Source organism: Streptomyces sp. NPDC003691 (genome assembly GCF_053981115.1).
The window spans coordinates 1-57,671 of sequence record NZ_JBSFNQ010000029.1 but is presented as its reverse complement, the minus strand read 5'-3'; the positions used below and the strand labels follow the sequence as shown (position 1 = coordinate 57,671).

Below are 57,671 nucleotides of genomic sequence, written 5' to 3'. Positions count from 1 at the left end.
TGGCCGCGGCCGTACGCGCCGGAGCCGGAGCGCCCGCGGCCGTGGCGGTCACCGCCGCACCCCCGGACGGCGTCCCGCTGGCCACGGCGGCCCTCGGCACCGCGGACACCCTCCTCGCCCTGCTCCAGGCCTGGCTGGCGGAGGACGCGCTCGCCGGAACCCGGCTGATCGTCTCGACGAGCGGCGCCACCACCGGAAGGGACCCGGCCGCCGCGACCGCCTGGGGCCTGGTCCGGTCCGCGCAGGCGGAGCACCCCGACCGCATCGTGCTCGTGGACCTGCCCCCGGCGGCCGGTACGGACGTCCTGCCCGCCGCGCTCGCCACCGGCGAACCGCAACTCGCCCTGCGCGGCCCGGTCTGGCACGTACCCCGGCTGGTCCGGCACCGCCCGCCCGCCCCCCGGTCCACCGGAACCGGCTACCCCTCGGAGATCTGGCGGACCGGCCCGGTCCTGATCACCGGGGCCACCGGCGGTCTGGGCGCGCTCCTCGCCCGCCATCTGGCCACCGGACACGGGGCACGGGACCTGCTGCTCGTCAGCAGGCGCGGCCCGGACGCGCCCGGCGCCCGTGAACTCGCGGACGAACTCACCGGCCTCGGCGCCTCGGTCACCCTGGCGGCGTGCGACGTGTCCGACCGGGACGCGCTCGCGGAGCTGCTCGCCGCCCACCCGGTCACGGCCGTGGTCCATGTGGCGGGCATCAACGACGACGCCGTGATCACCTCCCTCACCCCGGACCGGCTGGAGCGGGTGATGCGGGCCAAGGCCGACGCCGCCGCCCATCTCCATGAACTGACCGGGCCCGGCCTGGCCGCGTTCGTGCTGTACTCCTCGGGCTCCGGGGTGATCGGCGGCCCCGCCCAGGGCAACTACGCGGCCGCCAACGCCTTCCTGGACGCCCTCGCCCTGCACCGCCGGGAGTACGGACTGCCCGCCACCTCCCTCGCCTGGGGCCTGTGGGCCGTCGACGACGGTATGGCGGGCCGGCTCACCGACGTCGACCTGCGGCGGATGGCCCGCCGCGGGATGGCGCCGCTGTCGGCCGCGGACGGACTGGCGCTCTTCGACGCCGCCGTCGCCGACACCGAACCCCTGCTGGTGCCGGTGCCGGTCGACCCGGCCGCGCTGCGCGCCGGGGCCGAACAGGTACCCGCGGTACTCCGCGGGCTCGCCGGGCCCCCGGCCCTGCCGGCCGCGGCCGGACCCGCCGCCCCGGCGGCCGGGTCCGACCGGTTCTCCGCGCTCACCGGCGCCGAGCGCCCGGCGGCGCTCCTGGCGGCCGTCACGGACCATCTGGCCGCCGTCCTCGGCCATACCGGGGAGATCTCCTTCGACCCGGACCGCGGCTTCCTCGAACTGGGCGTGGACTCCCTGACCGCCGTCGAACTCCGCACCAGGCTGGCGGAGGCCACCGGACTCCGGCTGAACAGCACCGTCGTCTTCGACCATCCGACCCCGGCCGCGCTCGCCGCCCATCTGGCGGGCCGGCTCGGCACCGACGGCATGCTCGACGCCTTCGACCGGCTCGGCGCCGGGCTCGCGGCCATGGCACCGGGGGCGGACCGGACCGCGATCGCGGCCCGGATGGCGGACCTGCTCCTCCGGTGGCGCTCGGGAGACGACCCGGAGGAGCAGGGCTCGGCAGACCGGCTCGGCGGTACCGCCGAGCCGGCCGCCGGAGACGGGACCGGCGAGACCGGCCCGGACGAGATCGATATGGACGAGATCCGGTCCTTCCTCGGGGAGGACTTCCCCCAGGGGTAGCGGAACCGGGCCGGTACGGCGGAGCGCGGTCGGGTCAGGAAGTCCCGACCGCGCTCAGTACGTTGTCCACGGCGAGCATCTCCAGCGCGTTCGGCAGCTCCGTACGGCGCTGTACCTTCAGCTTCCGGTAGACCCTGGTCAGATGCTGTTCCACGGTGCTCACGGTGATCGACAGCTTACGGGCGATCTCCTGGTTCTTGTCGCCCCGCGAGGCCAGCATCGCCACCCGCTGCTCCGCGTCGCTCAGCACCGACCCCGATTCGTCGACCGGATCCGCGACGACCCCGTTCAGCGAACTCTCGGACTCCAGGACCAGCCGGCGGTTGTTGACCAGCTTCGCGTTGCACTTGTTCGCCAGCAGCCAGGCGCGGCGCCTGGTGATCCGGGCCCGCTCCACATCGCCCAGCCGGTGCAGCACATTGCTCAGATCGGCCAGTGCGTGCGCCTGCTCCAGCAGCCCCCGGCAGTTCTGCAACTGCTTGATGGCGTCCTTGAGGAGCCGCGGCCGTTCGCTCAGCTCGGCGGTGTGCGCCAGCAGCCGCAGCGAAACACCCCGCACCCGGGCGTGGTTGCGGTGCGACTGGCCGAGCTGCTCCCGCAGCAGCTCCCTGGCCTGCTCCGCATGGCCCACCTGGAGCATGGCGTGGGCCAGTCCGCTGCGCCACGGCAGCACCGCCGGAATGTCGATCCCCCAGGCGACCGACAGCTCGCCGCAGGCCCGGAGGGTGGTGATCGCCGAGTGGATCCGGTTGGTGGTCAGGTAGTACAGGCCCTTGGCATGCCAGTACTGGAGGCCGGAGGTCGTCTGGAAACTGACCTCCGGGACCGGCTGCATCAGCAGCCGCGCCACCTGGTCGTGCTGGCCCATCGCGGTGTGCGCATGGAGCTGCGTGACCAGCGGACCGGTCAGGAACAGCCCCCAGTTCTCGATGGCCAACGTTGTCAGGGCGCGCTGTCCGTACTCCGCGGCGGCCGGGAAGTCCGCCAGCCGCAGCGCGATCCCGGCCCGGATGTCCAGCAGCATCGCCAGCCACGCCCGCGCCTTGCGGCTCTCCGCCTCCGCCATCAGGGCCTCGCACCACGGGAGGGCGGCCGCCGCCCGGTCCATCTCGACCAGCACGGAGAGCATGGTGAACAGCATGTCCGCGGTGTTGTCGTCGAGGCCGCAGTTCTGCAGGACGTGCTCCGCGTGCTCGGCGGCCTCGTCCGGACCGCCGCCCGAGAGGACGACCTCCAGCGCCCGGATCGCCTGGAGCTGCGGCGACATACTGATCTCCAGCCCCGGCTCGTCCGTGCAGAGATCGCGGTCGAGGACCTCGAAGGAGAGCCGGCCGAGGAGTCCGGGGCTGCGGTACGCCAGCCGGAGCCGGAGCAGCTTCAGCTCCACCAGGGTGCGCAGCGGCACTTCGCGGCCCGGCGGCGCCACCCGGCTCAGCAGCATCTCGGCGTCCTCGAAGCGCTCGTGCCAGAGGAGGTAGGAGATGATCTGCGAGACGTTCCCCTCGAAGTAGTCCTCGCGGGCGACGTCCAGCAGCCGGTCGATATGGCGTCCGCAGCCGGCCGGGAGGATCCGCCAGTGCGCGGAGACCAGGAGCTTGAGGACGGTCACCCGCTCATGGGGTTCGACGGCGATCCGGTAGGCCAGTTCGAGGTACTCGACGACCCGGTCGATCCGGCCGTCCAGCAGGGCCTGGTTGCCCGCCTCCCGGAGCAGGACGCCGCTCCACTTGGGCAGTTCGTCCTCGGCCGCCGACAGCAGCGCGTCGGCCACCGCGGTGGGCGTGGCCCCCGCGTAGTAGAGCCGTTCCGCGGCCCGCCGGTGGAGGCCCGCGGACTTCTCCGGGCTGAGGGGGGCGAGTACGGCGGCCCGCCCCGCCGGGTGGGTGAACCGGCCGTCGGCCAGCACTCCCGCGGCGTTCAGCGCCCGGATCCACGGCAGGATGGCCTCGGTCGCCGTCCCCATCAGATCCGCCACCAGCTCCGCCGTCGCCTCGTCGCCCAGGACGGCGGCGGCCACCGCGACCTCGGCCAGCTCGGGGCCGCACCGGTGCAGACAGGCGGACATGGCCTCGGCGAACGCCTGGCCGACGATCGGCTCCGGACGCCGCTCCGTGGTGCACTCCGCGGCGGCGTGGTCCTCCAGGAGGGCCTTGAGCAGCAGGGGGTTGCCCCGGCTGATGTCGTACCAGGACTGTGCGGCGGTGTCGTCGCCGAACCGGCGCTCCAGCATCCTGGCCACCCCGCTGACGGGCATCGGCGTGATCCGGATCTGCCGCCACAGGGGCTGCCGCAGTACCTCGCTCTGGAGGAATCCGGTACTGCGCCGGGTACCGGTCTGGGCCGCGACGACGACCATGATGCGGGCCGCCCGGACCCGCCTGCTGATGAACGAGAGGCCGCGCAGCGAGAACTGGTCGGCGTGGTCGATGTCATCGATGATGATCACGACGGGATCCGTGGCGCTGAGGTCGAGCAGCGCCCGCCACAGCCGGTTCATCACCGGCGGATAGAGCTGTTCCACCCGGTCGCTGAGCGCATCGGCGTTGTGGGTCAGGAAGCTCAGACAGTCCTCGTCCGGGGCGAGCTCCCGCAGGCTGTGTAACTGGTCCGGCTGGATCGGTGCGTGCTGGAACGCCTGCGCGATGGCGCTGAAGGGCATCGAGCACTCGGTTTCGGAGCACGCGGCGCTGAGCACCACCGCGCCGGAGTCAATGGCGTGTTCTGCAAAGGCGTGGAGCACTTCGGTCTTTCCACAGCCCACCGGACCGCTGATGATCGCGCCACCGCCCCGGCCCTGAGCCGCCCGCGCGAGCATCCCCCGCAGGACCTCGGTCTCACGATCACGTTGGATCAGATCCATCTAGCATGGCCCCCAGTCTGCGTTGCACCTGCCTGGCGTTACCGACAGCGGAAAGGGCCGTATGCGCATCCTGGGTTCTGCCTGGGTTCGGGCCGGATACCCCCGCTCATACCGGCTCTCGCGCAGATCGATCACTCGATTCTAGCAGCGACTTTGTTCCGGTGTCGAGGTTAATGATGAGTAATGAATGCAATGCGACGCGTGGGGTTCGGTGGTAACAGCAAGCAAACTTCGGTATTTGGCCTGGTCAACAGGGTTTCGCAACAGTGTAGTTGAGGTTGTGTCAGCTCAGTCCGCTGATCGCTCGGCAGGGTCCGCCGGGTGCAGCGTGCCTGGTCGGCGGCGGATTGGCGGGGAGCAAGGCCCCCGCGGGAACTGATGGGTCGAATTCCGGCCCCCTTACACACGTCTGTCACATAACTGCGGCGGGAAGCCCCTGAGATGCGGAAAGGGGGCGCGGTGACGGTAAATACCGGGATCGATCTCGCGGTGCGGAACGGCTTTTTCGGGGAAGTCGGTGAATCACGTATAATCGGCGGCCCCCGGCGGGAGATCGGCGCGGGCGCCGATCAGCGGCCCACCGTCCGCCACCACTGCTCCGGCCGCCTCTCCCCGCAGGCCGCGGCGCCCTCGGCGGGCCCGCGGCGGCCCGTTCCGGCGCGCGGGGACCCGGCCGCGCTCGTTGTCCGGTTTCTGGTCTCGACCCCGCCGCCGGCCTTGTGGATCATGAGCGGTCGACGCGGGGGAGACGAGGGGGAGACGTGCCGAGACCGGAGAAGCCGCTCGGGTCCGAAACCGATCCGGCCGTCGAACTCGCCGCGGGGCTGCGCAGGCTGAGGGAGAAGGCGGGGAATCCGCCGTACCGCAGACTCGCGCTGCTTGCCCACTACTCGGCCACCACCCTCGCCGCCGCCGCCTCCGGACAGAAGCTGCCCAGCCTGGCGGTCACCCTCGCCTACGCACGGGCCTGCGGCGGCGACCCGCGGGAGTGGGAGCGGCGCTGGCAGGCCGCGTCGGCCCGGACCAGGGGCGGCGCCCCGTGGGCCGGGGCCGAAGGCTGCCCGTACAAAGGACTGGCCGCCTTCCAGGAAGCGGACGCGGAACTGTTCTTCGGCCGGGACCGGGCCGTCGCCGAGCTGCTGGACCGCCTCGAACGGCACCCGGTCGTGGCCCTGTTCGGCGCCTCGGGCGCCGGGAAGTCGTCCGTGCTGCGGGCCGGGCTCGCCGCGGGGCTGGGAAACGCGGTGGTGTTCACGCCCGGCGCCCGGCCCCTGGCGGAGTGCGCGGCCGCAGTCGTCCGCGCGCCTGCCGCCGATGCCGCACGGTTGCGGGACGAACTGGCCGCCGACCCCGGCGCACTGGGCCGGGAGCTGGCCGCGGCGGGCCGCCCGCCGACCCTGATCGTCGACCAGTTCGAGGAGGTGTTCACGCTCTGCCGGGACCCCGCGGAGCGCGACGCCTTCCTGCTGGCCCTGCTCACGGCGGCGCAGCCCGCCGGCCCTGACGCTGCCGACTCCGGTGCTCCCGACTCCGGCGCTCCCGGAGCCGGTCCGCCCTCCGGCGGCCCCGGTCCCGAAGGCGACGGCGGCCCCGCCCCCTCCGGCGATCCCGGTCCCGGCCCCGCCGCGGCAGCCCGCGTCCCCTCCGGCGGTCCCGGTCCCGCCCCCGGCCCGGGCGTCCGGGTCGTCCTGGGCGTCCGGGCCGACTTCTACACCCACTGCACCCGCTTCCCCCACCTGGTGGCCGCCCTCCGCCACTCCCAGGTGATGCTCGGCCCGATGACCGCCGAGGAACTCGGCCGGGCCATCACCCGCCCCGCGCTGCACGAGGGCGCCGAACTGGAGGACGCCCTGCTGGCCCGGCTGGTCGCCGACACCGAGGGCCGCGCGGGCGTACTGCCGCTGCTCTCCCACGCGCTGCGGGAGACCTGGGCCCGCCGCACCGGCACGGTACTCACCCTCGACGGCTTCCACGCGGCGGGCGGGATCGACGGGGCACTGGCCCGGACCGCCGAGTCCTTCTACACCGGCCTGCCGCCCGCCCGGCAGCGGCTGGCCCGGGACCTCTTCCTGCGGCTGACCGCGCCGGGCGAGGGCACCGAGGACACCAAGCGCCGTATCCAGCGGGCGGAACTCGACGACGACCCGGACACCAACGACGTCCTCGAACGCCTCGCCGCCGCCCGGCTGGTCACCCTCGGCGGCGACAGCGTCGAGATCGCCCACGAAGCCCTCATCCGGAGCTGGCCCCGGCTCCACGACTGGCTGGCCGCCCACCGCGACGGCATCCGCGTCCACCGCCAGCTCACCGACGCCACCACCGCCTGGGAGGCCCTCGGCCGCGACCCCGGCTCCCTCTACCGCGGCACCCGGCTCTCGCTCGCCCGGGACTGGTCCCTCGCCCACCCCGGCGCGCTCTCCGCCCGGGAACGCGCCTTCCTGGACGCCGCGGTCGCCGCCGAGGACCGGGAGCAGGCCGCCGCCCGCCGCCGGACCCGGCGGCTGCGCCGGCTCGTCGCCCTGCTCACCGTGCTCGTCCTGGTCGCCACCGGCGCCACGGCCGTCGCGATCCGGGCCGGCCGCGTCGCCACCGACCAGCGCAACGACTCCCTCTCCCGGGAGGTCGCCGCGGAGGCGGCGACGCTCCGCGCGCTCAATCCCGCGCTCTCCCTCCAGCTCTCCCTCGCCGCCTACCGGCTGGCCCCGACCCGGGAAGCCCGGGGCGGTCTGCTGAGCGCCTTCGCCGCCCCGTACGCCTCCGCGCTCACCGGCCGCTCCGCGTCGGTCGCGAAGAACCCCTACGGCCGTACGGTGTCGTTCACCGCCGACGGGCTGACGCTGGCCACCTCCGAGGGCGACAACACGGTCCGGCTCTGGGACACGGGAGATCCGCACCGCCCCCGCGAGGACGCCACGATCACCGGCCACCGGGCCGTGGTCTGCGGTACGGCCTTCAGCCCCGACGGACGGGTGCTGGCCACCACCGGCCGGGACTCCACCGTGCGGCTCTGGGACACCACCGAACCCCGCAGGCCCCGCAGGCTCGCCACCATCACGGGCCACGCCGCCCCCGCCTGCGCGATCGCCTTCTCGCCCGACGGCCGGACCCTCGCCACCGGCGGCGAGGACGCCACGGTCCGGCTCTGGGACCTCGCCGTCGTGCACCGGCCGCGCGGGACCTCCCTCCTCCGCGCCCGCTCCACCGTCCGCACGGTGGCGTTCAGCCCGGACGGCCGGACCCTGGCCACCGGCGGCCAGGACCGCGCCGTACGCCTGTGGGACGTCTCCGATCCGGAGCGGGCGCGGCAGCGGGCCGCGCTCAGCGGGCACACGGGCCCCCTGCTGTCGGTGGTGTACTCACCGGACGGCGGGAACCTGGCCACGGCGGGCGAGGACGGCACCGTACGGCTCTGGAGCACGGCGGAGTCCGCCAAGGCCGGGCCGGTGGTCCTGAAGGGGCATCTGCGGACCGTGTACGCGGTGGCGTTCGCCCCCGGCGGGCAGACGCTGGCCACCGCGGGGGAGGACCAGACGGTACGCGTCTGGGACGTCTCCGACCGGTCCCGGCCCCGCCCGCAGGCCGTGCTCAACGGCCATATCGCGATGGTCATCGCCCTGGCGTTCAGCCCCGACGGGCGCACCCTGGCCAGCGCGAGCCAGGACCACGCGGTCCGGCTCTGGGACCTGCCCGCGCCCGCCCTGTCCGGGCACGGCGACTTCGTCTTCGCCACCGCCTTCAGCGCGGACGGCCGCACCCTGGCCACCACCGGCCAGGACCGCACCGTACGGCTGTGGGACATGGGCGCCCTGCGTCCCCGCCGGACCCTCGCCGTGCTCACCGGCCACACCGGTCCCGTCTACGGCACCGCGTTCAGCCCCGACGGCCGGACCCTCGCCACCACCAGCGAGGACCTGACCCTGCGGCTCTGGGACGCGGGGGATCCGGCGCACCCCCGGCTGCTGTCGTCCACCGTCGGCGGTGCGGGCAATCCGGAAGGCGTCGACTTCAGCCCCGACGGCCGGCTCCTCGCTACCACCAGCCCCGACCGGACCGTCCGGCTCCACGACGTCACCGTGCCCGCCCGGCCCCGGCGGAAGGCCGTCCTCATCGGCCACACCGACCATGTCCGCGCCGCCGACTTCGCCCCGGACGGCCGGATCCTGGCGACGGCGGGCGACGACCGCACCGCCCGGCTGTGGGACGTCTCCGACCCGGCCCGCCCCCGCCAACTGGCCGTTCTCACCGGCCATACGGGCGGAGTCCGCTCGGTCGCCGTCGGCCCGGACGGCCGGACCGCCGCCACCGCGGGCCACGACCGCACGGTCCGGCTCTGGGACATCACCGACCCCGCCCGGCCCCGCCCCGGCGCCGTTCTCACCGGGCACACCAGCATCGTCTACGACGTCGTCTTCGCCCCGGACGGCCGGCGGCTGGCAACGGCCGGCGACGACCGTACGGCCCGGCTGTGGGACGTCTCCGACCCGGCCCGCCCCCGTGAACTGGCGGCCCTCACCGGCCATACGGACCGCCTCCACCATGTCGCCTTCAGCCCCGACGGGCGTACCCTGGCCAGCACCAGCCGCGACGGCACCGCCCTCCTCTGGGAGACCGATCCCGAGCGCGCCGCCGACCGGATCTGCGCCACCGCCCATCCGGCGGTCACCCGCCAGGAGTGGTCCGAGTACTTCCCCGGCGTGGACTACCGCCCCCCGTGCGGCTGACGGCCCGCCCGCTCGCCCCGCCGCCGTCCGCTCAGCCGCGCCCCCGGAAGAAGTCGCGGTAGGCGTACGTCACCCAGGGCGTGGTGCACGGCCGTCCCAGGGACAGGTGCATCAGCTGCCGCCCGGGTTCGACGATCGTGCCCGCCACCGTCGAACTGCGTCTCAGCTCCGGGGTGGCGGGGTCCGGATGGCAGCAGATGGACTCCGGGCGGCGGTCGTGGTCGCGGAGGACCTCCCGCCAGGAGGCGACCGACGGATAGGGCATCGACCCGGCGAGCGCCGTGGCGCGGGCCCGGCGGTCCAGGGTGTCGAGGAAGACGGCGGGGCCGCGGTCCTCCGCGGGCGTACCGAAGTCCCCGGCGGGCGCCGTGAAGTGGTTGGTGTGCACGAAGACGGTGCCCGGGGCGATCTCCCGCCGGGCCAGCTCGCCGGGGCCGCCGGGCCGGGCCTCCAGATCGACCGCCCGGTCCGCGGTGGCGAGCAGGTAGTTCGCGGACGAGGACCGGTCCGCCGACCGCAGGACTTCTTCGGCCGCCGCCGCGGACTCCGACTCCAGCAGGGCCCGCAGCAGCAGGTGGTACGGCACCCCGGGGCGCCCCCGGTCCACCGAGCTGACCAGGGCGTTCGTCAGGACCGTCAGACCGGCCGAGTTCATGCCGAACTTGGCCAGCAGCCCGGCCTCCACCACCGACACCCAGCGCGGCCCGTTCGTCGGCTCGGTCCGCAGGACCACGATCGTGCGGTGGGCGAAGGGCAGCCAGTCCCAGTTCTGGCCCACGATCGGATCCGGGCCCCGCAGATCCGCGAAGGCGGTGCACTCGGCCGGGGGCGCGGCGGCCCTGGCCCGGGCCGAGAAGAGGATCTCCGTCCGGAGATTGAGGGCGAGGATGTCCGCGAACTCCACCCCGGCACCGTCGGCGATCCCCGCCATCTCCTCCAGATGGTCCGCGTTGAACCTCTCGATCACCGGCACGAAGGTCTCCGCGACCGCGGTCGCCGCCCGCCAGTCCACCCCGGCGAAGTGGGCGTAGAGCTTCTCGTAGTTCTCCAGCGACAGCAGGACGCGCTCCCGGGCCGCGGCCCCGTACTGGCGGCCCCGGCCCCGGGGACCGCCGCTGGTGCTCACCAGGGGCGGGTCCGCGGAGTCGGCTCCTGGGGCCCGGGCCGGGTCCGGTGGTTTCGGGGTCATCACGCGTTCTGCCCTCCGTCGGCGGTGGTCGGCTGCCGCCCCGGTGCGCGGGCGGCCCCTTCAGCCGTACCCGGCCCCCGGGCCCGGGTACGCCTGCTGATCAGCCAGAAGACCCCTGGTGGCCGATAGTCCTCCGTGAGATGGATCACCCCGCCGCACCCCGCTCCGTTGCGGCCCGCCCCGCCGGTGCCGCCCTTCACCCCCGGGCCGGGCCGGGCGGGGGCGGTCCGGTATCCGTACCGGCCCCGGCCGTCCGGCACGGACCCGTCCCGTGCCGGTGCCCGCCGCGCGCCGGGTCCGTACCGCCCCGTCGCCCCGCCCGCCGGACCGGGGTGCGGCCGTACGGCACCGGGCCCGCGCCCGTCCGGCCTCCGCGCCGGGCCCGTCACCCCCGCCCCGCCACCGCCTCCTTCCCCTTCCCCCTCCCACCGGCCGGCCGCAGCTCGCACCGGCCGTCCCGGCACTCACGGCGCAGCCGCCCCCGGGACACCGTCTGCACCAGCCCGACGGTCCAGCAGAGCGGGCAGCCGCGCAGCGCCAGCAGGCCCACCGGGGCCAGCAGCAGACTCACCGGCCCGGTCACCGGCAGCAGCAGCACCGAGGCCGCCAGCGAGCCGAAGCCCACGGCACCGCGCCCCAGGTGCCGGGGCAGCGACGCGCTCGCGAAACTCCCCGGCCCGCCCGCGGAACTCTTCGGCCCGCTGGCGGAACTCTCCGGCCCGCCGGCGGGACTTCCCGGCTCAGACACCGCCGTCGCCTCCCCGCAGCGCCTCGTCCTCCGACGGCAGCGCCCGCCGCACCGCCGCCCTGGCCCGGTGCAGCCGCGACTTCATGGCGGCGGAGCTGAGCCCCAGTGCGGCGGCCGTGGCCCGCCCGCTGTACCCCTGGACATCCCGCATGATCAGCACCTGCCGCTGGTCGGCCGGGAGCGCGGCGATCGCCCGCGCGACCAGCTCCGCCTCCAGCTTCCGCAGCACGTCCTCCTCGAACGACGGCAGGGCGCTCTCCGGCACCGGCCCGGGGCTCCGCAGCAGCAGCCTGGCCCGCCGCAGGCATTCGTTCCGGACGATCCGGAACATCCAGGACGCCAGCGCTCCCGAGGCCCGCAGCATGCCGATCTTCCGGTAGAGGATGATCAGCGCCTCCTGCGCCGCGTCCTCGGCGTCCTGCGGGGTGGCGCACAGGCTGTGCGCGAACCGCCGTACGTGCGGATGCGATCCGGAGACCAGCGCGGCGACCGCCTCGCCGTCGCCGTCCCGGGCCGCGGCGATCAGCTGCTCGCCCGGCCACCCGGTATCAGCCACGCCCGCTCCCGCGGCGCAGCAGGAAGAAGACGGTGCAGGCGCAGACGAGTACGGCCGCGCCCACGACGGCTGCGGTGATCATGACTACCTCCGGTTCCGTACGGCCCGTGCGTCCGTACATCCATGAGAGGCGCACGGACCGCGGAAGGATTCACCCCCCCGGCGGTCGTACGGGTGTACGGCCCGTGCGGGGCCGCCGGGGTACGGTACGCCGCCCGCTTGCCGGGGCCGCCGCGGGACCGCTTTCCTGGAGGGGCCGGCCGGAGTCCGGCGGCGTACCGAGGGGGCGCGGTGGCGACACGGGGAAGCGCGCGACGGGCGGCGACGGCGCCGGAGGTGATCGGCGTCGGCGCCCTGAACGTGGACTACATCGCGAGTGCGTCCGGGCTGTCCCGGCGGACGGCCGAGCAGGTCCACGAGTCGGTGGCCCGGTTCGAGTGGAACACCGAGGGGCCGGTCGACCAGACGACCGTCGCCAAGGCGATCGAACGGCTCGGCAGTGCCTCGCTCGACGCCTCGCTCGGCGGCTCGGCGTGGCTGACCGTCTACACCCTCGCCCAACTGCGGCTCGGTATCCGGCTCGGCTACGTCGGTGTCGCCGGGCGGATCGAGACACCGGGACTGTCCTTCCTGGGCCAGATGGACGAACTCGCCATCGACCGGCAGTGGGTGGCCCGGCGCCCCGATCTGACCGCCGGGGTCTGCCTCTCCTACCTCGACGACGCCGAACGCGTCATGCTCACCCACCCCGGCGCCAACTTCGCCATGGCCGACCATCTCGCCGCGCACGCCGACGAGATCGCGGACCATCTCGCCGGGGCCCGGATCGTCCATGTCACCTCGTTCCTCGACGACCGTACGCCCGCCGTCCTCGCCGATGTCCTGGGCGAGGCGAAGCGGCGCGGACCGGGCACCCGGATCAGCTTCGACCCCGGTTTCGACTGGGCGCAGAACCCGAGCCCCGGGGTGGAGGCCGTGCTCGGCCTCTCGGACCTCGTCTTCGTCAACCACCGGGAGCTGAAGGCCCTCGGCGGCTACGCGGTGGGGGAGTCCGACGACGTCCTGGCCTCCCGGGTGCTCGAACGGGTGCCGCGGGCCACGCTGTTCGTCACCAAGCGGTACGACGCCGTGGAGGTCTACCGCCGGGCCGGCGGCGGACTGCTGGCCCGGCGGTTCCGGCTGCGGCGCAGGATCCGGGAGGGGACCGTCGAGGACGCGACGGGCGCGGGCGACGTGTTCGCCGCGTCCGTGCTGGCCGCGCTCGCCTCCGGCCGGCTCCAGGTCGAACTGGGCGCCCGGCTCGGGCTCGACCTGTCCCGCCAGCGTGCCGGGCGGCGCCGCGGCGGCTCCGGCGCCGGGGTGGGACTGCCGGGGTTCGGGGACGGGCTGCTGACGACACCGGAGGACCCGGCGGGCCCCGGCAGCCATCCCCGGGCCGTCCTCGTCGCCTCCGAGGGCGGTCCGGACGGCGGTGACCGGCTGGACCGGTTCCTCACCCAGGACCTGGCGCTGCGGGTGGACCGGATCGACCTGTCGGCCGTGGCGGTGGCCGGGGACGGGCACCGGCCGCTGCCGGGCGCGGAGCACGCCCCGGGCCGGGCCGCCGGGGGGTTCGCGCCGGACGGACCGCGGGACGCCCGGGTGCCCGGCAGGCCGCCCGGCTGGTCGGCGATGGAGGAGCGGCTGACCCGGTGCGGGTTCGCGGTCTGCGTGCTGACGGCCACCCGGGTGATGGCGGGCGGCGGCCGCCGGGTGGGGGAGCGGCTGGTCCACCAGGTCGGGCTCTTCCAGGGCCGCTACGGCTTCGGCCGGGTCGCGCTGCTGACCGAGGAGGGCTGCGAGGCCCCGTCCAATATCGCCGGGCTGATCCGGCTCGACTTCCCGCCCGGCCGGGTCGAGTCGGTCTTCTGGGAGTTGGAAAGGATGCTGGCGAGGGAAGGTTTTCTCCAGGGGAGGCAGTTGCATGAGCGGTGACCGGCGTGACGACCGTGGCGGGCACGGTCCGGGATTCGCCTACGACGTCGTCGGCATCGGGGCGCTCAACCTCGACTACATCCACAGCGCCGGTCCCGCCGCCCCCGGCGGTCCGGATTCCGGCGGGCCGCCCCGGAGCACCCTGATCCGGCGGATCGCCAATCTCCTCCCCGAGGGGTGCCCGGCCCCCGAATGGGGCACCGAGGCGGCCGTCGACGAGGACGTCGTGTACGCCGCCCTGGAGGCGGCCGACACCTCACGGCTGCGGACCTCGCTCGGCGGCTCCGCCTACAACGCCCTGCACACCCTGGCCCATCTCCAGCTCGATCTCCGCCTCGGCTATGTGGGGGTCGCGGGCCGGGTGCCGGGCCCCGGGCTGAGCGCGGTCCAGCAACTGCGGGCCGACGGTATCGACCACCGTTTCGTCGCCGAGGACGACGGACGGCTGTGCGGGGTCTGCTTCTCCTTCACCGAGGACGGCGAGCGCACCCTGCTGACCCACGCGGGCGCCAACACCAGCATGGCCGCCCATCTGGACCGCTCCTTCGAGCCCCTGACGGCCTATCTGGCGAGTGCGCGCATCGTGCATGTCACCAGCTTTCTCGACCCCGACACCCCGTACCGGCTGCTCGACCTGCTGCGGGCGGTGAAGCTGGCGAACCCGGCGACCCTGATCTGTGTCGACCCGGGGCATGTCTGGGCCGGTGCCGCGGACGGCCCGGTCGCCGGGATCGTCGCCCTCGCCGACTATCTGCTGCTGAACCACCGGGAGTTCCGGGAGCTGGGGGCACCGGGCGGCGCGGACGCCGGTCCCGGCGCGGACGGCGGCGGGGTCGCCGACGAGGACGCCGCGGCCCGGATCCTGCGCAGGCTGGCCGGGGAGCGGGCCCAGCTCCTGGTGAAACGGCGCTCCGGTATCCATGTGTGGCGGCACGACGGCAGCAAGATGTTCGACGAGTTCTACCCCCAGCTGGTCCTGGACGACCACGAGATCGAGGACGCGACCGGCGCCGGGGACGTCTTCGCCGCCGGGCTGCTCGCGGTTCTGGCGGGCGACCGGCTCCAGATCGAACTGGGGTCGCTGCTCGGGATGACCCTCGCCCGGCACAAGCTGCGGTACGTCGGCAGTCACGGCCATGCCCAGCTCGCCAAGGTCACCGCCGACTTCATCGGCTCGCTGGCCGGGACCAGGCCGGCGGGCGCGGAGACCGAGCCCGGGGGTGTGTTCATCGCCCATGGCCGCAATCCGGACTGGCTGGCCGTGAAGGCGTTCGTCGAACAGCGCTTCGGGCTGCCGGTGTACTCGTTCGAGTCCAACTCGTGGGGCAGCAGGCCGGTCACCGAGGCGCTCCAGGAGTATCTCCAGCGGTGCACGTTCGCGATCTGTGTGATGACCGCCGAGGACACCACGGAGGAGGGGCTGCGGATCGCCCGCCAGAACGTGATCCACGAGATCGGGCTCTTCCAGGGGCGGCACGGTTTCGACCGGGTGCTGGTGCTGGCGGAGGAGGGCTGTCCCTCGCTGCCCGACGAGTCGACGGCCCGGACGGCGACCTTTCCGCGGCACGCGGTGGACAAGGCGTTCTGGCATCTCGACCGGGCGATGCGGGAGTCCGGCTTCACCCATGTGTGAACGGGCCCCGGCCGGTCAGCGGGGGGCCGCCCCCGCTTCCGGCTGCGCGCCGCCGGGTGCCTCCGGCGTCCCGGGTGCCGCGGGTGCTTCGGGCGACCGGGACGCCCGGGGTACGGCCCCGCCCGGCCCCAGGGAGCGCCGGGCCACCCCCTGGATGTGCTCCGCGAGGACCCGCTCCGCGTCCGGTGTGAGGGTCCGCAGCGCCACCATGGCGGTGAGGACGACATCGCAGAGTTCGGATTCGACGTCGCGCCAGGTGTGCGAGTGACCCTTGCGCGGGTTCCGGCCCAGGGCCCCGATGACGGCCTCCGCCACCTCCCCGACCTCCTCGGAGAGCTTCAGCACCCGCAGGAGCAGCGTCTGCTCCGCCGGACGTTCGCCGTCGGCGTCCAGCCAGGCGCGCAACCTCTCGACGGTGGGCCAGATGGGGGCGTCGTCCATGCGGGCAGCCTCCCACGGCGGCGGCCGCCCCGCCGCCCGATGCCATTCCTCATATGAGAGTTCGGGGACGGCCGTCCCGGGGCTCCGATCCACCCGCGTTCTGGAACAGCGGGTCGACACGGTCGAAATGCGCCACAAGTTGATCAAAAAGCATGGTCACATCGGTCGGTGAGGTTACATCCGTGGGCAGCACCGTACGTTCCCGTCCACCGGCGACGCCGTCCGCTCCGGCGCGTCCGCGGCCACCGACCGGAGGGAGCCCGTTGAGCAGCCCGTCCAGCACCGAGCACCCCGCCGAACTCCGGGCCGCCGCCCGCCGGCTCCTCCACCTCGGAGCCGTGGCGCCCGCGCTTCCCGGGCCGGACCGCGGCGAGCGTCCGGGCCCCGGCGACCGTCCCGCCCGCGGTGACCGTCCCGTCCCCGGCGACCGTCCGGGCCCCGGCCGCCGGGCCTTCCTCGGCACCGCCGGAGCCGCCGCCGTCCTCGCCTTCGCCACCGGACTGCCCGGCAGCGCCCATGCCGCCGCCGTGGACCCGGCCAGGATCAAACGCGACCCGTTCACCCTCGGCGTCGCCTCCGGCGACCCGCTGCCGGAGTCCGTCCTCCTCTGGACCCGGCTGGCGCCGCGCCCCTACGAACCGGACCGCGGGCTGCCGCGCGGCAGCTTCGCCGTCAACTGGGAGGTCGCCCACGACGACCGCTTCGCCCATATCGCCCGGCGCGGCTCGGCGACCGCGCACCCCGAGTTCGACCACAGCCTCCATGTGGAGGTCACCGGCCTCGAACCGGCCCGGGTCTACTTCTACCGCTTCCGCACCGGGAAGTGGATCAGCCCGGTGGGCCGGACCCGCACCGCTCCCGCGCCCGGCGCCCGGGTCCGGGAGCTGCGGGTCGCCCTGGCCTCCTGCCAGGCGTACCACGACGGCTACTTCACCGCCCACGCCCATCTCGCCGCCGAGGACCTCGACGCGGTCCTCCACCTCGGCGACTACCTGTACGAGTACCCCGTCGGCGCCCGCGGGGGCGCCCGCGCCTACCGCGACCGCAAACTCCCCAAGCGCTTCGACCGGGAGACCCGCACCCTCGCCGAATACCGGCTCCGCTACGGCCTCTACAAATCGGACCCGGACCTGCGGGCCGCGCACGCCGCCCACCCCTTCGTGATGACCTGGGACGACCACGAGACCGAGAACAACTACGCGGGCCGCAGACCGGAGAACGGCGTACGGCCCGAGGACTTCCTGCTGCGCCGGGCCGCCGCGTACCGCGCGTACTGGGAGAACCAGCCGCTGCGGCTGCCGCAGCGCCCCAAGGGCTCCGATATGCGGCTCTACCGCAGGCTGCACTTCGGGCGGCTCGCCCAGTTCGATGTGCTCGACACCCGCCAGTACCGCTCCGACCAGGCGTACGGCGACGGCTGGCGGCGCCCGGGCCCGGCATCCGAAGCACCCCGGCGCACCATGCTCGGCGCGGGCCAGGAGCGGTGGCTCATCGACGGCTGGCACGCGTCCACCGCCCGCTGGAACCTGGTGCCGCAGCAGGTCACCTTCGCCCGGCGGCGCGATGTGCCGGGCGCGGGCTACAAACTGAGCATGGACTCCTGGGACGGCTATCCGGCCGCCCGCGCCCGGGTGCTGGCGGGGGCCGAGGCCGCCGGGATCCGGAATCTGGTCGTGCTCACCGGCGATGTGCATGTGGCGTACGGATTCGACCTGAAGGCGGAGTGGGACGACCCGGGCTCCCGGACCGTCGGCACCGAGATCGCCACCACCTCCATCAGCAGCGGCCGCGACGGCACCGCCCGGCCGCCGAACTGGTCCCGGCTGCTGGAGGCCAACCCCCATCTGAGGTTCTACGACGGCCGGCGCGGCTACACCGTGCTGACCCTGCGGGAGCACACGGCCCGCGCCGACTTCCGCGCGGTACCCGCCGTGACCGTGCCGGGCGCGCCGGTACTGACCGCGGGTTCACTGCTGATGATCGCGGGCAGTCCGGGCCTCCGGCAGGCCTGAGCCGTCCCTCCCGGGCGCGGAGGCTGCGAATATAGGTGCAGCATTCAACGACAGGGTGACAGGGAGGGCGGCGATGGCCGAGCGGACGAGCGGCCCGGCGGACGGGGCCGGGGCGGGGCACATAGGCCGGGGGCGCCCGGACGCGGCGGTCCCCACCGGAACGGAACCGCCGGTCACCGCGGGCCCCGGGGGTGCGGCGGCTGCCGGCCCGGGGGTCGCGGGAGCCGGTCCGGGGGTCGCGGGAGCTGTGGGCGCGGCCGCCGCCGTGGTCCCCGCTCAGGCGGGCCCCACCGGCCCCACCGGCCCTGCCGGGTCCGCCGGGTCCGGCCCGGAGGCCCTGGAGGCCACCGGTCCCGCGGAGCGCACGGTTCCTCCGGTACCCCCGGCGCGGCGGGCCGGGCTGCTGGTCACGCTCGTCCTGGGCGGAATGGCCGCGCTGCCGCCGCTCTCCATGGACATGTACCTGCCCGCGCTGCCCGCCGTGACGGACTCCCTCTCGGCGCCCGCCGCCACCATCCAGCTCACCCTCACCACCTGTATCGCCGGTCTCGCCCTGGGACAGCTCGTCGCGGGGCCGCTCAGCGACCGCTGGGGGCGCCGGATCCCGCTGCTCACCGGGATGGTCGTGTACGTCGTCGCGACCGCCCTGTGCGCCTTCGCCCCCAACGCCGGGGCGCTGATCGGCCTGCGGCTGGTCCAGGGGCTGGCGGGCGCCGCGGGCATCGTGATCGCCCGGGCCGTGGTCCGCGATCTGTTCGAGGGCGTGGCGATGGCCCGCTTCTTCTCCACCCTGATGCTGATCTCCGGCGTCGCCCCGGTCGTCGCACCGCTGATCGGCGGCCAGGTCCTCCGCTTCACCGACTGGCGGGGCATCTTCCTGGTCCTCACCGGCGTCGGGGCCGTACTGACCCTGGTGATCCTCAAGTGGCTGCCCGAGACCCTGCCGCGCGAGGCGCGCCGGACGGGCGGCGTCGGGGAGTCGCTGCGGACGATGCGCGGCCTGCTCGGCGACCGGGTGTTCACCGGGTACGTGCTCACCGGGGCCTTCTCCTTCGCCGCCCTGTTCGCCTATATCGCCGCCTCCCCCTTCGTCGTCCAGGAGATCTACGGGGCGTCACCGCAGGCGTTCAGCCTGCTGTTCGGCCTCAACTCCGTCGGACTGATCGCGGTCGGCCAGATCAACGGCCGGCTGCTCGTCGGCCGGGTCAGCCTCGACAAGGCGCTGGCCTGCGGACTGGTGGTGATCGTCCTCGCGGCGGCGGCGCTGACCGTGATGACGACGGGAGTCCTCGGGGAGCCGGGGCTCGTGGGCGTCGCGGCCGGGCTCTTCGTGCTGATGGCGGCGCAGGGTCTGACCATGCCGAACACCAACGCCCTGGCCCTGAACCGCACCCCGCACGCGGCGGGCTCGGCCTCCGCGCTGATCGGCACCTCCGGCTTTCTGATGGGCGCGGTCGCCTCCCCGCTGGTGGGTCTGGCGGGTGAGGACACGGCGGTCCCGATGGCCGTGGTCCAGCTGGTCTGCGGACTGGCGGCGGTCGCCTCCTTCCTGCTGCTCTGCCGCCCCCGGCGCAGCCCGTCCCCCCTCTGAGCCGGGGCGCCTCCCGCCGGGGCGCCTCCCGCTCGGGTTCCTCGCGCCCAGGTCTCCCGGGGGCCCTGTTGCCCGCAGGTGCGGGTTGCTTCTGCGCCTCAAGCGCCGGCGGGGCCGGGCCGCCTCCCGCTGGGGTTCCTCGCCCCAGGGGCCCTGGGGTGTGCCTTGCCCGTGGGTGCGGGTTGCTTCTGCGCCTCAAGCGCCGGCGGGGCTGAAGTTGGTGACCGTTGCTTCGTGGGGTCGTCACCGGCCTTGCTTGGGCTCGGGTGTGTCGTGGGCCTCCGGGCTCACCTCCTCGCCGACGGCGATGCACCGCCCTGAAGCGCGTCCCGTCTTGTCGCCATCGGCTGCGGGGGCGACCCTGCACCCCACTCCCACGTGATCCCGACATGATCAGGCGGTCAATGTCCCTGATGGTGTCGCCGTCACCGGGGGGAGATGTCTTGCGGTCACCCGGGACGGAGGTCTTCCGTTTGCCGCCTAGAATTCCTTGGTGAGCGACACCCTCCCCGCCCCCGATGCCGAGACCACCGCCGACGCCCTCCGCCGGGGGCTCGCCGCGCTGGTCGACGGGCTGCCGCCGAACCGGGCCGCGCAGGCCGTCGAGCGGCTGATCGCGAACTACCGGGGCGAGACCCCCACCGGCGCCCCCGTGCTGCGGGACCGGTCGGACGTGGTCGCGTACGCGGCGTACCGGATGCCCGCGACCTTCGAGGCGGTACGGTCGGCCCTCGCCGCGCTGCGGGACGCGGCTCCCGACTGGGTGCCCGCCACGCATACCGACATCGGCGGCGGTACCGGGGCCGCGAGCTGGGCCGTCGCGGGGGAGTGGCGGACCGCGACGACCGTCCTCGACTGGGCCGAACCGGCGCTCGGCCTCGGGCGGGAGCTGGCGGCCGGCTCCGGCGGGGCCGGCCCGGACGGCGCCCGCTGGGAGCGCGCCCGGATCAGCGCGGCGCTCCGGATCGAGAACACCGATCTCGTCACCGTCTCGTACGTCCTCAAGGAGCTGACCGCGGCCGACCGTACCGCCGTCGTCACCGAGGCCGCCCGTGCCGCGCAGGCCGTGGTGATCGTCGAGCCGGGCACCCCCGACGGATACGAGCGGATCATCGCGGCCCGGGATCTGCTCACCGCCGCCGGGATGACCGTCGCCGCGCCCTGCCCGCACAGCGGCCCGTGCCCCATCGTGCCGGGCTCCGACTGGTGCCACTTCTCGGCCCGGGTCGCCCGCTCGTCCCTGCACCGCCAGGTCAAGGGCGGCTCCCTGGCGTACGAGGACGAGAAGTTCAGCTATGTGGCCGCGACCCGTTTCCCGGTCCGCCCCGTCGGCGCCCGGATCACCCGGAAGCCGCAGATCCGCAAGGGGCTGGTGCTGCTGGACCTCTGCACCGGGCACGGCGGCCTCGACCGGGTGAACGTCACCAAGCGCCAGGGGCCGCTCTACAAGGACGCGCGGGACGCCGCCTGGGGCGACGAGTGGCCGCCGCCGGAGCGGGACGACCCGGCCGCCGGATCCCCGGACCCCCGGGACGGCTGACCCCTCCCGGGCCCCGGGACGGGCGCTCCCGCCCCGGGGCCCGGCGCGGTCAGGCGGCCGCGCGGATCTCCTGCGTACAGCACTTCACACTGCCGCCGCCCTTCAGCAGCTCGCCCAGGTCCATCCCGAGCGGCTCGAAGCCGCGGTCCCGCAGCGGATCGAACAGCCCCACCGCCGCCTGCGGCAGCAGCACATGGCGGCCGTCGGCGACGGCGTTGAGTCCGAGGGCCGCCGCGTCCTTCTCCGCGGCGACCAGCGCGTCGGGGAAGAGCCGGGCCAGCACCGCGCGGCTCCCCGGGGAGAACGCGTCCGGGTAGTACATGATCTCGTCGGCCGCGTCGTCCAGGACGCACAGGGCCGTGTCCAGGTGGTAGTAGCGGGGGTCGATCAGGTCCAGGCCGATCACCGGCCGCCCGAAGAACTCCTGGGCCTCGCCGTGGGAGAGCGGGGAGGACCGGAAGCCCCGCCCGGCGAGTACGTACGAGGCGGTGACGGCGAAGTCGCCCTCGCCCTCGTTGATATGGGCCGCCTCGTGGACCTCGGTGAATCCGGCGGCCCGGAACCAGTCCCGGTGCACCGCGGCCTCGGCCTCGCGCTCCCGGTGCGCGAAGCGGGCCCCCAGCACCCGCCCGTCGATGACGGTGGCACCGTTGGCGGCGAAGACCATGTCGGGCAGTCCGGGGCGCGGGGCGAGCAGTTCGACGGTGTGGCCGAGGGCCAGATAGCGGTCCCGCAGGTCCTCCCACTGGGTCATGGCCAGCGGCAGGTCGACGGGCTTGGAGGGGTCCATCCACGGGTTGATGGAGTACGTCACCTGGAAGTGCGCGGGTGGGCACATCAGATAACGGCGGGGCGATGCTTCGCGAAGCGATGAGCGCAAGGTGGGCTCCTCACGGACGAAACGGCGGATACGCGGGTATGCGTGGAAGCCATGGTGCGGCCAAGTACCCGGATCCGCACCGGGCGTGCGTCGACCTGATGATCCCGGGGGAGCCCCGGGCCGCCCGCGGGAAGCGCCGCCGGTCACCACCCCCGTAGACCGCCCCGTCATCCGTCCCGTGGACCATTCCGTAAACGAGACGATACGTATCGGCTCATCATTGCTAGATTGGGGGCATGGCAGAGACCGAGAACAGGCCCCCCGACTCCACCCGGCGCAGCGAGCGCTCCCGCCGCGCCATCTACGACGCCGCGCTCGCCCTGGTCACCGAGGTCGGCTACGCCCGTACGACCATCGAGGGCATCGCCTCCCGCGCGGGCGTCGGCAAGCAGACCATCTACCGCTGGTGGCCCTCGAAGGCCGCCGTCCTGCTCGAAGCCTTTCTCGACCTGGCCGGTACCGCCGACCCGGCGCACGGCGGGTTCCCCGACACGGGTGATCTGGAGGCCGACCTCAAGGCCGTCCTTCGGGCCTCCGTCGACGAGCTGACCGATCCACGGTACGAGGGACCCACCCGGGCCCTCGCCGCCGCCGGCATCGTCGACGAGACCGTCGGCGCCGAGTTCCTGGAAAAGCTCCTCGACCCGGGCCTCCGGCTCTACACCGGACGGCTGGCGGCGGCGCAGGAGGCGGGCGAGGCGGACCCGGGGATCGACCCCAGGATCGCCACCGAACTCTTCGTCGGCCCGCTGCTGCACCGCTGGCTGCTGCGGACCCTGCCGCTGACCCACGACTACGCCGACCGGATCGTGGAGTACGCCCTGTACGGACTGCGCCCGCGCGGGTGATCCGGGACCGGGCCGCCGGTGATCAGGAGGTGATCAGGGGGTGATCAGGGGACACCGGAGGGTGATCCCTGCCACTTCCCCGGGACGCCCGCCGCACCCTCCGGCCCCCTGCCCCGAGCCTCCCCGGCCCCGCCGCCACGGGCCCGCGGGCCCCGGCCGGGGCCTTCGTACCGGCCGTGTACCGGCCCCCGGCCCGTCCGCCGGGCCCGGCCGGCGACCGGCGCGGCGCAGTATCCCGCACTCCCTCCCCGTGCGCCCCGGAATGCGCGGACAGGGCATCCGGTTGGGGACAGTGGACTCCCGCGGCGCAGGATGGTGGGACCATGGCAGGGACCGCGAGGGGCGAGCTGTGATCTGTGAGGGGATAGATGGGCGACGGTAAAGGCCGTTACCGCGGCACGGGGAACGGGCTCCCCCGGGAGAGCAGGCTGGCCGGCTGGCTGCGCAGGCGCTCACGGGAAAGTGAGCCGGACGACTCCGGCCGTGAGGATCTGCTGCTTGCCGTCGCCGCCGCGGGACTGCCACTCGCGCCCGCCGCGTACCCCGTCGCGTACCGGTGCTCGTGCGAGCGCATCGGCTGCCCGACCCCGGGCCGCCACCCCGTCTCGTTCGCCTGGCAGACGCAGTCCACGACCGACCCCGCGCAGATCGCGCGCTGGGCCGAGGGCGAGCCCGAGGCGAATTTCATCACCGCGACCGGCATGGTCCACGACGTCCTGGACGTCCCCCTCGAAGCGGGCCGCAACGCTCTCGCGAAGCTGCTGGAGCAGGGGGTCGAGGTCGGCCCGGTCGCCGAGGCGACCGGTGACGGCGAGGACGCCCGCGCGCTCTTCTTCACCCAGACCCGGGGCACCCCCGAGGACGAGGACGAGTGGTGGCCCTGCGAGCTGGACTGCCACCCCGAGACCATGGCCGAGCACCCGGGCCTGCGCTGGCACTGTCGCGGCAGCTATGTACTGGTCCCGCCGTCCCGGCTGCCGGGTGACCACGGAGTGACCTGGGTCCGGGGCCCGGAGCACGCCCTCCCCGAACCCCTGATCCTGCTGGGCGCCCTGACGGACGCCTGTGCCCGGTACGCGGTCGAGCACGAGGAGGCCTGGCCGCTCCACCACTGAGCGGCCGGCCCTCCCGGGCCCGGGGACACGAGTCCGCCGGGCCCCTTCGGCGTACCTCAGCCCGCCGGCCTCGTCACGGTGACGACATCGGTGTACGGCGAGTAGTTCAGGGCCCGGTCGAAGGTGCGCGCCCGGTACTCGTAGGTGCCGCCGTCCCGCGGCAGCGGATCGCAGACGGTGAGCCTGGCGCCGAGCCGCGGATTGAACTCCTCGTGGCCGATGACCGTCCAGGCGTCCGCGCCCGCCGCGCGCCGCTCGATCGCGAGCCCGTCGAAGTCGCGGATCGGGGCGGGCGTGTAGTCGGTGGCCTTCGCCTCGACGCCCCCGGTGCAGGAGCCCAGGGTCAGATGGGGCGCGTACATGGGCGCCACCCGGTCCGGCACCGTGAGCCAGAGTTCATTGGGGGCGTTGGCCTCCAGCCGGTCCGGGTTGCGGGTGGTGGTGCCGCCGTCGTTGGTGACGAGGACGCGGTACCACCGGCCCCCGCCGTCGGCCGGTCCCGCGTCGGCGGTCCAGGTGGTGCCCCTGGTCGTTCCGAGCGGGACCCAGCGGTAGTAGCCGTCCACCTCCCGCTGCTCCAGCACCGTGTAGTAGTCGAAGTGCGGCTCCTTGTTCTGGGGCCACTTCAGGGCGACCTTGCCGGTCGTCTCGTTGTAGCTGCCGGTCAGCGAGGTCACCACGGGCACCGGATTGCTGATGACGTCCGTACTGCCCGCCGAGGTGTTGCCCGTCCTGTCCGCGGCCCGCAGCTCGTAGTAGTAGGGCTCGCGGTCGTCGGCGACGACCAGATGGTCGGTGTGGGTGCGGGCGGTGGTGGTGGCCACCTTCCACCACTTGGTGCTCCAGGTGGGCCGCCGGTAGAGGGTGTAACCGGCGAGGTCCATCTCCTTGTTGGCGGTCCAGGAGACCGTGGTGCGGCGGGTCGTGGTGTTGTAGGCGGTCTTCAGCCCGGTGGGGACGAGCGGCTTCGTCTTGTCGTAGCGGGCCGAGGTCCGGGGCGTATAGACGAACTTGACCTTGGCGGCACCGGACCAGTTCACGAAGTCGACCCGGAGGGTGTGCCGTCCGGCGGGGACGGTGAGATTGACCCCCTGGGCGCGGGCGGTGTCGCCGGTGCCCTTCCACAGGTCCAGCTTGCGGACGCCGTCCAGATAGACGCGGACACCGTCGGTGGCGGAGGCGGTGAAGGTGAAGGGGCCGCCGGAGCCGAAGTCGCGGCTCACCGTCCAGCGGACGGAGAAGTTGTCCTTCGGTACGCCGGAGGCCGGGCTTCCGGACCAGTTCCGGTTGACGGACCCGTCGCAGTCCGTCCGGGCCGGGGCGCCGGTGAACGACGCGTTCTTGTAGATCGTCCGCTGGTAGACATTGGCCGCGCAGACGGGGGCCGCGGTGGTCTGCGGGGCGGCCGCGGCCGGCGGGACCGCGGTGAGCAGGCTGCCGAGGACGACGACGGACAGGGCGCCACCGGTGCCGGTGGCGGCAACTGATCTGTGCACAGGGGCCTTTCGCTGAGAAAGCGGGCGGGTGCGTACGCCATGGAGGCGTACGGCTCGGAGACGCACCGCCCCGCGGAAAGGTTGCCCCCGCGCACGGAATCCCGCCGCGGAGTTCCGCCGGGGCGCCGCCGCCCCCGGCCCTCAGGTGCCCTTCGCCGTGGTGAGACCCGCCAGCCGGCTCAGGATCTCGGTCTTCCCGGCGCCGCCCGCCGCCGGGACCAGCGCCGCCTGGGCGGACACCCGCTCCTTCGTCAGCGAGGTGTGCACCGTGCCCGTCAGCAGCGGCTTCACATCCGGGTGGACGGTCAGCTTCACCCCGCCCGCCGCGGTCTGCCGCTCATAGGTGCGGATCGTGAAGAACGTCAGCGCCCCGCCGTCCTCGGTGGGGAACGCCAGCGGCGCGAAGTCGCCGGTGTCCAGCGGCTGGTCGATCCACTGGGTGGAGATCCCCGGCAGGTTCGACGAGCGCCGCCGGACGTCGCGCCACTGCGAGGTGTGCGGGCCGTCGCCGAAGACCGGGGGCGTCCCCGACTGCATATAGGACGAGTAGCCCTTGGGCAGTCCGTCCGGCCGCTGCGCCAGCTTCCCGGTCGACGCCGGGAGCATCGTCACATACCCCTCGCCGTCCCGCTTCAGCTTCGGCGCCTTCGCCGCGGGCACCGCGTTCAGATAGCCGACCTTCCAGATGTCCGTGGGGCCGCCGCGGAGGAAGACCAGCAGCCACCGCTCGTCACCGGGGCCGCCGTCCCGGTCGCGGTTGGAGTCCGTATCGGCCAGGAAGTACCGCGGCCAGCCTGCCTTCTTCGGTATGGAGAAGGTGACATCGGTCAGCTCCAGCGGGGTGTGCCGCGGATTGCCGCCGGGGTACGTCACACTGCGGGACTTCATACCGGCCTGGTTGACCGCGCCCAGCGGACCGGTGACCCGGTCGGCGTCCAGCGCCGGATCGTACGCCTTGTCCGCGGCGTTGAACGCGGCCACGAACTCCTTCAGCGCCTCGGCCGCCTCAGCTTCCGTCGCCGACGGGACGACCGCCCGTTCCCCGTGCACCGTCACACAGCCGCTCGCCGTCAGGGCCAGTACGGCCGCCGACGCCACGAGCCCCGTCACGGCCGTCCCCCGGCCCCGGCGTCGCCGTGCTCCCACCCGAATCGGCCTCTCCATCGGTCGTCTTCCCCTCGGCCCCCGCGCCCCCGACTGAACGACCGAACCTTATCGGGGAGAGGAGGAGAAGGAGCACGGGGACCGCATACAGGCACCAGACGGTGATCTGGAGGGCGGTGGGGAAGGGGCTGAACCCGGTGGCCGCCCCGAGCACGGTCCCGTACCAGCTGTCGCCCGGGACCGCGGACTGGACGTCGTACACCGGGGTCCGGTCACCGCCGAGCACACCGGCGGCCTGGAGACCGCCGGTGCCCCGGGCGAGCAGTCCGGCCGCGGCGAGGGCGGGCAGGGCCGCCGCCGCGGCGCGGAACCGGCGGTCCGGGCGGATCCGCGGCAGGCCGTGGCGGGCCGCCAGGGTCAGGAGGACCGCGGCGGAGACGCCCAGTGCCACCCCGGCAAGCGGCAGAACGCTCGCTTCCGTGCCGGTCGCGGCCCGGGCCGCGCCCCCGGTGAACCGGGCCGGGGCGAGACCGCCCTGTGCCGTGACGAGAGCGGCGGCGGCGACCACGACACCCGCGGGCAGCGGCCGTTGCGGTGCCGCGCGGCGGACTTCCAGGACCGCCCGGCCGATCAGCGCGGCGGCCGCCACCGCCGACATCCCGGCGAGGACCGCGTCCGCCGCGGCCGTCGGGCGGCGGCCGCCGGACTCGACGAGTTGGTCGAGGACGAGGAGCGACCCGAAGGTGCCGCCGACGGCCAGGAGGACCGGCCGGAGCAGCCGGGCGCGGTGCGTCCCTGCGGCCACGGCGAGCAGCGGGGCGATGACGAGACCCGCGGTGAGAGCGGTGCCCAGACCGAACAGAAACGTGCCGTACACGGTGGAGCGACCGCCTTCCCCCGTTGACCGGATCAGCCCCGGTGCCTCGGATCCTGGGAACACCCCCGTGCGCACCGAGCGGCACGGATACCCGTCGGAGGAGCCCTCGGAAGGCCCCGTCAGAAACCTTCGAGTCCCTCGGGCAGCGCCGCGAGGGCCCGGTCGTCCAGGGTGCGGCGCCGGTTGAAGGCCCAGGCGTCGTCGTAGCCGGTCAGATAGCGGCCCGCGATCGTCCGGTAGCGGGGGAGCCCCGCGCGCAGTTCCGCATGCTGCTCCTCGGCCGTGCCGAAGGTACCGGTGCCGGGTGCGGCCGACTCGGTGTGGAAGAAGTCCGCGTAGGCCTCGGTGTGCGCGGAGAGTTCGTGGTTGAGGATCTCGGCGATCGCGCCGGGCTCGACCAGGCTGGTCCCGGTCTCCACCGTCACCTTGATGTAGAGGGACTCGCCCGGGTGCGCCGCGAGCCAGTGCCGCACCTGATCGGGGGTGAGACGGGTGAGGTCCTCGGGCTCCTGCGGGGGCCCCGCGGACGCGTCCGTTCCCCCCGCGGCCCGCTTCGGCAGCCGATGGAGCAACTGGGTCTCGCCCACCGCCTTGCCGCTCAGACTGCCGATGATCAGCACATCGACGCCGGGTATCGACTCCAGCCGGGGGACCAGCGCCGTCGCGGGCCCCGGGGGAGCGGGCCACAGCCCCCACCGGGCGTCCTCGGGCTCGGCGGGCCGGTCACAGGCCCGGAAACGGGTCCACGCCTCCTGGAAAGCCGCCGTTGCGGCGGCCATGTTCGCGTTCTTCCGCGCCGCGATCGCCTGCTGTCTCCGTTCGGTCTCCGGGTCGTCGGAAGGCTTCACCACCACGGGCGGCGGAGCCGCCTGGAACAGACCTGCGAGGAACACTGCCATCGATGTCTCCCCCCGGGGCCGGACACTCCGGCCCCCACGGCCGGTACGACCCACGACGGGATCGTGTCACAGCGGCCACGGCACCGGTGGGGAACAAGAGTTCCCCGGGGCGGTGGTGTTCCACGATGCGGGAGGTACGCAGGGTGCTGCTCCGGGGCAGCCGTGCAATCCGGGCTCAGCCGCCTGCCACCGGACCCGGACTCTGGTCCCGGCCCTGGTCCTGACTCCGGTCCTGACTCCGGTCCTGACCCCGGCCCTGACCCGGCCCGGGTACCGCCTGCTTCCTGCCGGCTGTACCCGGGCTGCCGGGCCGCAGGAAGAGCAGGAGCGTCGGGACCAGGTACAGCAACCAGACGGTGACCTGGAGCTCGGTCGGGTCGGGCTGGAAGTTGACGGTGCCCTTCAGCAGCGTGCCGTACCAGGAGTCCGGCGGAATCGTCGTACTGATGTCGAACGCCTTGTCCGCCAGACCGCCCAGGAAGCGGGCCTCCTGGAGATCGTGGACGCCGTACGCCAGCACTCCGGCGGCGACCACGACCAGCAGTCCGCCGGTCCAGGTGAAGAATCGGGCCAGGTCGATGCGGATCGCGCCGCGGTAGAACAGCACGCCGAGCAGGACGGCCGTCGCGATGCCCAGCAGCACCCCGGCGATCGGCTGCCCGCTGGGGCTCTCCCCGGTCGCCGCCCGGACCGAGGCCCAGACGAACAGGGCCGTCTCCAGCCCCTCCCGCCCCACCGCGAACACTGCCGTGGCGACCAGCGCACCGGTCCCCATCCGCAGGGCCTCGTCCAGTCTGCCGTGCAGTTCGGACCGCAGGTGCCGGGCGGTGCGGCGCATCCAGAAGACCATCCATGTCACCAGTGCCACGGCGGCGATCGACAGGGTGCCGCCGAGCATCTCCTGCGCCTCGAAGGTCAACTGCTGCGAGCCGAATTCGAGGACCGAACCGAAGGCGAGGGAGATGGCGACGGCCACTCCGACCCCGGCCCAGACCGGGACCAGGGCGTCCCGGCGGCCGGTCTTCACCAGATAGGCGATCAGGATGCAGACGACGAGACTGGCTTCGAGGCCCTCGCGCAGACCGATCAGATAGTTGCCGAACACGGCGGTCCTTCCTCGGGGATACGAAAGCCGGCGGCGGAGCTCGGGAGAGATGCTCAGGAGAACAGTTCGCGGCCCCACCAGTCGTCCGGGTCCCGGACTCCCGGCGGGACGGCGAACAGCGCCGAACCGACGTGCTGGATGTACTCGTTGAGTGCGTCGGAGGCCGCCAGCCTGCGCTGGACGGGGACGAACCCCCGGTCGATATCGCGCTGGTACGCGAGGAAGAACAGCCCCGCGTCCAGGCGTCCGAGCCCGTCCGTGCCGTCCGTGAACGAATAGCCCCGGCGCAGCATCCGCGCACCGCCGTTGGAGTCCGGATGAGCCAGCCGGACATGTGCGCCCGGCAGCATCGCGGGCAGGAACGGCTCGTCGCGCTCGCGGGCCCGGCCCACCGGGGCGCCCTCGCCCTTGTCCCGGCCGAAGATGTCCTCCTGCTCCTTCAGCGGTGCCCGGTCCCAGGTCTCGACCGTCATCCGGATCCGGCGGGCGACCAGGTACGAGCCGCCGGCCAGCCAGTCCGGACCGTCACCCCGGGCGACCCACACATGGCCGTCGAGCGCGGCCGTGTCCGTACCGGAGATGTTGCGGGTGCCGTCCTTGAAGCCCATCAGATTCCGCGGGGTCTGTGCCTCGGGGGTCGTCGACGACGTCTTGCCGAAACCGAGCTGGGACCAGCGCACGGCGACCGTGCCGAACCCGATCCGGGCCAGATTGCGGATCGCGTGCACCGCTACCTGGGGGTCGTCGGCGCAGGCCTGCACACACAGGTCGCCGCCGCTGCGGGCGGGGTCGAGCCGGTCGCCGGGGAAGCTCTCCAACGGGTGCAGGGCGGCCGGGCGGCGGCCTGCCAGACCGAACCGGTCCCGGTCGAACAGGGCCGGCCCGAAGCCGACCGTCAGGGTCAGCCGGGACGGCCGCAGGCCGAGGGCTTCACCGGTGTCGTCGGGCGGCGCCTCCGGCAGGCCGCCGTAGGCGCCCGTGCCCACGGCCCGGCCCGCGCACATCCGCTCGGCCGCGCGCGTCCACTCCTTCAGCAGCCGGACCAGGGCGGCCCGGTCGCGGGTCTGCACGTCGAACGCGGCGAAGTGCAGCCGGTCCTGGACGGCGGTGGCGATCCCGGCCTGGTGCGGTCCGTGGAAGGGCACCGCCGCGCCGGGGTCGTCGGCCGCGGGCCCGTCCCGGCCGGAGAGGGCCACCGCCCCCGTACCGCCCGCGGCGACCCCGGCGGCCGCGCCGCCCCAGGCCAGCAGCGCCCGGCGGGACGGCCGGGCCGCCCGCCCGGGCTCCGCCGCGGACGAGGGCCGGTCCGTCTGTCCGGTCATCGCCCGGCCCCTACTTGACCACGGCCGCGGCGAGCCGCGACAACGGCTCGGCCAGCGCGTTCACCGCGTCGCTCAGCTCCTTGCGCTGCGCGGTGCCGACGGTGTCGTACGAGACGAAGGTGTACGCGTCGGCCGAGGGCGCCGCCCGGTCGGTGCGGTACTTGTTCAGCAGCGTCTCCAGTGCGGCGAACCGCCGGTCCAGCTCGGCCACCAGGGCCGCGTCGTTCTTCGCCGCGACCGGCTTCAGCAGCTCGTGGGACTTCCGGGCACCCTCCACATTGGCCTGGAAGTCGACCAGGTCGGTGTGGCTGTACCGCTCCTCCTCGCCGGTGACCTTGCCGGTGGCGACCTCGTCCAGCAGTTCCTTGGCGCCGTTGGCCATGGAGGTGGGGGTGAGTTCGGCGGTGCCGACGCGCCGCTGCCAGTCGTTCAGGTCCTTCATCAGGGTGGCGGCGAGCGTCTTCTCCCGCGGGCCGATCCGCCCGTCCTGCCACAGCGCCTTTTCCAGACGGTGCCAGCCGGTCCACTCCTGGCCCTTCTCCAGCCCGTCCTCGCGCAGGTCGACCCGGGGGTCGATATCGCCGAAGGACTCGGCGACCGGCTCGGTGCGTTCCCAGCCGATCCGGGACGGTGCGTACGCCTTCTTCGCCGCGGCCACGTCCCCGGCGGCGACGGCGTCCGTGAACACCTTCGCCCTGGGCAGCGTCCGCTCGGCCTGCTGCTGGACGTACTGCCGGTACGCGGCGACGGCGGCGTCCATCTCCGGGCTCCGTTTCGCCACGGCGCCCCCGGTGGCGCTGATCTTCTGCCGGATCCCGTCGCCCTTCATCCCCGGCTTGCACACGATCTCGTACGCCCCGGCCTTGACCTCGGCGGTCAGCCGCGCGGAGGTCCCGGGCCCGATGTTCTCCCGCTCGGTGACGATCCGGTCGTCCGGGAAGAGGATGTACACCTCGGTGACCTTGGACCCCTTGTTGGTGATGTCCAGTTGCACATGCCCGGCGGGTACCTCCGTCGCCGACACCTCGCAGGAGTCGTCCTTGGCGACGACGGACACGGCGCCGTCGCCACCGGAGCCGCCGGGCTTCTCGGCACAGCCGGTGACAAGGGCCAGCGCGGCGGCCGCGGTGGCGGCGCCGACGGCGGGAGAACGGAGTCGCACAGGAGTCTCCACGGGGAAAGGGACGACCGGAAACCGGCCGTCCGGCAAGGTGAGGCTGGCCTAACTTAACCCCCGCCGGAACGGCTCGAACACCTCTCTGCAGTGACCTGCGACTCATCTGCAAGATCCTTAAAAGTGCAGGTCACAGGCTTGCTATCGGGCTGTCAACAGCCGGTCAAGCCGAAGTCAAGAGCGCGCCGCGGGAGCGGCCGGCGGACCCCTCGGGCCGCCGCGCCGATGCCGTACCGGCGGCCCCGGTGTAGCGGGCTCCACCAGGAACAGGGGAGCCGCGGTCACTGCGCCGCCGGGGCGCCGCGGACGAGGATTCCCCTGTCGCCGCAGCCCACCGAAGGAGCCCCCAGCATGACCAGCCATGACCATCCGTGCATCGGCCGCCGGGCCATGCTCGTCACGGCGGCGATCGCGATGGCCCCGGCCGCCCTCGCCCCCGCGGCGGCGCAGGCGGCCCCGGCCGCCGGGCGGGACCCCGGGTGGAACACCGCCCCGGACCGCGACCCCGTCGTCCGCGCGCTGGACCGGATCGCCCACCCTCTGCGTACCGCCGAACCCGGCGGGAAGAACCACGACCTGCGGGCCCTGGGCGCGATGATCGGCGGGGCGAAGGTCGTCGGCCTCGGCGAGGCCACCCACGGCTCCCACGAGTTCTTCGCCATGAAGGAACGGCTCTTCCGGTACCTCGTCCGGGAGAAGGGGTTCCGCGCCTTCTCCCTGGAGTACAGCTGGCCCGCCGGACTGCGGATCGACGACTTCCTCCAGTCCGGCAAGGGCGACGCCCGGCAGATCGCCCGGGAGACCCTCGCCAACTCCCCCTGGGACCGCGAGGAGTTCGTCCACCTCATCGAGTGGATGCGCGACCACAACCGCCGCAACCCCACCCGGACCGTCCACTTCGTCGGCAACGACCTCGCCGGACCGGCCATCACCGACGAGTTCTTCGGCCGGATCACCGGCTATGTCCACGAGCACCACCCCGCGCTGGCCGCCCGCATCGACGGGCTCTACACCGGGCTGCGCCCCGTCGACGACGTCTTCGAGTATCTGAAGCGGCCGATCGCCGAAAGGCGGCACTTCGCCGACCGGGCCCGGCAGGCACTCGACCTGATCCGCGCGGCGGGCGGCGCCGACCGGGACGCCCACGACTGGGCCGTACAGAACGCCCGCTCCGTCGCCGACACCACGCACTTCCTGACCGTGGACACCACCGACCTTTCCGGCCTGCCCCCCTTCCAGCGCTTCCGCGACGAGGTCATGGCCCGCAACGTCCTCTGGTGGCAGCGGCGCACCGGCCACAAGGTGCTGGTCTCCGCCCACAACGACCACCTCGGCCTGATCGCCGGAACGGCCGCCATGTACCCCAAGACCCAGGGCTCCTTCCTCCGCGACGCCCTCGGCCGGGACTATCTCCCCATCGGGATGACCTTCGACCGGGGCTCCTTCCTCTCCAAGCCCGCCGCCATCGGCGGGGAGTGGCGGAAGTTCACCGTCGGCGCGGCCGCTCCCGGCAGCAACGAGCACACCCTCGACCGGGTCCGCCACCGCGACTACTACGCCGATCTGCGCGCCGCCGCGCCCGCCGCCCGCCGCTGGCTGGAGACCGCCCGCCCGGTCCGCACCATCGGCACGGAGTTCTACGAGGGCTACCCCTCCTACGATCTGGCGCTCGGCCGGTCCTTCGACGCGCTGATCCACCTCCACTCCGTACGCGAGGCCGACTTCCCCCGGCCCTGACGGAGAAACGGCCGAGGGGCCGGGCCCGCGGAAGCGGACCCGGCCCCTCAGGGTCGCGGAGCGAGACCGTGGATCAGCGCGCCACGGCCCCGGTCGCCTTGGAGACCGCCGACCCGTCGAGATGACCGGTCCGGCGGGCGATCACCTTCACGGTGATCTTCTTCCCGCGCTGCGCGGTGGCGGGCTTCAGCGTGGCCTTCGTCGCCCCGGCGATCGCCTTCCCGTTCGCGTACCACTGGTAGGCGTACGAGGTCGGCGCGGGCGACCAGGTCCCCGGCTTCGCCGTCAGCACCCGGCCCACCTTGGGCGTACCGGAGACGGTGGGCGGCTTGGTTGCCTTGGGCGCGATGCCCTTGGCGACCGGGTACGCCGCCGACACCGCCGTCCCCGGGGTGTAGCCGGTGCGCCTGGCCGTCACCGCGACGCTCAGCTTCTTGCCGAGCAGCGTCGACGGCACGGTGTACGCGGCGGCGGTGGCCCCGGAGATGTTCTTCCCGTCGGCCCGCCACTGGTAGGTGTACGAGGCCGCCGCGGGGGACCAGGTGCCGGTGCCCGCGGTCACCTTCGCCCCGACCCTGGCACTGCCGCCGACCGCCGGGGCCTTGGTGTTCTTCAGCGCGGGCGGGGTGACGGTGAAGGAGCCCGCGGGCCACTCGTAGCCGTTGTGGGTGAGGTAGCTGATGCTCCACACCCCGGTGGCGGCGTTCTTCAGGTCGAGCAGCGCGGTGAGGGTGCGCCCGTCGGCGGAGACCGACGTCGTGGCCGCCGAGATCCGGTGGACGCCGGAGGTGAGCAGGATCCGGTCGCCCGGGTGCAGGGCGGTACCGGTGGCCTTCAGGGTGACCAGGGACCCGGTCGCCCCGGCGGCCGGGGCGACACCGGTGAAGCCCGGCCGGTCGGTACCGCACCGCGTCGAAGTGCACTCCATACGGAGGCTGTAGACGGTCTCGGTGAGATCCTCCGGCAGTCCGAGGACCAGGACGCTCGGCTCGGGGGTGCCGTACCTCCCGACCGCGGCGGAGCAGTTGTAGACCGAAGTGCCGGAGATGGTGCAGGTATTGGCCGCGGTCTTGGTGTAGAGCGCGGGCACGGCGGTCCCGTAGCCGACGCCGGTGGAGCCGGCCATCACGTCGAAGGTGTCGTGCGAGGCGGTGGGCAGCGCCACGCAGTACGCCGACCGCCGCGCGTCGAGGGTGCCGGTGACCGGCCCGAAGCCGTAGGTGACGTACCCGGCTCTGGCGCATTCGGGGGCCGGAGTTGCACCCGTACGGAAGCGCAGCGCGTCCACCCGGTAGGCGGCGGGCAACTGGGTGTTGGGCTGCTGGCCGGCGACCACCTGGTAGGACGTGGAGCCGGTCGCCCCGCAGGCCCGGTGCCGCCCGCAGTCGAGCCAGCCGGTCTGCGAGCCGTAGACGTAGAAGGCCATGGCCCGCTTGGCATCACGGACATTGAGGTGCAGGGCGTCGTCCGCGCGGGTCGTGGTGACCCGGTGGCAGGTCAGGGAGCCGAAGGCGACGGGCTTGCCCGCGGTGGACTGGCCGGTGACGGGCACCGCCGGGGTCACCGTGCAGCCCTTGGCGGTGCTGGTGACGTCCCGTCGGGTGAGGGTGTGGGTGGACGGCCGGTCGATACCGGTGAAGAGGACGGTGTACGCCTTGCCCGGCTGCAGCGCGCAGGACTGCCAGGAGCCGCCCCAGTAACCCTCGACCGAGCAGGCGAGATTGCCGTCGGTGTCGATGAGGTGGACATCGGTGTCCAGCGAGGACCCGGTGAGGGTCTTGAGCTGGAGGATCTCGTTGGAGCTGTGCCCCGTCGCGGGAATGGAGAGGCAGTCGGTGAAGGAACCGTTCCCGGTGGCGACCGCGGCGGACGGGCTGCGGTCGGTGAAGTCACCCGCGGGCAGTGCCCGGCACTTCGAGGGGTCGTTGGTACGGATCGCGGAGAGCGTGTACGGCCCCGAGCGCAGCTCCCCGTCCGGGTCGGCCGAGACGAGCGCCCGGAACGGTGCCGTCCCGGTCAGCTTGCAGGAGCCGCTGCTGAGCGTGGTCCAGTCGCACTGCCAGGCGCCGGTGGCATCGCGGACTATCAGCTCGCCGCGTACCTCGGCCGTCCCGTACGCCTGGTTCAGGGCGAGGGAGCTGCCCCGGGCGAACGGCAGGGTCAGACAGTCGACCGCCCCGGCGGCGAGGGTGCCGCGGTGGTTGCCGGCCGGGACCGCCCGGCAGCCGGTACCGGCCGCGGTGTCCAGGACCAGGGTGTCGTCGTAGGTGTGCACCGTGTAGGTGGCGCCCGCGGTCAGCTCGCAGGTCTGCCCGTACTCTCCGCAGACACCGATCCCGGAGCTGTCGTAGACGAAGGTCTCCACGGCCCGGATGCCGTCCTTGACGCCGTACACCTCGTACCGGCCGCTGCCGGTGGCGGTGAACGTCTTGCAGCCGGTGCCCGGGGTGCTCGCCGTCGGCGCGGAGCCGTAGGCGTTCACCGGTACGGTCTGGCAGCCCTCGGGCTGGTTCAGCCGCTGGACCCGCAGGGTGTACGGGGCGGGGAAGCCGCCCTCGGACTGCGAGACCACACCGATCAGGCGGTACGGGCCGGTCCCGGCGAGTACGCACTTCTCGTAGGTGCTCGGCCCCTCGGCGCAGGCGTGGGCCCCGCGGGAATCGGCGATCCAGCTGATGGCCTCGCCGTACCGGTCGTTCTTCAGCGTGAAGTGGAGGCGGTCACCCGGCCGGGCGTCGAAGGGCTGGCAGAGCACGGCCAGCGGGGAGGGCGAGAACCCGGTCACGGGGGCGGCGGAGAGCGAGGTGCTCGCCGTCGGCAGACAGCCCGGGGTGCCGTCGGCAACCGGGACGACGGAGGTACGGAGCTCGTGGTGTTCCCAGCCGGTGTTGGTGACCCGCAGCGTGAAGACGCCGGTCCGCGGGAGGTCGCACAGGCCCATCTCGCAGTTCAGCAGCGTCCCGCCGTCGAAGACCTGGATCCAGCCCACTCCGATGGCTCCGGCGGGGCTCATGGTCTGGGTCCGGTGCAGACCGGTCCGCTCGGCGGTGAAGGTGAAGCAGACGCTCCCGGACGCGGGAACGGTCGCCGTGCCGACGGCCGATCCGGGGTCACCGAAGGGCGCGAGCGGCAGTACGGGACAGTCCGCGGCGACGGGCGCCCCCGCGGCCTCGGCCCGGGCCAACGCCTTCGCCTTCCCTGCGGACTCCCGGGCGGACTCTCCGGCGGCCTTGCTCCTGCTCTGCTCCGGCGCCTTCGCGGCCCGGGGCTTCTTGCCCCCCAGCGACGGCTTGGCCTCGGTCCTCCCGCCGGGCGGCGGGACCGCGTCCGAGGGCAGCCGGGGCGTGGCGGCCGCCGGCGCCGGAGCCGCCGCGACGGGCTCCTCCGCGGCGAAAGCGGCGCCCGTGGGCAGCAGCAGGGATACCAGGACGGCAAGGGCCAGCAGCAGCGCGGTGGACGCCGCCGGTCTGGTCACCGAGCCGGGCGGATAGGGCATGGGTTCCCCCGTGGGTCGGAGCCGGGTGTGGGGCAGAGGTGTCCCGGCTCGCGGACAGCGCGGCGCGTACGCATCGCCTGGTGGGGGGCGGAGTTCGGGGACGCGCCGATGATCGCACAGGGGTACGACGGCGGGCGCGGCGGTATCGCGTGATGGCCCGGCACGAGTACGGGACCGCCTACCGCCCGGGCCGGCCGGGGCGGTGCGAAGGATCTGACTAATTAGCCCGATCGGGGAATTGCTGTGCCGGTTCACCCGGCGGGGGACCGATGCCGCAGATGATCTTGGGCGAGGTGCTGTCCGTCCGGCGTCGTGTTCCCAACCCGGGCGTCATCTGCCGATCCTGGAGGATCCATGCGACACCCTGTCTCCCGTCTCCGCACACGAGCGCTGGCCGTCGGGCTCGTGCTGGCCGCGGCCGCGCTCACGCCCTCCGGCGCCGCGGGCGCGGCCGATCAGTACGAGTGGGCCGCGCTGGGCGACTCGTACACCGCCGGCATCTTCGCCGGAGACCCGCAGCCCGCGCTCGGTGACCCGTCGAGGGACGGCTGCGACCGCACCAGCGACGCCTACCCCGGTGTCGTCGACCGGGAGCTGGCGGAGTTCCCGCCGGGCAAGCCCGTCAACCTGACCAACGTCAGCTGCGGCGCCGCCACCATCACCGATATCGCCACGACCCAGCAGACGCCGATCAGCCCGGTCCAGCCGCCCGCCGACGGCTGGCCCGCCGTGGACCCGCAGATCAAGCGGGCCGCGCTGAGCGACGCGACCGACATCGTCACCGTCGGCGTCGGCGGGAACAGCCTGCCCTTCGGCGGCATGCTCCTGAAGTGCCTCGAACAGGGTGCGGTCGGCAAGTCCTGCCGCGAGTACTACACCAACCCGCCCGAGGGGGAGGAGAGCATCCAGGACAAGCTCGCCCGGGTCCAGGACGAGTACATCGAGATGCTGGCCCGCGTGCACCAGGCCGCGCCCAACGCCAAGGTGATCACCGTCGGCTACCCGGCGGTCCTGCCCGAGCAGGGCAGCGAGTGCAACCGCCTCTCCCTCACCGAACTCGGCCCGATCACACACCCCGACGTCGACTGGCTCCGTGAGGAGGTCCTCAAGCCGCTGAACAGCACGATCCAGCGGGTCACGAACTTCTTCGGCGACCGCTACGTCGACATCTACAACTCCAGCGTCGGCCACGACGCCTGTCAGCCCGCGGACACCAAGTGGGTCGAGGGACTCTGCGGCGACGCCCCGGACTACTGGCCCTCCAGCCTCCCCGGCACCCTGCTGAACTGCGGCCTCATCGGCAAGCGCGTCACCCTGGTCCACCCCAACGCCGATGGCCACGCCAACGCCGCGGCCCATGTCGAACGGGCCATCCGCATCGCCCTCCTCGAACGCTGACCCCCAGGTCCGAACCCCGGCGCCCCGGAGCCCGCGCGCAGGCGCGGCCCGGGGCGCCGGGCCGTTCAGGCGGCCAGCAGGTGCCGGGCCCGTTCGTTGAAGTCTGCGACCAGAGGGTGACGGCCGAAGGGGATCATCCGGCGCTGGACGTCCCGGACGGCCTCTGTGCTCCTGGACGATTTCACCCGGCGCGCCAGCTCCAGCGTCCGCACTCCGGTTGCGTGCGCTGATTCCAGCTCCCTGTTCTGAAGATGGGAAACCGTCAGCACGGCATGGGACATCGCGCCCCGCCGGGCCCGGTTCTGGGCCTGTGCATGGGTAATGGACTCACGGGCGTGCTCGGCGCTGTCCGCCGCCCGCCCGAGGTCGCGGAGGGCCGTCGCGTACTCGCCGTGCAGATAGGCGCCGTCGATGAACCGCGCCCACTCGGGTTCGGCCCCTGGGACGACCTGCTCGAAGGCCCGCTCCGATTCGACGATGGCCCGCGCGGCCCCCGACTCGTTCCCGAGGGCGGCGAGGGCACGGGCTTCCAGGGCCCAGAGGTCCGCGAGACAGGCCGGTGATTCGGCGCCCTTCAGACCCTGGCGGCCTGCCTGGGTCAGCCTTCGGCCCTCTTCGGGGTTCCCGAGGACGGTGGTCTGGTCGGCCATACCGGCCAGCACATGGGCCCCGAGGCGTACGTCACCGGACTCCTCCGCGAGCCGCAGGGACTGGATGAGGTACCGCTGGGCTGTTCCGTGCTCGCCGGAGTCGAAGGCCATCCAGCCCAGCAGATACGTCTGTTCGGCAGCCGCGCCGCACAGGGCACGGCGCACGTCCTCGGCGTGCGTGCGCCGGAGCAGCGGATACACATGGGTGTTCATGTACCGGGTCAGCAGCAGACGGCCGGAGCCGCCGCCCTGCATGACGTCGATCTCCTGAAACCGGCTGAACATGTTCCGTACGTCGGTCACATCCTCCAGCCGAACCCGTGGCCCGGCCGACGGCTCCTGGTCGAGCGTTGCCAGCAGCCAGTCACGCGAAGGCCCAACGGCCGCTGCCGCCACGAACGGCGACGCAGCGAGAAACTTCCTGCGGTCCATGTCCGCTCTCCCTAGCTCGGTCACTGACTCCACCGTCTCGGTGAACGATGGGCTGTAGTTCAGCGGCCGGTCAAGATCGGGCGTATCCCCGAAGCCAAGGTCGAATGTGGTGACGCGATGACCGAAGTGCTCGGAGAATACACCGGCGATCAGTCCCGGCAGGGGGTCGCGCGGCTGCGCACCTTGCAGCCAGCGCCGCACATTGCTGGCGTCCGGGTTCACGTGCCGGAGCCCGCAAAGGCGCGCTCTGGCGGTGACACGGCGGGCCAGTTCCCCCTGTGACATGCCCGAACGCTCGAACACATCGGCCAGATGCTGATTCCTACGTGTCTCACCCTGCCGCATTTCGACCGTCCTCCCGAACCGCCGTCCCGAGTACCAGGGTTTGCCACCCCGGTCGACGCTACCCGGGCATCGGTTGGCGCGGTTCTCTCAAGTGAAAAGAGCTACCGGAAGGGTGAGAGGGAGCGCTGACAACAGTGACGGAAAAGCAATCACAGGGTTCCGGGCTGGACGGCCTGCGGCAGGCGCTGGATGTGCTGGCCTGCTGGCGGGTGCGGGAGTGGCCCGTGGTGGCCCGGGTGGCCGGAGGGGTCGGGCCGCAGGTGTGGGATGTGCTCAAGGTGTCCGGGGTGTGGGAGTTGCTTCCCGCGCACTCCCGCGCCGCGCTGCACTGGGCGGTCGCGGACGGGCGGGCGCTGCGGCGGGCGTGGCCGGTGGACCTTCGCGCGGAGGAGTACGGGCCGCGGATCACCGCCCTGGTGATGGACGTGGCCCACTTCGCGGTGCTCTGCGACCCCGACGCGGCCGCCCGGTGGCCCGAGGCCGACCCCGCCCGGACCCGGGACGCTGCGCTCGCGGTCGAGCAGCTCGCACGGTTCGGGAAGCTACCTGTGGTCTGGCGGGCTGCCGTGCTGCGGGAGCTGCACCGGGCCGCCCGTACCCGGGACCCCGCGCGCCGCACCCTCGCCGAAGCGCTGGCGGAAGCGGAGGCGTACGCCGCCAAGGGGGAGTCGCCGCCCGGGCCGGAGTACGCGGACTTCCGCAGCATCGACGCGCCCGAACTCGTACAACGACTCGCCCGCTTACCCCGCGGCTGGCGCGCCGAGACCTTCCGGCGCATCGCGGCCGGGACCGACCCCATGACCGTCGAGGCGGCCGCGCGGGGCGCCATCGGGGCCGTCTGCACCACGCCCCGATGACCCGCGACGGCCTCACCGTCCCCGTACCGCCACCCTCCGGCGGCCCCTGCGTGGTCTGCGGACACACCTCACCCGCCGCCGTAGAGGTGGGATACATCCAGCAGGCGAGCGGGCCCGGCATCGTGCAGTACGCCTGCCCGCGGCACGCCACCGCCTTCACCCCCGGACCCGTACCCGACGAACTGCTCCCCGGACCCGACCTGCTCCAATGAGGGCATGCACGAACACGCGAACGAGCTGTCCCGGGACGTCCGGCGGCGGCTCGCCGAGGAGCGGAACGTCTGGCTGTGCACCCTGCGGCCGGACGGGTCCCCGCATATGACGCCCGTCTGGTTCGTCCACACCGGCGGCACCTGGTGGATCGGCTCGGACGAGGGCTCGGTCAAGGTCAGGAATCTGCGGACCGAGCCGAGGGTGTCGCTGGCCCTGGAGGACGGGCGGTACCCCGTCGTCGCCGAGGGGACCGCGACACTGCACCGGGACGGCTTCCCGCCGGAGATCGTCACCGCGTTCCGGCTGAAGTACGACTGGGACGTCACCGCTCCCGAACGCCCCGGCCGCGGACGCGTGCTGCTGGAGGTCCCGGTGCGGCGCTGGCTGCTGGCCGGTACCGCTCAGTGATGCCGTGGATCACTCAGTGGTCCGGCGCCCGCCACGACCTGTTCGGGACCGGCGGATGACCACGGCATCACGGCGTCACCCGCGCCCCAAGGGTTGTCCCGTAATCCCCGGTGGATCAGCGCGCGGCGTCAGATGCGGTGCATCGCAAGGCGGAGCGTCGCCCTCATGCTGGGTGCATTCGGGCGATTCGACAACGCAGCGTGGGGGTACCACCCGGGCCGCCAGGCCCAGGGGGAGTGCCGTAGCTGTCGTCGTGCGCCCGCCGGGGGGTTGACGGGACAGCCCTTAGACGAAGTTCTTGTCGACCAGGAGGTCTACGATTCGGGGGGCGTAGTTGGGGAAGTCCATCGGTACGATGCCGAAACGGGCCCGCTGAGTACTTCTGGGCTCCAGGTACGCGCCGACGCTCCCGAGGATCTTCTGGGCCCCCATGGAGGGGTTGGGGATGGGGCCCTTGGCGGTGCTGGTGAAGTTGATGAACATCTTCTCCGTGCTGTGGTCGAAGTAGGCCTTGTCGAAATGCGCGACGATCGCCTTTCGCTTCGCATCGTCCGAAACGTCGTACTGGTCCTGGATATTGCAGTGGTCGCCCCACTTGAGGGTCGCCCAGTCATGGGTGAAGTTGGTAAGGAGGACGACCTTCCCGCGGGCCTGTCCCAGGGTGGGCCAGACCGGGTTGGTCCAGAAGAGCGACCGGAAGCCCATGGACGGGTCGTCCAGGTGCCAGTTGAAGCGGCGCTTGAACTCCTCCGTACCGAGTTTGTTGCCGCCGCTGTTTTCGTTCTTGACGCGCATGACGATGGTTTCACTGGGGTTGCTGCGAAGGAAGTTCTTGCAGTCCCTGAGAACGTCCTGGTAGCGCTTCGACATATAGACGGGGCCGTGGTAGAGGCCCATTTCGTTGGCGGTTCCCGCCAGGCCGTTCAGGCGGATGTCGAGGAACCGGATGCCCTTGTTGAGCTGGGTCGGCAGGTCCCAGTCCTGGCACTGGGCGATGAATCCCCCACTGGTGGAGCAGGAGTTGTGGGTGCCGGGGAGGGTCATGGCGGTCAGGTGCCGCCCGCTGGTGACATAGCCCATCCAGTGGTGCCGGGCCCTGGTTACGGCATGGGCCGGGCCGGGCATGCCGAGAACCGCGGCGGAGGCGAGACCGGCACCGGCTCCCCATTTCAGAACGTCACGACGGCCAAGGGACATCTGCACACTCCAGTTCGGTAAGAGAACGACCGCATTCACCGGGGGCGTGCTGTGGTCCGCCCGGGGCGGGACCGGGTCCCGAATCCTCCGGGTCCGTACGGCGCGGACCGACGCCGGTGCCGTGGACACCGCCGCGTACGCGGCGGGCACGAGCCCGGTCGTACCGGCTCTCCCTCCCGCGCTCTGTCTGCTCCCCCGATGATCTTTCGGCAGAAGAGAGGGATCATCGGTCCCGGAGGTTGCCTCGTCCCGCCATCCGTGCCCGCCCGTTCGAGGAGACCGGTGTCCTCCCGGCCGGCGCCCCCACCCGGGGACGGGCCCGGCCGTCCGCCCGCCGGATGCCGCCCCGCCCGCCCCTCACAACCCCCGCTCCGGCAGCACCACCGGAACCCCCGTCCGCGGATGCGGGAAGACCTCCACCGGCTGCCGGTAGACCCGCGTCAGCAGCTCCGCGTCCAGGACCTCGCGCGGCGGGCCCGCCGCCTCGGTGCGGCCGCCGCTGAGGACGGCGACCCGGTCCGCGTAGGCCGCCGCGAGGCCCAGGTCGTGGAGGACGACGACCACCGCGTCGCCCGCCGCCGCGCGGTCCCGGCAGATACGGAGGACCAGCTCCTGGTGGCGGAGGTCCAGCGCGGCCGTCGGCTCGTCGAGGAGGAGGAGCGCGGTCCGCTGGGCCAGGACCCGGGCCAGCGCGACCCGGGCGCGCTCGCCGCCGGAGAGGGCGGAGAAGGGGCGGTCCGCGAACTCCTCGGTCTCGGTGGCCCGCATCGCCTCCGCGACCGCCGCCTCGTCCTCGTCCTCCCGTACGGTCCCGGCCCACGGCGCCCGGCCCATGGCGACCACGTCCGCGACCGGGAACGGGAAGGACAGGGCCGACGACTGGGGGAGTACCGCCCGGTGGAGCGCCAGATCGCGCGCCGCCCAGGAGCCGGACGGGCGGCCCGCGATCAGGACCGTGCCCGCGTCCGGCACCAGATCCGCGGCGAGCGCGCCGAACAGCGTCGACTTGCCGGCGCCGTTGGGGCCGACCAGCGCCAGCACCTCGCCGGAGCGGGCGGTCAGATCGGCTCCGGCGAGCACCTCGCGGCCGCCCAGCCGGACCCGTACCCCGCTCGCTTCGGCAAGGACGTCACCCGGTTCGGGACGGGCCGGGAGCTGCCTCTCCCGTACGGCGAACAACGGTGTCCTCATGCCCAACCACCTTGCCTGCGACGGGTCCTGCGGAGCAGCCAGAAGAAGAACGGGCTGCCGAAGAGCGCGGTCAGCACACCGAGGGGGAGTTCGGCGGGCTCCGCGACGGTACGGGCCGCGAGATCGCCCGCCGCCAGCATCAGCGCGCCGCCGAGGGCGCTGCCGGGCACCAGGAAGCGGTGCCCCGGGCCGTTCGCCATCCGCAGCAGATGCGGTACGAGCAGCCCTACGAAGGTGATGATCCCGGCGACCGCCACCGCGGCCGCCGTCAGCAGCGCCACCACCAGGATCATGGTGATCCGGAGCCGCTCCACATCCACGCCCAGATGCCGGGCGGGCCGCTCGCCGAGCGCCAGCAGGTCCAGCCTGCGGGCGTAGAGCGGGGCGACCAGCAGCCCGGCGAGGGTGCACGGCAGGACCGCCAGCACCTTCGGCCAGGTCGCCTGGGAGAGCGAACCGAGCTGCCAGAACGTGATCTGGGTGATCTGCGCGTTGTCCGCGAAGAAGACGAACAGCCCGATCAGCGCGCCCGCGAAGGCGTTGACGGCCACCCCGGTGAGGATCAGCGTCACGATCTCGGTCCGCCCGCCGGAACGGGACATGAAGTAGACCAGGAACACCGTCGCCAGCCCGGCGGCGAACGCGCAGACCGTGATGGTCCAGTTGCCGAAGAAGCTCAGGCCCAGCGCGATGGAGGCGACCGCGCCGACCGCCGCGCCCGCCGAGATGCCGATGATGCCGGGCTCGGCCAGCGGATTGCCGAAGACGCCCTGCATCAGCGCCCCGGCGCAGCCCAGGGAGGCGCCGACCAGCAGCGCCAGCACCACCCGCGGCAGCCGCACGTTCCACAGCACGCTCTCGCCGACCCGGTCCAGCGGCCGGCCGCCGAGGCCGAGCCGGTGCTGCGCGGAGGCGATCACATCGCCCAGCGGAATGTCGTACGCGCCGTATCCGGCGGACACCAGCGCCACCGTGAACAGGGCGCCCGCCAGCCCCGCGGTCAGCAGCCAGGTGGTGGAACGGCGGCCCTTGCGGGGGGCCGGGGCAGCCCCCGGAGACTTTTCCAGGGAAGGCGCCGCGGGCCGGGTCACGGCCGTCATGCGCCGGACCCCTTGTCCTGGGAGGTGCCGTACAACTGGTCCACCAGCGACTTCAGGACCTGGTCGGTCCGCGGCCCGTAGTTCAGCAGCACACCGTCGTCGACGGAGACCACCCGGCGGTCCATCCCGGCCGGGGTCTGCGCCACGCCGGGAATCTTCACCAGCCCGTCGACACCGTCGACCGAAGCCAGCCCCTTCGACATCACCAGGATCGCGTCCGGCGCGGCCTTCGCCAGGGCCTCGCTGGTGATGGCGGTGAAGTCCTTCGTCAGCCCGGACTCCTTGCCCGCGTCGACCGCGCCCGCCGCCTCCAGCAGCGACGCGGCACCCGAGTCGGCGCCGCCGAGCAGATAGACGGAGGCGGAGCCGCGCAGATAGAGGAAGGCGACCCGCGGCTTCTTCTCCGCAGCCGGTTTCGGGATGTCCTTCTGGACGGCCGCGATCCGCCGCTCGGTCCGCTCGACGAGTTCCTCCCCGGCGGCCGTAACCCCGAGCGCGGCGGACACCGCCTCGATCCGGGTCCGGACGTCCGCCAGCGATTTCGCGGTCGGCACGGTGATCAGCGGGATGCCCGCGTCCCGGATCTGGTCGATCGCCTCGTCGGGGCCGGTGGTGGTGTCGGCGAGGACCAGGGACGGCCTGAGGGAGAGCACGCTCTCCGCCGAGACGTCATGGCCGCGGGTCACCACCGGCAGGTCCTTCGCCTGTTCGAAGGTGGCGGTCACATCGCGGGCCACCACCCGCTCGCCCAGCCCCAGGGTCCAGACGATCTCGCTCAGCGAACCGGAGAGCGGCACGATCCGCTCGGTGGAGGTGACGGTCACCTTCCGGCCGTCCGCGGAGGTCACGGTGGCCGGAAGCTTCGGCGACGGGACGGACGCCAGCGGCTCGACCCGGTCGGCGGGCGCGCCCGCCCCCGGCTTTCCGGCCGCTCCGCCCGGCGAGACGGCGCCGCTGTTGCAGCCCGTCACCGCCGCGGCGACTACGAGGGCGAGGGCGGCAAGCGCCGTACGCACCAGGGGAGTTCTGCGGTCCGATGGCACCGGGCACCGTCCTGTTCGTCGTGGCGGAGGCGCCGCCGGGGCGGCGCCGGGCTGTTCTCGGCCGGGTCCGGCCGCCCCCGGCCACCCGGAAAACGGGGGCTTACGGGGGCTACCCGGACAGACCGGAGATAGCTTAGGTTAGCCTTACCTTGCTGGCCAGGCGGTGTGCACCCCGTCTTCGTCGGCCGTGCCCCCCTTCCGTCCCCGCCCCGGCGCCCGAGCGGAAGGCCACCACCCGTACCCCCGCCCGTCCGCGGGCTCCCCCGTACCCAGGAGGGTTTCCATGCCGCCGTACCGACCGGCCCGGGCATTCGCCGCCGTGCTGCTCGCGGCCCTGCTCGGGGCGCTGCTCCCGGCCGGGGCCGCCCAGGCGGCCGAAGGCACGGTCTCCGGCGGCCGGCTCGACTGGGGACTGAAGTCCTCGTTCCAGACGTATGTCACCGGCCCCATCGCCAACGGCAGCTACCGGCTGACGACCGGCGCGGCCACCGTCGGAAAGAGCCAGTTCCGCTTCCACTCCGCCAAGGGCTCGTACGACGCCGGTACCGGCGCCTTCGAGGCCCGCTTCACCGGCGGGGTGAAGTTCACCGGCCACCGCAAGCCCGACGGCGGCAACGAACTCGAACTCTCCGTCGCCAACCCCAGCGTCCGGATCTCCGGCGGCCGCGGCACCCTCCACCTGGACCTGGTCAGCAAGGCCCGCGGCAGCGGCAAGGTCACCAACTCCGTCCAGGTGCCGTTCGCCTCGCTCAACCTCTCCGGGGTGAACATGCGCGGCGGCCGCGGCCCCGTACAGCTCAACAACATCCCCGCCACCCTCACCTCCCAGGGCGCCACCGCCTTCGCCGGCTTCTACACCGCTGGCACCCCCCTCGACCCGATCAGCCTCGGCGTCGACGTCGTCGAACCCCGGCAGACCGCGACCCCGAAGCCCACGCCCGAGGCGAAGCCCAGCGCCACCGCGAAGGACACCGCTCAGGGCGCACTGCGCGACGCCGCCGTCGACTGGGGAGTCCGCCGCACCTTCCGGGAGTACGTCACCGGCTCCGTCTCGCAGGGCAAGTGGACGCTCTCCGGCGGTGCGCAGGACGGCGGCGCCCTCTTCCGCTTCCCGGCCGGCAAGGGCACGTACGACGCGAAGAAGCAGAGCCTGGACGCCGTCTTCACCGGTGCCGTGCGGTTCACCGGACAGCATCTCGACCTCACCCTCACCAAGGTCACCGCGAAGGTCAGCGGCGGCAAGGGCGTCCTCAGCGCCGATGTCGTCAACGGCACCCGCACCACCCCGGCCGTACCGCTGATCACCTTCCCCGCCACCGGCTTCACCCCGAAGAACGGCCTCGCCACCCTCACCGAGGCCCCCGCGACCCTCACCCCCGGCGGCGCACAGGCCTTCGGCAACATGTACCAGGCGGGCACCGAGATGGACCCCGTCTCCCTCGCCGTCACCGTCGATGCCAAGGCCCAGCTCCCGGCCCTGCCCGACCTGGGCAGCGCACCGGCGGCCGAAAGCCCCTCGCCCACCGCCGCCCCGTCGGCCGCCGCGTCCGAAGCGGCCACCGACCCGGCTCCGGCCGCGTCCTCCTCCGACTCCTCCTCTTCCACCGGTGTGTTCATCGCCGTCGGCGCGGGCGTGCTCGCCGCCGCACTCGCGATCGCCCTGTACGCCGTCCGCCGCCGCAGGCGCATGACGGCGACCGCGACCGGAACCACCGACTGACCCCACCCCCCTCCCCCCGAATCGCCCCCGAACCGCAGGAGCAGAACCCTCATGTCAGCTACGAGACGACGCCGTACGGCCATCGTCGCGGCGACCGCCACCGCGGCCGCGCTCGGCGCCACCGCCCTCGGCCTCCCCGCCTTCGCCGCGTCCGAGGCCGCCCCGGCCGCGACCGGTACCGCAAAGGCTGCGTCCGCCGGGATCCCGCTGACGGCGGGCACCCTGGACTGGGGCTTCCTGGCGAGCTTCCGCAGCTATGTCACAGGCGGCGCCGAAGGCACGATCGCCGTCGCCGACGGCGCCCGGCAGGCCGCGGACAACGGTCCGTTCACCTTCCCCGACGGCACCGGCTCCTACGACACGGCGACCGCGGTCACCACCACCGACTTCAAGGGCTCGGTGACCTTCACCTCCGTGAAGCGCGGCTTCAAGGTCACCCTCTCCGACCTCAAGTACAGCGGCGACCGCGTCAACGGCGCCGTCACCGCCGATGTGACATCGGGCGACAAGAAGACGGAGGACGTCGCGCTCGCGGCGCTCGACGTCTCGAAGGCCGAGCGCGGCTCCGGCCGGGGCCCGATGGTCTTCAAGAACATCCCGGCGAAGCTGACCGCGGAGGGCGCGACCGCCCTGGCGCTCACCTACAAGGCGGGGCACGAGCTGGACCCCGTGAACCTGAGCGTGACGATCGCCGGGAACCCGGGCGGCGGCACGAACGCCGGTACCAGCGCGGGTACGAGTGCGGGTACGAGCGCCGGGACCACGTCCGGCACGACGTCCGGCACGACCGCCGGGACCACCGCGGGCTCGACCTCCGGCACGACGTCCGGGACCACCGCGGGTACGACCTCCGGTACGACGGCGGGCACGACCTCCGGTACGACCTCGGGCACCACGTCCGGCACCACGTCCGGGACCACGGCGGGGACCACCGCGGGCAGCACGTCCGGGACGACCTCCGGAACGACGTCCGGCACGACCGCCGGGACGACGTCCGGCGGCACCACCGGCGGCGGATCCGAGCCGCCCCCCGGCACCGTCGTCGACGGCAATCTCGACTGGGGCGTCAAGAAGAGCTTCCGCGAGTACGTCACCACCGGCTTCGGTCAGGGCAAAATCGAGGTCTCGGGCGGTACGAAGACCACCGCCGACGGCTACCGCTTCCCCAAGGGGAAGGGCAGCTTCGACGCCGCGGGCAAGACCCTGAAGGCGTCCTTCGACGGCCAGGTCCGCTTCCTCGGCCACCAGAAGCCGGGCTCCGCCGAGTACCTCCTCGACATGCGGCTCAGCGACCTCCAGGTCAAGGTCGACGGCACCAAGGGCGTGCTCCACGCGGACGTCTCCACCAAGGACAAGGACACCGGCAAGCCCGCCACGTACAACGACATGGGCATCGGCACACTGACCGTGCCCGCGGGCGCGCTGAAGGCCGAGAACAAGGTCGTCACCCTGCGGAACGTCCCGGTCGTGCTCACCGCCGACGGCAGCAAGGCGTTCAGCGGGATGTACAAGGCGGGCGTCGAGCTCGACCCGCTGAATGTCTCGGTCTCGCTGGACAAGTCGGGGCAGCTGCCGGGTGGGACCTCCGGCGGTTCGTCCTCCGGCGGCTCCACCTCGGGCGGTTCGGCGGCGACGGGCGGGACGACCGGGGGCAGCGCCGGCGGCGGATCCGTGGGCGGCTCGGTCGGCGGCGGCTCCGCCGGGGGCTCCACGGGCGGTTCGCTGGCCGCCACCGGAGCGGACGCCCCCACCGCCGGTCTGCTCGCCGCCGCGGCGGGTATCGCGGTGGTCGGCGCGGGCGCGGTCTTTGTGACGCGGCGCCGCAAGCAGACCGCCTAGCGGTCGCGTCACCACACCACCACCGGAGCACGGCCCGGCCGCGGCGGGAACGCCACCCCGCCGCGGCCGGGCCGGCGGCACCCGCCCCAGCGGCGGAAACGCCGGACAGCGGGGCGGCAACGGCACCGACAGGCCGTCGCCGCCCCGCCGCCGGTGTGGTGTTGGTGACGGATTCGGGACAGCGGGCGCATACACCGGCCACCGGTGCTTCAATGCCCGGGTGAACGAACGCCAACAGCTCGACGTCCTGCGCGTCTTCTGTGCCGCCGACGGCCGGCACGGCAGCGCCCTGTCCGTCGTACGCGACCCCCGCCCCTACCGCGACCCGGCCTCCCGCACGGCCCTGGCGGGCGGCAGCGACGGCGGCGACACCGTGTTCGTCGACGACCCGGAGCGCGGCGTCCTCGACCTGCACACGCCCGGCGCCCGGCTCCCCTTCGCCCCGCACGCCCTCGTCGGGGCCGCCTGGCTGCTCGACCTGGAGGAGCTGAACCCGCCCGCCGGAACCGTCTGGACCCGCGGCGACGGGGAGTTCACCTGGATCACCGTCCGCGCGGCCTGGGCACAGCCGTACACCCTGGAGCAGTACGCCGCCCCGGCCGAGGTCGACGCCCTGCCCGTACCGCCGCCCGGCGGCACCGCGCGCTACGCCTGGGCCTGGGAGGACGAGCGGGCCGGCCGGATCCGCGCCAGGGCCTTCCCCGGCTCCCCGGGCACACCCGGCCCGGCAGCGACGGCGGACCTGGCGGACGAAGCCGACGGCAGCGGCGCGCTCCTGCTCACCGACCGGCTCGGCCGTGCCCTGAACATCGCCCAGGGGCGGGGCTCGCAGATCCTCACCGCGCCCGGACCGGACGGCGAGGTCGAGATCGGCGGCCGGGTGCGCCTGGTCTCCCAGGCCCGGCTGCTCACCCCCGTACCCCCGCCCGCGCCGGTGCCCGCGCGCAGGCTGAGCGTCGCCGACGCCCTGCGCTTGATGACCTGACGGCCTGACGGCCTGACGGCCTGACGCCCGGCTCCGCCCGGAGGAGCCGAACGCCCGGAGGAGCCGAACGCGCGGAGGACGCCGAACGCCCGGAGGCCGGGACCCGATGCGGGTCCCGGCCTCCGGGCGTTGCCGTCATGCCCCCGGGTGGGCGGCAGGCTTCTCAGGCGCTGACCGGGTACGCCTCGTTCAGCTGCCAGAACAGGGCGCTGTTGAAGTCGAAGGCGCGCCGGCACTCCTCCACGATCCGCTGCTTCTCCAGGTCGTCCGCGTTGACCGTGTCGAGCAGCCCGCGGTAGGTCCGCTTGAAGGCCGCCGGGTTGGATATCCGGTCGAAGACGTAGAACCGGACACCGTCGCCCTTGCGGGTGAAGCCCCAGGTCTTCTCCGCCTGGTCCCGGATGACCTGGCCGCCGGAGAGATCGCCCAGATAGCGGGTGTAGTGGTGTGCGACGAACCCGGCGGGCCAGGTGCGGGCGCACTCCGCGACCCGGGCCACGTACTCCGCGGTGGCGGGCAGCGGGGTTGCGGCGTCCTGCCAGCCCTCGCCCCGCAGGAAGGTCAGATCGCGCTCCAGCTCGGCCGTACGCAGCAGCTCGTCCCGGACGAAGGGACCCGCGACGGGGTCGTTCCGCAGGGTCTCCCCGGCCTCCTCCAGTGCCCGGTAGACGAACCAGAGCTGCTCGGTGTAGTGGGCGTACGCGCCGATCCCGAGCCCGCCCCCGAGCAGCCGGCCGATGAAGGGCGAGGCGTTGGCCTCGTCGTGCTTGTCGTGCGTGGTGGAGCGGAGCAGCTGGGAGAAGGGCGTGCCGGGGGTGGCTGCGGTGGTGTCCAAAGCGGTCCTCCGGGAGGCAAGGGGAAGAAGTGCGACACAGCACGTGAACGACCTGTGGCAGGACAAACCACCGGCGGCCGGTCACGCCTGTTGCCAGCTCGATTCTCCCTACTTAGGCTTACCTAAGTCAACACCTTCCCGACGCCCTGTCGGTAAATTCGTGCACAGCCGTGCCCCGCGGTGCCGGACCGGCGCTTCCGGATGACTCCGGGTGCCGGGCCGGTTACGGCAGGGTGAGGATGTCCGCCCCGGTCTCGGTGACCACCAGCGTGTGCTCGAACTGTGCGGTCCGCTTCCGGTCCTTGGTGACCACGGTCCAGTTGTCGTCCCAGAGGTCGTACTCGTGCGTCCCCAGCGTCAGCATCGGCTCGATGGTGAACGTCATGCCGGGCTGCATGACCGTGGTGGCGTGCGGGGCGTCGTAGTGCGGTACGACGAGCCCGGAGTGGAAGGAGGTGTTGATCCCGTGGCCCGTGAAGTCGCGGACCACGCCGTACCCGAACCGCTTGGCGTACGACTCGATGACCCGCCCGATCACATTGATCTGCCGGCCCGGCTTCACCGCCTTGATGGCGCGGTTCAGCGACTCCCGGGTCCGCTCGACCAGCAGCCGGGACTCCTCGTCCACATCGCCGCAGAGATAGGTGGCGTTGTTGTCGCCGTGGACCCCGCCGATGAAAGCGGTCACGTCCAGATTCACGATGTCGCCGTCCCGCAGCACCGTGGAGTCCGGGATGCCGTGGCAGATGACCTCGTTCACGGAGGTGCAGAGCGACTTGGGGAACTTCCGGTAGCCCAGGGTGGAGGGGTAGGCGCCGTGGCCGATCAGATACTCGTGCGCGACCCGGTCCAGTTCGTCGGTGGTCACCCCCGGCGCGATGTGCTTCGCCGCCTCCTCCATCGCCCGAGCGGCGATACGGCCGGCGATCCGCATCCGCTCCACGGTCTCGGGGTCCTGCACCTCGGACCCCGTGTACGGGGTGGGTGCCGGTTTCCCGACGTACTCGGGGCGCGCGATGGCGGCGGGAACGGAGCGGGTGGGGGAGAGCACCCCGGGCACGAGCAGCGACTGGCCAGACATGTCAGCGAGTCTAACCAGCGGGGGTGGGGCAGCATGGTGGCGTACGACGACGAGGGGACGAGGGAGAGGGACGGAGACGCGATGGCGCTGTTCAAGCGGCGGCAGGCCGGGAAACCCGGCGAGTGGTACTACTGCCTCAAGCACAAGAAGGTCGAGGAGGGCCCCGAATGCCCGGCGAAGGACCGTTTCGGTCCTTACGGGACCCGGGAGGAGGCGGCCCACGCGATGGACACCGCCCAGGAACGGAACCTGGAGTGGGAGACGGACCCCCGCTGGCACGACAAGCAGGGCCGGGGCGACGACGGGGGCGACGGCGGGACCTGAGACACGGGGCGCGGGCGGCCGGCCCGGTACCGGTGATGCTTTGGGCCGTGTCTAGGACCGGGCCCGGGACGGCTGCCCGGCATCGTCCCCCGGGGAGGCCGCTCCGGCCTCCCCGCCGCTCTCTCCGCCGGCCTTGTCCACGGACTCCTTCTCGGCCCGGCGGCGCAGGGCGTCCTCGTCCGTCGAGGCGTCGTACCGCACCAGCTTCGGCAGGGCCGCCGCCAGCAGACCGACGACCGCCACACAGGCCACCCCGCCCGCCCAGATCGCGGGCCGGGTACCGGACCAGCCCGCATGTGCCCCTGCTCGTACCTGTCCCAGCTGCGGGCCCACGCTGTACGACAGCACCTCGATGCCCGCGAGACGGCCCCGCAGCCCGTCCGGGATCGTCTGGTTCCAGATGGTGGAGCGGCCCAGGCCGCTGAGCATGTCGGCGGCGCCCGCCACCGCCAGGAACACCAGCACCAGCCAGACGTTGTCCACCAGCCCCGCACCGGCGACCCCGACGCCCCAGCCCGCCGCGCCGAACACCACCAGCAGGCCGTGCCGCCGTACCTTCGATGTCCAGCCGCTGGTCAGACTGAGGACGACCGAACCGAAACCGATCGCCGCGTACATCAGACCCAGCGACCACTCGGCGTCCAGGTCGTCCGCGAGGAACGGCAGGATCGCCATCGGCGCGGAGATCACCATCGCGGCCAGGTCGATGGTGTACGTCCCCAGCAGCACCGGCCGTGACCAGGCATAACGAGCGCCCTCAGCAATGCCCCGCAGCGACGGTTTCTCCGCCTCGCGGGCCGCCGGGGAGGGCGCCAGCTTCCGGCACAGCAGCACCGAAACGGCAAAGGTCCCGACCGTGATCCCGTACGCCGCCGGATGCCCCGCGTACGCCACCACGACACCCGCCACCGAGGGGCCGACGATCGCCCCGGCCTGCCAGCGCAGTGCGTTGAGCGCGGCGGCGGCCGTGAGCTGGTCGTGCGGCACGATCCGGGCGATCAGCGAGTCGAGCGCCGGGCGCTGGAGCCCGGCCATGGCGGCGACCCCGGCCGCGACCACATACAGCGGCCAGAGCAGCGGATCCGGCAGCAGCGCGTTGACCAGCAGGATCAGCGCCAGTACCCCCAGCCCGGCCTCGGTCCACAGGATCAGCTTCCGCCGGTCCAGGGCATCCGCCAGCGCACCGCCGTACAGCCCGAAGACGATCAGGGGAATCAGCTCGACCGCACCCATCGCGCCCACCGCGACCGGGGACTCGGTGAGGTCCTTGATCTGGAGCGGCAGCGCGATCATCGCCATGAAGCTGCCGAAATAGGTGATCAGCCCCTGGGACCAGAGCAGCCGGAAATCGCGCGACGAACGCCAGGGGGAGAGGTCGGGGAGTATCGCGGAGAGCTTGGGCACAACGCGTCATGGTCCGCGCCGACGGCTGCCGGGGGCAACCGGTTTTCGGGGCGGTGGCGGGGGCGGGGCCGGTCCCTGCGGAACGGCTCCCGGCCGGGTCAGCCGGCCGTGCGCTCCGCCTGCTCCGCGCGCTCGGCCTTGGCACGGCGGAAGTAGTACCAGGTCATATTGGACGACAGCCCGGCCAGCAGCACCCAGACGACCCCGAGCCACATCCCCTGGACGAAGGAGACGACCGCGGCGACCACGGCGAGCAGACAGACGGCGAGGGTGTACAGGGCGAGGCGGGGCATGGGGCGCGGCTCCTGATCGGTGGCCGGGCGGGGGCCCGGCCGCGGGCTGACGACGGGGTACGCGGCGGCGGGACGCACGGACGACCGCCGCGGACGTACGCTCCAGTGTCCCCCATGCCCCGCCCGGCCCCGTACGGCGGCATGCCCCTGACGGACCGGGCCGGTCCGCCCCCGGCATACCTCTGCCGGACCGGCCCCGTACGGCTGCCTGCCGGACCTCCCCGAGGGGCCCGCCCGGGATGTGCCCGGCCTGCCCGCGGTCCTCGCCCGGATGCCTGCCCGGCCTCCCCGCAGGGCTCTGCCCCGCCCCCGCCCGGCTCATCCGGGCTCAGACGTCGGTGACCCGCAGCCCCGCGTGCGACGTGTACCGGCGGTTCACCGAGATCAGATTGGCGACCAGCGCCTCCACCTGGTGGGCGTTCCGCAGCCGCCCGGCGAAGACCCCGCGCATCCCGGCCATCCGGGCCGTCAGGGCCTGGACGATATCGGTGTCCGCCCGGGACTCGCCGAGCACCAGGACATCCGTCTCGATGGCATCGAGGGAGGTGTCCTGGAGCAGACCCGCGGAGAGATGGTGGAACGCGGCCGTCACCCGCGAGTCCGGCAGCAGGGCGGCGGCCTGCTCGGCCGCGCTGCCCTCCGCCGGCTTCAGCGCGTAGGCGCCCTTCTTGTCGAAGCCGAGCGGATTGACACAGTCGATGACCAGCTTCCCGGCCAGCTCGGCGCGGAGGGACTCCAGCGTCTTGGCATGCCCGTCCCACGGCACGGCCACGATCACCACATCGCTGCGGCGGGCGCACTCGGCGTTGTCGGCGCCCTCGATCCCGAGCCTCAGCTCGGCCGCCGCGGCCTCCGCGCGCTCGGCCGCCCGCGAACCGATGATCACCTTCTGCCCGGCCCGCGCGAACCGGTAGGCCAGCCCCCGCCCCTGGTCACCCGTACCACCGAGGACACCCACGGTCAGGCCCGACACATCGGGCAGCTCCCAGGGGTCCTTGGGAGCGGGCTTCGAGCCGGCGGGAGCGGTGCTGCTGCTGTCAGTGGAAGTCATGCGGCCGACCCTACTCGGAGGTAGACACCCCCGTACGGGTGAGTCGCCGTGATACCCGCCATCCGTGCAGCCGCCCTGGTACAGCATGCGCAGCCATGAACACAGTCATGGGCACAGCCCTGGATACGGCATGGACGCGGTGAGGGTCGCGCTGCTGCGCGAAGTCCTGGCGGGTACGGAATGGCCGGGCGAAGCGCGGCGGTTCGCGGGCGCTTTGCGGGCGTCGGTCACCCCGCGCGGGGGAGGGCTGCTGCTGGTGGGGACGGAGGAGTACGAACCGTGGCATCTGGCCGCGCATCTGGTCGACGAGGCCGCCTGGTCCGGCCGCCCCGAACTGTCCCCCACCCTGGTCCGCCACCGCATCCGCCCCGGCGACCCCCCGCACCTTGCGGTGGGCCCGGCCCGGCTACGGGCGGCCCGCCGCGGCGAAACCCTGCTGGTGGTCGCCCCCGGCACCCCCGGGGAGATGCTCCTCACCCACCTCGACACGGCCCGCCGCGCCGGGGCGACCCTCTTCACCCTCGACGGCGGCGACCGCGACGTACAGGCCCTGGCCCACGAGTCCCTGACGGTCCACCCGGCCACCGAAGAAGTGGACCTGGACACCGTCCAGCACCTGGTCAGCGCGGCCACGGGCGAGAACGGCAACCCCCTCCCGCCCCGCGGCCGCCGCGCCTTCCGCGACCGCCTGGCCCGCCTCGCCGACCATCTGACGGCCCCGCCGCCCGAGCGCTGGTAGTCCTTTGCTCAGGTCGGCCGCCCTGAGGAGAAGCTCCGCCAGGAACATCCTGGCGGAGCTTCGGACCTGTGATGAGCTCTTACGTGTCCTCGCCGTTCGGCTCATTCAGCCAGGCGGATCCGAGGTCGGTGAGATGCCACCGCGGACCGGTTCCACGAGGCTCACTGTTGTCCTCGCGGATCAACCCTCTTTCGGCGACTTTTCGCAGATCGGGAAGGATCCCCATCTCGATATGGGCGCCTCGTTGCCCCAGTACGAAGTCAATGTTTCGTGTATCCCAGTTGCCCTTGCTGTCTCTGACGACTTCAAGAATGAGGCGCGTAGGGATTCTGTTTTCACTCATCGACCACCGTGCTTGGGTGATAAAGTTGCGTCTTTCCGTCCATCCGAGTCATTCCGTAGTCCTTCAATGCCCGGGTGTGGAGTTCGTCCCAGAGTTCATATGCGTCGACCTCCGGCTCTCCGGTCGGGTATCCGGCCCTCCGGTAGAGAACCGATTCACGGAGTTCGTGGGTGTAGAACTTCAGATCGTAGTCCGTTGCCTCAAGTTCTCCGCTTGAGATCGACCGAAGGCGATCGAGCATTCCCTGGTTCTGAGCGCCGAGCGGGTCTCCCTGGGTGAACCGCAGGAGATAACGCTCTACGGCGTTCACACCGCCCTCGTTGACCGTTGCCCGGTCCCACCGCAGGACCTTGCAGTTGTGGACGAGTACCGGGACGGTCCTCGCCACGACATAGTACGTGTGGAGGTCGTTGACGGTGAGGTTGTGGACCGTTCTTGCTGCCTTCCTTCTGGATCTCGGCGACGACCCTTCTGTTGAACGACAAGCTGCCGGAGGTCTTCGCGGCCGCCGGAGACGCCCTGTGGGTCTTTACCGGCTGCACCGGCGCCGCCTTCCACACCGCCATCCAGCTCTCCGTCACTGCCTGGACCAACCGCGACCTCGTCAGCATCGGCGACCACGACAACGGCATCGTCCGCTTCCACCCCGGCGGAGCCACCCGCCAGGGCACACCCGTCGGCGTCATCTCCAGCGACTGGCGCACCAAGAAACGACTCGGATAACCGTGCCGAGTCCCCGGAAGTAGTCTCCTGAAGAACCTGTACCCCCACGCCGACACGGCGTGGGGGTACAGACAGGTCCGGGAGCGCGGCTCCGCCGCGCTCCCGTGCTGGTAGTACCGGTCATGCTTCGCTCAGGCGAGATTGACGAGCTGGGCCTCGAACACCTTGGCGGGGAAGGTGAGGGTCTTCCCCGGGGTGCCGGTGGCGGTGAGGTAGCCGACGGTGGTGCCCTTGCGGAAGACGACGACCTTGACCGGGTGGGTTGCACCGGCCTTCTTCACCTGGGCGGTGAAGGCCATGGCCTGTTCGGCGCCCTGCGGTGCGAGGTCGGGTTTGACGTCGGTGAGCTGCTGCTCGGTGGTCTTGACGTTGGTGGCGAATCCGCCGGCGCAGGCGGTGACGGCCTGGGAGAGCTT

The 57,671-nt window shown here is 73.0% G+C and carries 45 protein-coding genes and 1 pseudogene (1 of these 46 running past the window's edge); 20 read left to right on the top strand and 26 right to left on the bottom strand.

Annotated elements, in window-relative coordinates; all coding sequences use genetic code 11:
- Nucleotides 1-1,766: the end of a type I polyketide synthase gene (locus ACWDR0_RS16475; protein ID WP_456352374.1), read on the top strand. 16,798 nt of this gene lie to the left of the window's left edge; only the last 1,766 of its 18,564 coding nucleotides appear in the window; its start codon lies beyond the left edge, outside the window; its stop codon occupies nucleotides 1,764-1,766.
- Nucleotides 1,767-1,800: 34 nt separating this feature from the next.
- On the opposite strand, the gene ACWDR0_RS16470 is transcribed toward ACWDR0_RS16475, so the two are convergent.
- On the bottom strand, nucleotides 1,801-4,626 hold the full coding sequence (locus ACWDR0_RS16470; protein ID WP_456352373.1) for an AAA family ATPase: 2,826 nt from the start codon (nucleotides 4,624-4,626) through the stop codon (nucleotides 1,801-1,803).
- A 761-nt stretch (nucleotides 4,627-5,387) separates the two neighbouring features.
- On the opposite strand from ACWDR0_RS16470, the gene ACWDR0_RS16465 reads away from it, so the two are divergent.
- Nucleotides 5,388-9,347 carry an nSTAND1 domain-containing NTPase gene (locus ACWDR0_RS16465; protein ID WP_456352372.1) on the top strand — a complete coding sequence of 1,320 codons (3,960 nt, stop codon included), beginning with the start codon at nucleotides 5,388-5,390 and terminating at the stop codon, nucleotides 9,345-9,347.
- A 31-nt stretch (nucleotides 9,348-9,378) separates the two neighbouring features.
- Here ACWDR0_RS16465 and ACWDR0_RS16460 read toward each other — a convergent pair whose 3' ends face one another.
- From ACWDR0_RS16460 to ACWDR0_RS16450, 3 genes are all read right to left on the bottom strand, one after another.
- Entirely contained in the window at nucleotides 9,379-10,536 is a 1,158-nt protein-coding gene (locus ACWDR0_RS16460) for a C45 family autoproteolytic acyltransferase/hydolase (RefSeq protein WP_456352371.1), read from the bottom strand.
- 385 nt (nucleotides 10,537-10,921) lie between these two features.
- Nucleotides 10,922-11,284, bottom strand: coding sequence for a hypothetical protein (locus ACWDR0_RS16455; RefSeq protein WP_456352370.1), 363 nt, complete (start codon nucleotides 11,282-11,284; stop codon nucleotides 10,922-10,924).
- Nucleotides 11,277-11,840, bottom strand: coding sequence for an RNA polymerase sigma factor (locus ACWDR0_RS16450; protein ID WP_456352369.1), 564 nt, complete (start codon nucleotides 11,838-11,840; stop codon nucleotides 11,277-11,279). Before ACWDR0_RS16450 ends, ACWDR0_RS16455 begins: the two co-directional genes overlap by 8 nt.
- 291 nt (nucleotides 11,841-12,131) lie before the next feature.
- Here ACWDR0_RS16450 and ACWDR0_RS16445 point away from each other — a divergent pair, with 291 nt between their 5' ends.
- Nucleotides 12,132-13,814 carry a PfkB family carbohydrate kinase gene (locus ACWDR0_RS16445; protein WP_456352368.1) on the top strand — a complete coding sequence of 561 codons (1,683 nt, stop codon included), beginning with the start codon at nucleotides 12,132-12,134 and terminating at the stop codon, nucleotides 13,812-13,814.
- Entirely contained in the window at nucleotides 13,804-15,447 is a 1,644-nt protein-coding gene (locus ACWDR0_RS16440) for a PfkB family carbohydrate kinase (protein WP_456352367.1), read from the top strand. Before ACWDR0_RS16445 ends, ACWDR0_RS16440 begins: the two co-directional genes overlap by 11 nt.
- 15 nt (nucleotides 15,448-15,462) lie before the next feature.
- Here ACWDR0_RS16440 and ACWDR0_RS16435 read toward each other — a convergent pair whose 3' ends face one another.
- Entirely contained in the window at nucleotides 15,463-15,888 is a 426-nt protein-coding gene (locus tag ACWDR0_RS16435; RefSeq protein WP_456352366.1) for a MazG-like family protein, read from the bottom strand.
- A gap of 263 nt (nucleotides 15,889-16,151) precedes the next feature.
- On the opposite strand from ACWDR0_RS16435, the gene ACWDR0_RS16430 reads away from it, so the two are divergent.
- The 3 genes from ACWDR0_RS16430 to ACWDR0_RS16420 all read left to right on the top strand — a co-directional run bounded on the left by ACWDR0_RS16430 (nucleotide 16,152) and on the right by ACWDR0_RS16420 (nucleotide 21,031).
- Nucleotides 16,152-17,900: an alkaline phosphatase D family protein gene (locus ACWDR0_RS16430; RefSeq protein ID WP_456352365.1), complete on the top strand. Its 1,749-nt coding sequence runs from the start codon at nucleotides 16,152-16,154 to the stop codon at nucleotides 17,898-17,900.
- A 73-nt stretch (nucleotides 17,901-17,973) separates the two neighbouring features.
- Nucleotides 17,974-19,491: a multidrug effflux MFS transporter gene (locus tag ACWDR0_RS16425; protein WP_456352364.1), complete on the top strand. Its 1,518-nt coding sequence runs from the start codon at nucleotides 17,974-17,976 to the stop codon at nucleotides 19,489-19,491.
- A gap of 493 nt (nucleotides 19,492-19,984) precedes the next feature.
- Nucleotides 19,985-21,031 (top strand): small ribosomal subunit Rsm22 family protein, encoded by a 1,047-nt coding sequence (locus ACWDR0_RS16420; protein WP_456352363.1) that lies wholly within the window; start codon nucleotides 19,985-19,987, stop codon nucleotides 21,029-21,031.
- 49 nt (nucleotides 21,032-21,080) lie between these two features.
- Here ACWDR0_RS16420 and ddaH read toward each other — a convergent pair whose 3' ends face one another.
- The gene (gene ddaH / locus ACWDR0_RS16415) at nucleotides 21,081-21,911 is read right to left on the bottom strand and encodes a dimethylargininase (protein WP_456352362.1); all 831 of its coding nucleotides are present in this window, start codon (nucleotides 21,909-21,911) and stop codon (nucleotides 21,081-21,083) included.
- A 236-nt stretch (nucleotides 21,912-22,147) separates the two neighbouring features.
- Here ddaH and ACWDR0_RS16410 point away from each other — a divergent pair, with 236 nt between their 5' ends.
- Both ACWDR0_RS16410 and ACWDR0_RS16405 read left to right on the top strand, forming a co-directional pair.
- On the top strand, nucleotides 22,148-22,759 hold the full coding sequence (locus tag ACWDR0_RS16410; RefSeq protein ID WP_456352361.1) for a TetR/AcrR family transcriptional regulator: 612 nt from the start codon (nucleotides 22,148-22,150) through the stop codon (nucleotides 22,757-22,759).
- Between the two features lie 368 nt (nucleotides 22,760-23,127).
- Nucleotides 23,128-23,874: a bifunctional DNA primase/polymerase gene (locus tag ACWDR0_RS16405; protein WP_456352360.1), complete on the top strand. Its 747-nt coding sequence runs from the start codon at nucleotides 23,128-23,130 to the stop codon at nucleotides 23,872-23,874.
- 56 nt (nucleotides 23,875-23,930) lie between these two features.
- On the opposite strand, the gene ACWDR0_RS16400 is transcribed toward ACWDR0_RS16405, so the two are convergent.
- The 7 genes from ACWDR0_RS16400 to efeO all read right to left on the bottom strand — a co-directional run bounded on the left by ACWDR0_RS16400 (nucleotide 23,931) and on the right by efeO (nucleotide 31,839).
- Complete coding sequence (locus tag ACWDR0_RS16400) at nucleotides 23,931-25,370, bottom strand: PA14 domain-containing protein (protein ID WP_456352359.1); 1,440 nt, start codon at nucleotides 25,368-25,370, stop codon at nucleotides 23,931-23,933.
- Between the two features lie 141 nt (nucleotides 25,371-25,511).
- On the bottom strand, nucleotides 25,512-26,468 hold the full coding sequence (locus ACWDR0_RS16395; protein WP_456352378.1) for a hypothetical protein: 957 nt from the start codon (nucleotides 26,466-26,468) through the stop codon (nucleotides 25,512-25,514).
- Nucleotides 26,377-27,351, bottom strand: coding sequence for an FTR1 family protein (locus ACWDR0_RS16390; protein ID WP_456352358.1), 975 nt, complete (start codon nucleotides 27,349-27,351; stop codon nucleotides 26,377-26,379). The genes ACWDR0_RS16395 and ACWDR0_RS16390 overlap by 92 nt, the downstream gene beginning before the upstream one ends.
- A 119-nt stretch (nucleotides 27,352-27,470) precedes the next feature.
- Complete coding sequence (locus tag ACWDR0_RS16385) at nucleotides 27,471-28,250, bottom strand: hypothetical protein (RefSeq protein WP_456352357.1); 780 nt, start codon at nucleotides 28,248-28,250, stop codon at nucleotides 27,471-27,473.
- Nucleotides 28,251-28,425: 175 nt separating this feature from the next.
- Nucleotides 28,426-29,355 (bottom strand): iron uptake transporter permease EfeU, encoded by a 930-nt coding sequence (gene efeU / locus ACWDR0_RS16380; RefSeq protein ID WP_456352356.1) that lies wholly within the window; start codon nucleotides 29,353-29,355, stop codon nucleotides 28,426-28,428.
- A gap of 53 nt (nucleotides 29,356-29,408) precedes the next feature.
- The gene (gene efeB / locus ACWDR0_RS16375; protein ID WP_456352355.1) at nucleotides 29,409-30,677 is read right to left on the bottom strand and encodes an iron uptake transporter deferrochelatase/peroxidase subunit; all 1,269 of its coding nucleotides are present in this window, start codon (nucleotides 30,675-30,677) and stop codon (nucleotides 29,409-29,411) included.
- Between the two features lie 10 nt (nucleotides 30,678-30,687).
- Entirely contained in the window at nucleotides 30,688-31,839 is a 1,152-nt protein-coding gene (gene efeO, locus ACWDR0_RS16370; RefSeq protein WP_456352354.1) for an iron uptake system protein EfeO, read from the bottom strand.
- A gap of 363 nt (nucleotides 31,840-32,202) precedes the next feature.
- Between efeO and ACWDR0_RS16365 the strand changes: the two genes are divergently transcribed.
- Nucleotides 32,203-33,588, top strand: coding sequence for an erythromycin esterase family protein (locus ACWDR0_RS16365; RefSeq protein ID WP_456352353.1), 1,386 nt, complete (start codon nucleotides 32,203-32,205; stop codon nucleotides 33,586-33,588).
- A gap of 73 nt (nucleotides 33,589-33,661) precedes the next feature.
- Here ACWDR0_RS16365 and ACWDR0_RS16360 read toward each other — a convergent pair whose 3' ends face one another.
- Entirely contained in the window at nucleotides 33,662-37,084 is a 3,423-nt protein-coding gene (locus ACWDR0_RS16360; protein WP_456352352.1) for a cell surface protein, read from the bottom strand.
- Nucleotides 37,085-37,438: 354 nt separating this feature from the next.
- On the opposite strand from ACWDR0_RS16360, the gene ACWDR0_RS16355 reads away from it, so the two are divergent.
- Complete coding sequence (locus tag ACWDR0_RS16355; RefSeq protein WP_456352351.1) at nucleotides 37,439-38,482, top strand: SGNH/GDSL hydrolase family protein; 1,044 nt, start codon at nucleotides 37,439-37,441, stop codon at nucleotides 38,480-38,482.
- A 65-nt stretch (nucleotides 38,483-38,547) separates the two neighbouring features.
- Here the strand turns inward: ACWDR0_RS16355 and ACWDR0_RS16350 are convergent, their stop codons facing one another.
- On the bottom strand, nucleotides 38,548-39,909 hold the full coding sequence (locus ACWDR0_RS16350; RefSeq protein WP_456352350.1) for a transcriptional regulator: 1,362 nt from the start codon (nucleotides 39,907-39,909) through the stop codon (nucleotides 38,548-38,550).
- A gap of 134 nt (nucleotides 39,910-40,043) precedes the next feature.
- Here ACWDR0_RS16350 and ACWDR0_RS16345 point away from each other — a divergent pair, with 134 nt between their 5' ends.
- The 3 genes from ACWDR0_RS16345 to ACWDR0_RS16335 are packed head-to-tail and all read left to right on the top strand — an operon-like array spanning nucleotide 40,044 to nucleotide 41,387.
- On the top strand, nucleotides 40,044-40,766 hold the full coding sequence (locus tag ACWDR0_RS16345) for a hypothetical protein (RefSeq protein ID WP_456352349.1): 723 nt from the start codon (nucleotides 40,044-40,046) through the stop codon (nucleotides 40,764-40,766).
- Nucleotides 40,763-40,978: a hypothetical protein gene (locus tag ACWDR0_RS16340; RefSeq protein WP_456352348.1), complete on the top strand. Its 216-nt coding sequence runs from the start codon at nucleotides 40,763-40,765 to the stop codon at nucleotides 40,976-40,978. Before ACWDR0_RS16345 ends, ACWDR0_RS16340 begins: the two co-directional genes overlap by 4 nt.
- Before the next feature lie 4 nt (nucleotides 40,979-40,982).
- A complete protein-coding gene (locus ACWDR0_RS16335; RefSeq protein ID WP_456352347.1) occupies nucleotides 40,983-41,387 on the top strand; it encodes a TIGR03618 family F420-dependent PPOX class oxidoreductase in 405 nt (134 codons plus the stop codon).
- A 285-nt stretch (nucleotides 41,388-41,672) separates the two neighbouring features.
- Here ACWDR0_RS16335 and ACWDR0_RS16330 read toward each other — a convergent pair whose 3' ends face one another.
- The 4 genes from ACWDR0_RS16330 to ACWDR0_RS16315 form a co-directional block, all read right to left on the bottom strand.
- Nucleotides 41,673-42,584 (bottom strand): phosphatidylinositol-specific phospholipase C, encoded by a 912-nt coding sequence (locus ACWDR0_RS16330; protein WP_456352346.1) that lies wholly within the window; start codon nucleotides 42,582-42,584, stop codon nucleotides 41,673-41,675.
- 357 nt (nucleotides 42,585-42,941) lie between these two features.
- Nucleotides 42,942-43,775 carry a heme ABC transporter ATP-binding protein gene (locus ACWDR0_RS16325; protein ID WP_456352345.1) on the bottom strand — a complete coding sequence of 278 codons (834 nt, stop codon included), beginning with the start codon at nucleotides 43,773-43,775 and terminating at the stop codon, nucleotides 42,942-42,944.
- Nucleotides 43,772-44,875, bottom strand: coding sequence for a FecCD family ABC transporter permease (locus ACWDR0_RS16320; protein WP_456352344.1), 1,104 nt, complete (start codon nucleotides 44,873-44,875; stop codon nucleotides 43,772-43,774). Before ACWDR0_RS16320 ends, ACWDR0_RS16325 begins: the two co-directional genes overlap by 4 nt.
- On the bottom strand, nucleotides 44,872-45,891 hold the full coding sequence (locus ACWDR0_RS16315) for a heme/hemin ABC transporter substrate-binding protein (protein WP_456352343.1): 1,020 nt from the start codon (nucleotides 45,889-45,891) through the stop codon (nucleotides 44,872-44,874). Before ACWDR0_RS16315 ends, ACWDR0_RS16320 begins: the two co-directional genes overlap by 4 nt.
- A 310-nt stretch (nucleotides 45,892-46,201) precedes the next feature.
- Here ACWDR0_RS16315 and ACWDR0_RS16310 point away from each other — a divergent pair, with 310 nt between their 5' ends.
- The 3 genes from ACWDR0_RS16310 to ACWDR0_RS16300 all read left to right on the top strand — a co-directional run bounded on the left by ACWDR0_RS16310 (nucleotide 46,202) and on the right by ACWDR0_RS16300 (nucleotide 50,462).
- Nucleotides 46,202-47,638: an HtaA domain-containing protein gene (locus ACWDR0_RS16310; protein ID WP_456352342.1), complete on the top strand. Its 1,437-nt coding sequence runs from the start codon at nucleotides 46,202-46,204 to the stop codon at nucleotides 47,636-47,638.
- Nucleotides 47,639-47,689: 51 nt separating this feature from the next.
- Entirely contained in the window at nucleotides 47,690-49,477 is a 1,788-nt protein-coding gene (locus tag ACWDR0_RS16305; RefSeq protein ID WP_456352341.1) for an HtaA domain-containing protein, read from the top strand.
- A gap of 220 nt (nucleotides 49,478-49,697) precedes the next feature.
- Complete coding sequence (locus tag ACWDR0_RS16300; protein ID WP_456352340.1) at nucleotides 49,698-50,462, top strand: PhzF family phenazine biosynthesis protein; 765 nt, start codon at nucleotides 49,698-49,700, stop codon at nucleotides 50,460-50,462.
- Between the two features lie 163 nt (nucleotides 50,463-50,625).
- On the opposite strand, the gene ACWDR0_RS16295 is transcribed toward ACWDR0_RS16300, so the two are convergent.
- The gene (locus ACWDR0_RS16295) at nucleotides 50,626-51,297 is read right to left on the bottom strand and encodes a biliverdin-producing heme oxygenase (RefSeq protein ID WP_456352339.1); all 672 of its coding nucleotides are present in this window, start codon (nucleotides 51,295-51,297) and stop codon (nucleotides 50,626-50,628) included.
- A gap of 223 nt (nucleotides 51,298-51,520) precedes the next feature.
- On the bottom strand, nucleotides 51,521-52,378 hold the full coding sequence (gene map / locus ACWDR0_RS16290; protein ID WP_456352338.1) for a type I methionyl aminopeptidase: 858 nt from the start codon (nucleotides 52,376-52,378) through the stop codon (nucleotides 51,521-51,523).
- Between the two features lie 81 nt (nucleotides 52,379-52,459).
- On the opposite strand from map, the gene ACWDR0_RS16285 reads away from it, so the two are divergent.
- Nucleotides 52,460-52,702: a hypothetical protein gene (locus ACWDR0_RS16285; protein WP_456352377.1), complete on the top strand. Its 243-nt coding sequence runs from the start codon at nucleotides 52,460-52,462 to the stop codon at nucleotides 52,700-52,702.
- 51 nt (nucleotides 52,703-52,753) lie between these two features.
- Here the strand turns inward: ACWDR0_RS16285 and ACWDR0_RS16280 are convergent, their stop codons facing one another.
- From ACWDR0_RS16280 to npdG, 3 genes are all read right to left on the bottom strand, one after another.
- On the bottom strand, nucleotides 52,754-54,106 hold the full coding sequence (locus ACWDR0_RS16280) for an MFS transporter (protein ID WP_456352337.1): 1,353 nt from the start codon (nucleotides 54,104-54,106) through the stop codon (nucleotides 52,754-52,756).
- Between the two features lie 98 nt (nucleotides 54,107-54,204).
- On the bottom strand, nucleotides 54,205-54,399 hold the full coding sequence (locus ACWDR0_RS16275; protein WP_456352336.1) for a hypothetical protein: 195 nt from the start codon (nucleotides 54,397-54,399) through the stop codon (nucleotides 54,205-54,207).
- Between the two features lie 328 nt (nucleotides 54,400-54,727).
- Complete coding sequence (gene npdG / locus ACWDR0_RS16270; protein WP_456352335.1) at nucleotides 54,728-55,450, bottom strand: NADPH-dependent F420 reductase; 723 nt, start codon at nucleotides 55,448-55,450, stop codon at nucleotides 54,728-54,730.
- A gap of 130 nt (nucleotides 55,451-55,580) precedes the next feature.
- On the opposite strand from npdG, the gene ACWDR0_RS16265 reads away from it, so the two are divergent.
- Complete coding sequence (locus ACWDR0_RS16265; protein WP_456352334.1) at nucleotides 55,581-56,189, top strand: hypothetical protein; 609 nt, start codon at nucleotides 55,581-55,583, stop codon at nucleotides 56,187-56,189.
- A 335-nt stretch (nucleotides 56,190-56,524) separates the two neighbouring features.
- Here the strand turns inward: ACWDR0_RS16265 and ACWDR0_RS16260 are convergent, their stop codons facing one another.
- Nucleotides 56,525-56,920 carry a hypothetical protein gene (locus tag ACWDR0_RS16260; RefSeq protein WP_456352333.1) on the bottom strand — a complete coding sequence of 132 codons (396 nt, stop codon included), beginning with the start codon at nucleotides 56,918-56,920 and terminating at the stop codon, nucleotides 56,525-56,527.
- Between the two features lie 47 nt (nucleotides 56,921-56,967).
- On the opposite strand from ACWDR0_RS16260, the gene ACWDR0_RS16255 reads away from it, so the two are divergent.
- Nucleotides 56,968-57,255, top strand: a complete 288-nt coding sequence (locus tag ACWDR0_RS16255; protein ID WP_456352332.1) for a hypothetical protein — start codon at nucleotides 56,968-56,970, stop codon at nucleotides 57,253-57,255.
- A gap of 131 nt (nucleotides 57,256-57,386) precedes the next feature.
- Here the strand turns inward: ACWDR0_RS16255 and ACWDR0_RS16250 are convergent.
- Nucleotides 57,387-57,671: pseudogene (locus ACWDR0_RS16250) on the bottom strand (hypothetical protein); the annotation flags it as partial.

Excerpts from the sequence above, each read along its gene's own strand:
- ACWDR0_RS16385 (WP_456352357.1), bottom strand. The coding sequence starts at position 28,250 with ATGGCAGTGTTCCTCGCAGGTCTGTTCCAGGCGGCTCCGCCGCCCGTG.
- ACWDR0_RS16335 (WP_456352347.1), top strand. The coding sequence starts at position 40,983 with ATGCACGAACACGCGAACGAGCTGTCCCGGGACGTCCGGCGGCGGCTC.
- ACWDR0_RS16305 (WP_456352341.1), top strand. The coding sequence starts at position 47,690 with ATGTCAGCTACGAGACGACGCCGTACGGCCATCGTCGCGGCGACCGCC.
- ACWDR0_RS16410 (WP_456352361.1), top strand. The coding sequence starts at position 22,148 with ATGGCAGAGACCGAGAACAGGCCCCCCGACTCCACCCGGCGCAGCGAG.
- ACWDR0_RS16320 (WP_456352344.1), bottom strand. The coding sequence starts at position 44,875 with ATGACGGCCGTGACCCGGCCCGCGGCGCCTTCCCTGGAAAAGTCTCCG.
- ACWDR0_RS16265 (WP_456352334.1), top strand. The coding sequence starts at position 55,581 with ATGGACGCGGTGAGGGTCGCGCTGCTGCGCGAAGTCCTGGCGGGTACG.
- ACWDR0_RS16285 (WP_456352377.1), top strand. The coding sequence starts at position 52,460 with ATGGCGCTGTTCAAGCGGCGGCAGGCCGGGAAACCCGGCGAGTGGTAC.
- npdG (WP_456352335.1), bottom strand. The coding sequence starts at position 55,450 with ATGACTTCCACTGACAGCAGCAGCACCGCTCCCGCCGGCTCGAAGCCC.
- ACWDR0_RS16330 (WP_456352346.1), bottom strand. The coding sequence starts at position 42,584 with ATGTCCCTTGGCCGTCGTGACGTTCTGAAATGGGGAGCCGGTGCCGGT.
- ACWDR0_RS16310 (WP_456352342.1), top strand. The coding sequence starts at position 46,202 with ATGCCGCCGTACCGACCGGCCCGGGCATTCGCCGCCGTGCTGCTCGCG.
- ACWDR0_RS16365 (WP_456352353.1), top strand. The coding sequence starts at position 32,203 with ATGACCAGCCATGACCATCCGTGCATCGGCCGCCGGGCCATGCTCGTC.
- ACWDR0_RS16440 (WP_456352367.1), top strand. The coding sequence starts at position 13,804 with ATGAGCGGTGACCGGCGTGACGACCGTGGCGGGCACGGTCCGGGATTC.
- map (WP_456352338.1), bottom strand. The coding sequence starts at position 52,378 with ATGTCTGGCCAGTCGCTGCTCGTGCCCGGGGTGCTCTCCCCCACCCGC.
- ACWDR0_RS16355 (WP_456352351.1), top strand. The coding sequence starts at position 37,439 with ATGCGACACCCTGTCTCCCGTCTCCGCACACGAGCGCTGGCCGTCGGG.
- efeB (WP_456352355.1), bottom strand. The coding sequence starts at position 30,677 with ATGACCGGACAGACGGACCGGCCCTCGTCCGCGGCGGAGCCCGGGCGG.
- ACWDR0_RS16340 (WP_456352348.1), top strand. The coding sequence starts at position 40,763 with ATGACCCGCGACGGCCTCACCGTCCCCGTACCGCCACCCTCCGGCGGC.
- ACWDR0_RS16470 (WP_456352373.1), bottom strand. The coding sequence starts at position 4,626 with ATGGATCTGATCCAACGTGATCGTGAGACCGAGGTCCTGCGGGGGATG.
- ACWDR0_RS16425 (WP_456352364.1), top strand. The coding sequence starts at position 17,974 with ATGGCCGAGCGGACGAGCGGCCCGGCGGACGGGGCCGGGGCGGGGCAC.
- ACWDR0_RS16325 (WP_456352345.1), bottom strand. The coding sequence starts at position 43,775 with ATGAGGACACCGTTGTTCGCCGTACGGGAGAGGCAGCTCCCGGCCCGT.
- ACWDR0_RS16460 (WP_456352371.1), bottom strand. The coding sequence starts at position 10,536 with ATGACCCCGAAACCACCGGACCCGGCCCGGGCCCCAGGAGCCGACTCC.
- ACWDR0_RS16275 (WP_456352336.1), bottom strand. The coding sequence starts at position 54,399 with ATGCCCCGCCTCGCCCTGTACACCCTCGCCGTCTGTCTGCTCGCCGTG.
- ACWDR0_RS16435 (WP_456352366.1), bottom strand. The coding sequence starts at position 15,888 with ATGGACGACGCCCCCATCTGGCCCACCGTCGAGAGGTTGCGCGCCTGG.
- ACWDR0_RS16350 (WP_456352350.1), bottom strand. The coding sequence starts at position 39,909 with ATGCGGCAGGGTGAGACACGTAGGAATCAGCATCTGGCCGATGTGTTC.
- ACWDR0_RS16360 (WP_456352352.1), bottom strand. The coding sequence starts at position 37,084 with ATGCCCTATCCGCCCGGCTCGGTGACCAGACCGGCGGCGTCCACCGCG.
- ACWDR0_RS16405 (WP_456352360.1), top strand. The coding sequence starts at position 23,128 with ATGGGCGACGGTAAAGGCCGTTACCGCGGCACGGGGAACGGGCTCCCC.